We start from the raw sequence: 46077 nt of genomic DNA, 5'->3' as shown, positions 1-46077 counted from the left end.
GACAGCCGCGGTCACGGGTTGGCATCGGCGACTTGACGGGGCCGGGGCGGGCGCGGTCCAATGGCAGCCAACACCTCGGAAACGTTTCCTCGCGGTTCCACGCAGCAGCTCGGAAACGGTTCCGACCTACGCCGCACTGACCGCCACAAGGAGGTGGACGCCCGTGTCGCAGCGCCGTCGGCCGACGATTCACGAGGTGGCCAAGGTCGCCGGGGTCTCGATCTCCTCGGTGTCGCGCGCGCTCAACGGCAACACCTCGAACGCCGACATGGTCGATCGCGTCAACGCGGCCGTCCGGGAGGTCGGCTACGTCCCGAGCGTCGTCGCGCAGTCGCTCAAGACCCGGCACACGGGGCAGGTCGCGTTCGCGATGGAGGACATCGGCAACGCCGCCTACCTCGAGATGGTCCGCCGCATCCAGCCCACGCTTCGCGACGAAGGCTACCGCCTCCTCCTGCACAGCACCGGCGCCGACGTCGAGGACGAGCTGGGCGTGCTGGCCAGCCTCAGCCAGAACTACGTCGACGGGCTGATCCTGTGCCCGCTCCGCGTCACCGACCGGCACGTCGAGGCGCTGCGGCAGACCGCCGTCCCGGTCGTGGTGATCGGCCTGCTGCCCGACGACGTCCCGGTCGACAACGTGCGGGCCGACTCCCGCGTCGGCGCCCGGCTCGCCGTCGAGCACCTGGCCGAGGCCGGCGCCCGGCGCATCGCGTTCATCGACGGCCCGCTCGACACCGTCCCCGGCCAGGCCCGCTACGACGGCTACCGCAGCGGGCTCGCCGCGGCCGGACTGGAGCCAGACGACGCGATCGTCCGGTTCACCGACTTCCAGTTCGAGGCCGGCCGTCAGACGGCGCGCGAGCTGCTGACCGCACACCCCGACGTCGACGCGGTGCTCGGCGCCAACGACCTCATCGCGATGGGCGTCCTGCACGCGCTGCGCGAGCTCGGCCGCGACGTCCCCGGCGACGTGCGGGTGGTCGGCATGGACGACACCCCGCTGGCCGCAACGAGCTTCCCGCCGCTGTCCAGCGTCTCGCTCGGCTCGGCCGACCGTGGCCGCATCGCCGCGGAGCTGCTGCTGCGCCGGCTCGACGGCGACGACGCTCCGCCCGAGCGGGTCACCGTGCCGCCGTCGCTGACCGTCCGGGAGAGCAGCCGATGAGCGCCACCGTCACCGCACCCCCGCCCGCCACCGAGAGCGCGCCGGCGCCGAAGCGGCGCAGCTTCCTCGGTCTGGACCGCGACGGCCTCATGCTCGCCGTCCCGGCGCTGATCCCGGTCGTCATCTTCAGCGTCTACCCGCTGCTGCGCGGCATCTACCTCGGCTTCACCGACGCGCAGGCCGGCGCGAACGCCGAGGTGAACTTCACGGGACTGGAGAACTACCGGAACCTGCTCGACGACTCGTACTTCTGGGACTCGTTCCGCATCGGCCTGATCTGGGCGTTCTCGGTGACGATCCTGCAGTTCTTCGCCAGTCTCGGCCTGGCGCTGCTGCTCAACCAGAAGCTTCGGCTGCGCTGGCTGGCGCGCACGCTGGCGCTGGTCCCGTGGGCGATGCCACCGGTCGTCATCGGCATCATGTGGCGGCTGGTCTACCACCCGAACGCCGGCATCCTCAACGACGTCCTGCTGGACCTGCGCATCATCGACGAGAACGTGGACTGGCTGTCGTCGTTCTCGGTGGCGCTGCCCGCGGTCATCGTGGTCGGCGTCTGGGCCGGCATGCCGCAGACGACGGTCGTGCTGCTGGCCGGCCTGCAGAGCGTCCCGAAGGAGCTGCACGAGGCGGCCGCGATGGACGGCGCCGGCGTCTGGCAGCGCTTCCGCAACGTGACGTGGCCGGCCATCAAGCCGGTGGTCGTCGCGATGACGACGCTCGACTTCATCTGGAACTTCAACTCCTTCAGCCTGGTCTACGTCCTGACGCAGGGCGGACCGGGCGGCGAGACGCGGCTGCCGCTGCTGTTCGCCTACGAGGAGGCGTTCCGGTACGGCAACTACGGCTACGCGGCGGCGCTGGGCAACGCGATGGTCGTGGTGATCGCCGTGTTCGTCGTCTTCTATCTGCGCCAGCGGGTGAGGGAGGCGAACGGCTGATGAGTCGCTCCACGCCCGTCGCGACGACGCTGAAGTACCTCGCGCTCGCCTGCTACCTCGTGTTCCTCGCGTTCCCGCTGTTCTGGCTGGTCTCGACGGCGCTGAAGACGCCGCAGGAACTGGCGCTGATCGACCCGACCTGGATCCCGGACGAGATCACGTTCGACAACTTCCGGGCGGCGTTCGACGAGCAGCCGATCGTGCGGTCGATCCTCAACACGCTGCTGGTCGCCGGCGTGTCGTGCGCCGTGACGGTGCTGCTCTCGATCCCGGCGGCGTACGTGATGGCGCGCTACCGATCGGCGCTGAGCAGGCTGACGCTGGTCTGGGTGCTGCTCAGCCAGATCTTCCCGTTCATCCTGGTGATCATCCCGCTGTTCCTGCTGCTGCGTGACCTCGGCCTCTACGACACCTACATCGGGCTGATCGCCGTCTACGTCGTCTGGAGCATGCCGTTCGCGCTGTGGATGCTGCGCAGCTACGTCGAGACGATCCCGATCGAGCTGGAAGAGGCCGCGTCGATGGACGGCGCGTCGAAGCTCCGCACGCTGCGCAGCGTCATCGCGCCGCTGCTGGCGCCGGGCGTGGTCGCGGCCGGGCTGTTCGCGTTCGTCTCGGCGTGGAACGAGTTCCTGTTCGCGCTCGTGCTGATCCGCGACCCGGACCTGCAGACGCTCTCGCTGACGCTGGTGAAGTTCATCGGCGCGGAGGGCGTGGCCCGGCTCGGCCCGCTGGCGGCGGCGTCACTCGTCGCGACGATTCCCAGCCTGATCTTCTTCGCCGTCATGCAGCGCCGCCTCACCGGCGGCCTGCTCGGCGGAGCCGTCAAGTCCTGATCAAGAACCTCGAGGAGGAGGACCCATGCGTTCGATGCGCTTCATCGCCCTCGCGGCGGCTGCCGGCCTGGTGCTGACGGCCTGCGGCGGCGGTGACGACGAGACCGGCTCCGGCGACGGCGGCAGCGGCAACGGCGGCGAGCCGGTCGAGCTGACCTTCCAGACGCTGGCCTGGCAGACCGCGAGCGTCGAGGCCAACGAGGCCATCGTCGCCGCCTGGAACGAGGCCAACCCCGACATCCAGGTCGAGCTGCTCCAGGGTGACTGGAACAACGTCCAGGACCAGCTGATGACGTCGTTCGAGGGCGGCACCGCGCCGGACGTCTTCCATTACGAGTCCACGGTGCTGCAGGACTTCGGCGACCGCGGCAACGTCCTGGACCTGTCGGAGTACCTGTCCGACGAGATCCGCGACGACATCCGCGCCGGCGCCTGGGACACCGCGACGTTCGGCGACGCGATCTACGGCGTGCCGTTCCTGCAGGAGTCGCAGGTCATCTTCGCCAACCGGACGCTGCTCGACGCGGCCGGCGTCGCGCTGCCCACCGTCGACGACCCGTGGACGTGGGACGAGTTCGCCGACGTCGCCGCGCAGCTCACCACCGAGGGCCAGTACGGCGCCGTCATCCCGTTGAAGGCGCCGGCCAACCGCATCCTCAACCTGGCCCGCAACTTCGGCGGCGACTACTTCACCGACCCGACCGGCGAGGTGCAGGCGGTCTTCGACGAGGCCGACCAGGAGGTGCCGCGGCGCATCCACGAGATGCTCTACACGGAGAACTCGGCGTCGCCGGACGGCGTGGGCATGTCGTCGGCCGACGCGCTGCCGGGCTTCTTCGCCGGCCAGTACGCGCTGCTGCCGGGCGCGATCTGGCTGCGTCAGCAGATCATCGAGCAGGCGCCGGACGGGTTCGACTGGGTGACGCTGCCCGCACTCGAGGGCGAGAGCAGCGCGCAGGGCGCCGTCAGCCAGACGTTGTCCGTCTCGGCCGACACCGAGCACCCGGAGGAGGCCGTGCAGTTCATCGAGTACTTCCTCAACGCCGAGAACCAGGTCCAGTTGGCCGCCGGCGACTGGCTGCTGCCGACCAGTCAGGAGGCGGCGCAGGCCCCGGAGCTGAACGATCCCGCCACCGGCTGGGACGTCGCGACGGCGACCGCCGACGACCTGGAGATGGCGCCGTTCCAGCAGGTCAAGGGGTTCGAGGAGTGGAAGTCGCGGATCGCCAACCCGGCCTTCCAGGAGTACTTCAGCGACCAGATCTCGCTGGAGGACCTGGGCGCGAAGCTGGTCGACGAGGGCAACGCGGTCCTCGAGCGCTACCAGCGCTGATGCGGGATCGCGCGCGGGGGTGCCTGCTCGGGCTCGCCATCGGCGACGCCATGGGCGCCCCCGCGGAGAACCTGACGGCCGACGAGATTCGTGCGCGGTGGGGTCCGGTGACGGGGTTCCTCACCGACCGGCCGTCGGGGACCGACGACACCGAGTACGCGGCGTTCAGCGCGCTGCTGCTGCTCTCGCACGGAGCCGCCCTGACCAGCGATGACGTGGCCGACGCGTGGATCACGCACCTGGCCGGGCGGGACAGCGGGTTCTCCGGCGCCGGGTTCAGCGAACTGGGGACGATCGAGAACCTGCGCGCCGGGCTGCGGCCGCCGGCCAGCGGGCGGCATCTGCACTCGTGGAGCGACGGGCTGGCGATGCGGGCCGCCGTGCACGGTGTGTACGCGGCCGGCGATCCGGCGCTGGCCGCCCGGCTGGCGGCGGTCGACGGCGCCGTCAGTCACTCGGGCGAGGGCGTGCACGCCGGGGTCGCGGTGGCCGCCGCTGTCGCCGTCGCGATGACGGGTCGCGCCTCGGCGGCCGAGGTCGCGGCGGCCGCGCTGGACGCCGTCCCGGCCGACTCGTGGACGGCGCGCTCGTTGCGGTCCGCGCTCGTGCACGCGGGGGACGTGCCCGCGCTGCTGGACGCCGTCGTCGTCCGGGCCTATCCGTGGACGGACCTGGCGCCGGAGGCGGTGGCGCTCGCGTTCGGCGCGTTCCTGGCCGCGGACGGCGAGTTCGCCGCCGCGGTGACGGGTGCGGTGTCGATGGGCCGCGACGCCGACACGACGGCGGCGATCGCCGGGGCGCTGGCGGGAGCGCTCGGCGGGCTCGGTGCGGTGCCGGCGGACTGGCAGGACCAGATCGGGCCGGTGACCGGGCGCTGCCTGGGCGAGGTGGTGGCGGGGCTGCATCCGCTCGACCTCGCCGACCGCCTGGCCGCGCACCTGGGGGCGGCCACGTGAGCGAGCGGCGGGACCGGATCGCCGGGGCGCTGCTGGGGCTGGCCATCGGCGACGCCGCGGGGTGGCCGGCGGCGCGGCATCGGGCGCGGCTGTTGCCGCCGTGGACCCGGCGGCTGCACCGCGAGCTGGACGCGTTCGCCGAAGCCGAAGAGGTCACGACGCTGCCGGTGCCGTTCGCGCTGAACCAGCCGACCGCGGCGCTGGCGCTGGGCCCGAGCGACGACGCGGAGTGGGCGGCGTGGACGCTGACCTGGCTCGGCGCCGGGGCCGGGCCGCTGACCCGCGGCGACGTGCACGACCACTGGCGGACGGTGGCAGCGGGAGGGACGCTGCCGCGCGGCCGGGTCAGCGTCGCCACCGCCGCCGACGCGCTGCGCAGGGACGTCGATCCGCCGGTGACCGGGCACGACAATCCGCATCACTTCGACGACGCGGCGGCGGTCCGGGGGGTCGCGATCGGGCTCGTGGCGGACGGCAGTGGCACGGCGGCCACGCTGGCCGGCTGGGACGCCGAGGTCACCAACGCCGAGGACGGGCTGCGTGCGGCACGGGCGATGGCGGCGACGATCGCACGGCTGGTCCGTGGCGAGCCGCTGACCAGCGCCTGGGCCGCGGCGGCAGCCGAGCACGTCCCGCCGGACACGCTCCTCGGCGAGAACCTGGCGTGGGCGTTGGACGCGACAGCCGGTGTGACCAGCGCCGCCGAGGCCGTCCCGCTGCTGGACCGGCCGGCCGACCACGTCTACAGCTACGGCGTCGCCGCCGCGCAGACCGTCGCGACCGCAGTGGCGCTCGCGCACGTCGCCGAGCGCAACGCGGAGCCGCCGATCGCCGCCATCACCGCCGCCGCATGCCTCGCCACGACCGCGGACAGCGCCCCCGCGCTGACCGGCGCGCTCCTCGGCGGCGCACACGGGCTGAGCGCTCTCCCCACGACCTGGGTCGAGCGGTGCCGGCGACTCGCCGGCTGCTGCTCGCCCGATCTGGCCGGCCTCGACCTCGTCGAGCTGGCAGGCTCCATCAAGGAAAGGACACCAGCGTGACCAGTGACGCACTCATCGACATCGCCGTCGGGTGCCTGACGGGAGCCGCCGTCGGCGACGCGCTCGGTGGTGCGACGGAGGGCTGGTCGCCGCAGCAGATCAGGGAGCGGTGGGGCGGCTGGGTCGAGGGCATTGTCCCGCCCTACTACGAGGACTGGCGCACCGCGCGGCCCATCGCGCCGTACCACAAGGGCGACGGTCACGTCACCGACGACACCTTGATGACGCACCTCGTGGTCGACGTGTACGAGCAGGCCGGGGCCCATCTGACGGCGTACGACGTCGCCGAGCGGCTGGTGCCGCTGATGATCGGTCGCAAGGTCTGGATCCCCGAGCTGGAGGCCGAGGCTCTGCCGTTGCAGCGGGTCTTCCTCGCCGAGAAGTTCATGGCGCTGCGGCTGCACTGGGGCCACGCCGACCCGCGCGAGGCCGGCGTCGGCAACGCGGTGAACTGCGGCGCGGCCATGTACATCGCGCCGGTCGGCATCGTCAACGCCGCCGACCCGGACGCCGCCTACGCCGAGGCGATCGACGTCGCGGGGGCGCACCAGGCGTCGTACGGACGGGAGGCGGCCGGCGTCATGGCCGCCTGCGTGGCCGCCGCCGCGGCGCCGGGTGCGACCGTGGACGACGTGCTGACGGCGGCGGTCCGGCTGGCCAAGGACGGGACGAAGGCCGGCATCGAGGCGGTGCTGGAGACGGCGGCGTCGATCGGGCACTGGACCGAGGCGGTCGAGTCGGGCAAGCTGCGCGCCGCCGTCGCGCCGTACGACACCGTCGGCGACGACTACCGCAACCAGGGCCTCGGCGCCCGCCGGCCCAGCCGCGTGCACACGATCGAGGAGCTGCCGGTCGCGCTGGCCTTCCTCGCGATCGCCGGCGGCGACTGGCGCGACGCCGTCATCGGCGGCGTCAACTACGGCCGCGACTCCGACTCGATCGCGTCCATGGCCGGGGCCATCGCCGGCGCGCTCGGCGGCCGCGCCGCGGTGCCGGACGACCTGGTCACAACCGTCGCGGCGGCCAGCCGCGTCGACATCGTCGGGCCGGGCGAACGCCTCGCCGCGGTGACGGCACGCGTCCGGGCGGCCGACGCGGCCCGGCGGGCGGCCGTCGACGACGCATTCGGCGGACTGGCCTGATGCGGCTCACCTGGATCCAGCCGGAGGACCTGGTCGGGCACGCGTTCGCGCAGGCCGACGAGGACGGCGTCGACGTCGCGGACCTGCGCGACCGGTGGACGGCGGCCGGCGGCGACCCGGCGCCGGTGCGGTCCGGCGCGTCCGGCGTCCCCGCCTCGTCAGAGCTGCGCGCACTGGCCGCCGAGCTGCTGGACGAGGTCGACGCACGGCCGTCGCCGTTCGACGCCGCCGAGCCGACGGCCCTGGCCGCGCTGCAGGCCGGCTGGAGGTCCAGCGCACCGGCCACGGCCGACGTCGACCGCGTCCACGGCGCCTGGCTCGGCCGCGCCGCCGGCTGCCTGCTCGGCAAGCCGGTGGAGAAGATCTCCCGGGCCGGGATCCGCGAGATCCTCGAGGCGACCGGTCGCTGGCCGCTGACCGGCTGGTTCACCGCCGACGGCCTGCCCGCCGACGTCGCCGCCCGCCATCCGTGGAACCGCCGTAGCGCGACGACCAGCCTGGCCGAGAACATCGACGGCATGCCCGAGGACGACGACCTCAACTTCCCGATGCTGAACCTCGCCCTGCTGGAGAACCACGGCGCCGGCTTCACGACCGACGACGTCGCCGAGTCCTGGCTGGCGTCGCTGCCGGCCGGACGCGTGTTCACCGCCGAGCGGGTCGCCTACCGCAACCTGCTGCTCGGTCACCTGCCGCCGGCCACCGCGACGGTGCGCAACCCGTTCCGCGACTGGATCGGCGCGCAGATCCGCGGCGACGTGTTCGGCTGGGCCCGGCCCGGCGACCCGGCCGGCGCCGCCGAGCTGGCCTGGCGCGACGCCGTCCTCAGCCACACCCGCAACGGCGTCTACGGCGAGCTGTTCGCGGCCGCGGCGTGCGCGGCGTCGCTGGTCGCGGCGACGGTGGACGAGGTGATCGACGCCGGGCTGTCGGTCGTCCCGGCGACGTCGCGCTACGCCGAGGCGGTCCGCTTCGCCCGCGACACCGCCGCGAAGCAACCGGACTGGGAGGCCGTCGTCGACGCGATCGAGGCACGCTACGGGCACCTGCACTGGGTGCACGTCCTGAACAACGCCGCGCTGGTCGTGGCGGCGCTGGTGCACGGCGGCGGCGACTACGACCGCTCCATCACCGCCGTCGTCAGCGGCGGCTGGGACACCGACTCCAACGGCGCCACCGTCGGGTCCATCGTCGGTGCGCTGACCGGCGCCGCCGCGCTGCCGCACCGCTGGACCGCACCGATGCGCAACCGGGTCAGCACGACGCTGGCCGGCTTCGACGGCATCGGCTTCGACGAGCTGGCCCGCCGGACGGTGGCGGTGAGCGCCCGATGATCGCCGTCCTGGGCAGCGCCAACCTGGACCTCGTCGTGACCGTCGAGCGCGCGCCGGGCCGCGGCGAGACCGTCACCGGCCGCACCTTCGCCACGCTCCCCGGCGGCAAGGGCGCCAACCAGGCGCTCGCGGCGGCCCGGGCCGGCGGCGACGTCGCGTTCCTCGGCGCCGTGGGCGACGACGACTTCGGCCGGCGCATCCGCGAACTGCTGGCCGACGCCGGCGTCGACGTGTCCGGGCTCGCGGTCAGCGACCAGCCGACCGGGACCGCGCACATCACCGTCGACGGCACCGGCGACAACTCGATCGTCGTGGTGCCGGGCGCGAACGGCACGGTCACGGCGCTGACCGATGCGCACCGGGCCACGATCGACCGCGCCGAACTGCTGCTGCTGCAACTGGAACTGCCGCTGGACCTGGTCGTCGAGGCGGCCCGGTACGCGCACGCGCGCGAGATCCCGGTCGTGCTGACACCCGCGCCCGCCGTCCCGTTGCCCGAGGAGTTGCTCGAGGCTGTCGACATCCTGGTGCCGAACGAGCACGAGGCGGCGCTGCTGGCCGGCATCGACGATCCGATCGCCGCGGCCGAGCAGCTCACCCGGTTGTGTGACGACGTGGTCGTGACCCTAGGCGCCAGAGGCGCGGCGTGGCTGTCCGGCGGCGAGACGATCCCGGTTCCGGCCTTCCCGGTCCAGGCCGTCGACACGACCGCGGCCGGCGACACGTTCGTCGGAGTCATGGCCGCGGGTCTTGCCGGAGGACTTCAGCTGGGCGGTGCGTTGCATCGGGCGTCGGCGGCGGCCGCGCTGTCGGTGCAGCGCCCTGGCGCGTCGTCGTCGATGCCGGACCGGGCCGAGATCGACGCGTTCCTGGCGGAGGCCTGATGTTCACCCCGTACGTTCCTCGTCCGATCGACCGCCCCGCGGCGGTGCCGCTGGAGCCGGACGCCGACCTGTCGGTGCTGGACGAGGCGAAGATCTTCGCCGCGCCCGACGATCCGGCGAACTGGCCGGCCTGGCGTGCGGCGCTGACCCGCTGGCGCTCGGAGGCGCGCGAGCGCGTCGGGTATGACGGCTCGCGCTACGACGTCGAGCGCACCGACGGGTTCGTCGTCGCGCTGACCTGGCTCTGGGACGAGCTGCTGTACGACCACGCGACCGGCGCGTTCGACGTCGACGGTTACCTGGCCGCGGCGGCGCAGGAGTTCGGCGGCCTCGACGGCGTCGTGCTCTGGCACGCGTACCCGAACGAGGGCGTCGACGAGCGGGACCAGTTCGCCTTCTTCGACGTGCCCGAGCTGCCCGACGTCGTCGCGCGGTTCCAGGCCGCCGGGGTGCGGGTGTTCGTCTCGTACTACCCGTGGGAACGGTCCGACCCACAGCAGGTCATCGCGTTGGTCGAGCGGCTGGGGGCCGACGGCGTCTTCCTGGACAGCTCGAAGGAGGGCAGCACCGAGGTCCGGGCCGGGCTCGACGCGGTGCGGCCGGGCCTGTCGATGGAGGGCGAGTCGAGGCTGCCGCTGGCCCGCGTGCACGACCACACGATGTCGTGGGCGCAGTGGTTCGCCGACTCGCCGGTGCCGGGCGTGCTGCGCGGGACCTGGTTCGAGCGCCGGCACGTGCTGCACCACACCCGCCGCTGGAACCACAGTCACCTGGAGGAGCTGCAGTCGGCCTGGCTGAACGGCTCCGGGATCCTCGTGTGGGAGACGGTGTTCGGCGTCTGGGTGGGCTGGAGCGCGCGGGACCGGTCGGTGCTGCGCTCGATGCGACGGGTGCAGCGCGAGTACCGCGACTGGCTGCGGAGCGAGGACTGGACGCCGCTGGCCGACCACCCCGGCGACGGCGCGCCGGTGTACGCGTCGCGGTGGGTGCACGACGGCGTGGCCTTGTGGACCGTCGTCAACCGGAGCGATGCCGACTGGTCCGGCCCGTGGCTGGCGGTCGACGTGCCGGGTCCGTTCACCGAGCTCACGACCGGTGCTGTGCTGTCGGTGACGAAGGACGACGACGGGCGGACGGTGATCGGCGGCCGGTTGCCGGCCGGCGGGGTCGCGGCGGTGCTGGCGGCGGACGTCGCGCCGGGCTCCGTCGCCGTGTCGCCGGACAGCACGTTCCCGCGGCGGCCGGCCGTCCGCGTCCCGGCGCCGTCGGTGGCTGTCGCCGAGACGCCGCCCGGCCTGGCGCGCGTGGACGGCGGGCGTTACGACCTCGTCGTCCGGTACCGGATCCGCGAGACCGGCCTCTACGACGAGGCGCCCTACGTCGACGAGTGGAAGCCGCTGCCGCCCCGGCTGCACGCCGCCGGCACCGCGCACCGCCGCGCCGAGCTCGCGCCGTTCGCCATCGGCCGGACCGAGGTGACCAACGACGAGTTCGCCGCGTTCCTCGCCGCGACCGGGTACCGGCCGGCACGGCCCGAGCGGTTCCTGGCGCACTGGGCCGCCGGCGACGCACGCGGCGCCGACCCCGTCACGCACGTCGACCTCGCCGACGCCCGCGCGTACGCCGCGTGGGCCGGACTGCGGCTGCCGACCGAGGACGAGTGGCAGATCGCGGGCGAGGCCGGCCTGCTGGAGCGCGGCTCGCCCGCCGTCTGGAACCTGACCGAGAGCGAGCACACCGACGGCCGGACCCGGTTCGTCATCCTCAAGGGCGGTGCGGACTGGGTACCCAGCGGTTCGTACTGGTACTTCGACGGCGGCGTCCGCACGCCGGACTTCGCGGCGAAGTACCTGCTCATGGGCGCGGGGCTGGACCGGTCGCCGTCGATCGGCTTCCGCTGCGCCGTGGGATTGACGTCGTGAGCGGGCCGCTGGCCGGGCTGCGGGTCGTCGACGCCGCGACGCTGTTCGCCGGCCCGATCGCCGCGATGCACCTCGGGGACATGGGCGCCGACGTCGTCAAGGTCGAGCACCCGCGGCGGCCGGACCCGTCCCGTGGGCACGGGCCGGCGAAGGACGGCCAGAACCTGTGGTGGAAGACGCTCGGCCGGAACAAGCAGACGATGACGCTGGATCTCTCGCACGAGCGCGGCCAGGAGGTGTTCCGGCGGCTGGCGCGCGAGTCCGACGTCGTCATCGAGAACTTCCGGCCGGACACGCTGGAGCGGTGGAACCTCGGTTACTCGGAGTTGTCGGCCGAGAATCCGGGGCTGATCCTGGCCCGCGTCACCGGGTTCGGGCAGGTCGGCCCGTACCGGCGGCGGCCCGGGTTCGGCACGCTGGCCGAGGCGATGAGCGGGTTCGCCGCGATGACCGGCGAGCCGGACGGCCCGCCGACGCTGCCGCCGTTCGGGCTGGCCGACGCCATCACGGCGCTGGCGACGGCGTTCGCGGTCACGTCCGCGCTGCACGCGCGGGCCGCCAGCGGGCGCGGGCAGGTGGTGGACCTGGCGATCGTCGAGCCGATGCTGTCGGTGCTCGGGCCGCAGCTCACCCGGTGGGACCAGCTCGGGACGGTGCAGCCGCGGACCGGCAACCGCTCGGCGAACAACGCGCCGCGCAACACGTACCGCACCGCTGACGGCCGCTGGGTCGCGGTGTCGACCAGCTCCCAGAGCATCGCCGAGCGGGTGATGCGGCTGGTCGGCCGGCCCGACGTCGTCGACGAGCCGTGGTTCGCGACCGGCGCCGGTCGTGCGGCGCACGTCGAGGAGCTCGACGCCGCCGTCGGGGCCTGGGTGGCTCAGCGGTCGCGGGACGAGGTGGTCGCGGAGTTCGAGCGCGCCGAGGCCGCGGTGGCGCCCGTCTACGACGCGTCCGACCTCGTCGCCGACCCGCAACTGGCCGCGCTGGGCACCGTGCTGCGGATGCCCGACGACGACCTCGACGAGGTCGCGATGCAGAACGTGCTGTTCCGGCTGTCCGGGACGCCGGGCGCGGTGCGGTGGACCGGTCGCGCGCACGGTGCCGACACGTCGGCGGTGCTGGGCTCGCTCGGCTACTCGGCGGAGGAGATCGCGGCGCTGCGCTCCGAGGGGGTCGTGTGAACCTCGTGCTGACGCTGCTCTACGTGCCCGCGGACCGGCCGGACCGCGCGGCGAAGGCGCTCGCGTCGTCCGCCGACGTGGTGATCGTCGACCTGGAGGATGCGGTCGCGCCGGCCGCGAAGTCGTCCGCCCGGGCGGCGGTGCCGTCGATGCTGACAGAGGCGGCGCGGCCGGCGCGGGCGGTGCAGGTGCGGGTGAACGCGGCCTCGACGCCGTGGGGCGCCGACGACCTCGCCATGGTCGCCGGGCTGCCGCCGGACGTCGGGGTGCGGGTGCCGAAGGTGTCGTCCCCGGCGGACGTCGCCGCGGTCCGGGCGGTGGTGGGGGACCGGCCGGTGCACGTGCTGCTGGAGACCGCAGCCGGGGTCGAGGCGGCGTACGCGATCGCGTCCGCGCCCGGCGTCGCGTCGATCGGGCTGGGCGAGGCCGACCTGGCCTCCGACCTGGGCGTCTCCGGCCCTGACGGGCTCACGTGGTGCCGGCAGCGCCTGGTCGTCGCGGCGCGGGCGGCCGGGCTGCCGCCGCCGGCGATGTCCGTCTGGACCGACCTCGCCGACGATGCCGGCCTCGCCGCGTCGTGCCGGGCCGGACGCGCCCTCGGCTTCGTCGGCCGCGCCGCGATCCACCCCAGACAGCTCTCCGTCATCGAAGCGGGTTTCCGCCCGTCGCCGGACGAGGTCGAGCACGCGAAGGCGGTGCTCGCCGCGGTGGAGTCAGGCGCCGCCGTCGCCGTCCTCCCCGGCGGCCGCTTCGTCGACGTCGCCATGGCCGACCACGCCCGCCGCATCCTCGCCCTCGCCGACTAGGGTGACGGCGTGGTGGACGAGGGGATCGTCGCGCGGTTGCGGGCGGCGGGGTGCGTGTTCGCGGAGGACGAGGCGCGGCTGATCCACGAGACGGCGCGCGACGCCGGCGAGGTCGAGGCGATGGTCGTCCGCCGGGTCGCCGGTGAGCCGCTGGAGCATGTGCTGGGCTGGGCCGAGTTCGCCGGGCTGCGGGTCGCCGTCGCTCCCGGCGTGTTCGTGCCGCGGCACCGCAGCGAGCTGCTCGTCGACCTCGCCCGGCGGCACACCCGGCCCGGCGCCGTCGTCGTCGACCTGTGCTGCGGGACGGGGGCGCTCGGGCTCGCCGTCGTCCGCGGCATCGACGGCGTCGAGCTGCACGCCGCCGACGTCGACCCGGCCGCCGTCGCCTGCGCGCGCCGCAACGTCGAGCCCGCCGGCGGGCGGGTGCACGAGGGCGACCTCTTCGACGCGCTGCCGGCGGAGCTGAAGGGACGCGTCGACGTGCTGCTGGCCAGCCCGCCCTACGTGCCGACGGCGGCGATCGCGCTGATGCCACCGGAGGCCCGCGACCACGAGCCGCGCACCGCCCTCGACGGCGGCGGCGACGGACTCGGCCTGGTCCGCCGCATCGCCACGGCCGCGCCGGACTGGCTGACCGAAGGCGGCGTCCTCCTCCTGGAGCTGAGCGCGGCACAGGCGACAGCAGCCGCCGACGCGGTCGACGAGGCGGGACTGGCCGCCGCGGAGCACCACGACGACGACGCCACCGTCATCGTCGGCGCGACGAGCGGAACGGGGAGTCGTCACCTCCGCAGCGGATGACGACTCCCCGCCCTCGGTCCGGTCGCTACTGCCAGAGGGCGTTCGCGACCTGCGGGAACAGGCCTTCCGGGTGCGACCGGTAGAGCGGTTCGGTCGCGAACAGCGTCACGTCGGCGCCGCCGGCGACACCGCTGACGATCACCGGCTGACCGGCCGCGGTCTCCTGACCGATCCAGTGGCCGGCCAGGAAGAATCCCGCGCCGCCGAGCCGCTGGTCGACCCGGAGGCCGGCGCCCAGGCCGGTGAAGTGCCGCGGCGCGCTGACGAACGACGACGACAGCGCGTCGCCGGTCACCGGCGAGGCCGGGTCGTTCACCACCGCGACGATGCCGTTGGCGTCGCTGCGCGCCACGACCGCCGTCACCGGCAGCAGCGTCGCCCGTGCGTTGAACTGCACGCCGCCGTTGCCCCGTCCGACGATCGTCCCGCCGGCCGCCCGCCACGCCGTGAACGCCGCCTGCTGGGTGGCGTCGAGCTGGCGCGGGTCGAACCCGGTGGTCGACACGTAGAGCGCGTCGAAGTCGGCGAACGCGTACGTCCCGGCGTTGAACCCGGCCGCGTTGACGTTCGTCGTCGCGAACCCCATGCGGGCCAGCGCGTGCACCTCGTCGGCCGAAGCGCTCGTCCCGACCCGGTCGACGGACACCGGGACGGCGCCGCGCACCGCCGACGCGCTGAGCGCCGTGAACGCGATCCCGTACGTCGCCGCGGCCTCCTCGACCACTGCACGCGCCGACCCGGGCACCGTGAAGGCGCCCGACGTCGTCCGCCGCACCGTCACCCCGGCGGCGACGAACGCGTTCACGGCCTGGATGCCGGCCAGCGTGTCCGCCTCGAACCCGAAGTGCGCCACCGGGTCCGGCGCCACCCACCCGGTCGGCGCCACCACGTCGATCTCGCTCAGCGCTCGCGTCTCCAGCGCGCCGCCTGCCGGCACCGTCGCCACGTCGGCGCCCCACAGCGACGCCTGGCTCCACGCCGAGATGTCGTACATGGTGGGGAAGTTCGTCGTGACATCGCGGCCCACGTCGAGGATCGTGTTCGCGAGGCCGCGCTTGGCCTGGAACATGTCGACGACATACGCGCCGGCCGGGTACCGCACGCCGCCGGCGGTGAACGGCCGCCGCGCCTGGTGCACCTCGACGTCGTTGTCGAGGAGGAACTGCGCCAGTCGCGCGGCGGCCGCGTCTCCACGCCGCTCGGCCTCGATGACGTAGGCCCGCGGGTAGTCCTGCAGGAACGTCTCCTTGTTCGCGCCGAGCGCGAGTGACAGGGCGAGCCCGTCGTCGATGGGCCGCGACGACTCGCCGGCCTCGCCGCGCCGGAAGATCTCCAGCTGGTCGGCGAGCAGGCTCATCCGGTTCTCGTACGCCCAGGCGAAGTTCGCCTCGATGGTGGCCCGCGAGACGGCGGTGTTGATGCGGGTCCGCTCGTGCCGCTCCGCGATCTGGGCGTCCGGGATGCCGCGCGGGTTCAGCGGGATCTCGACGGTGTGCCCGACGGCGCCGTGGTACATCGCGTACATCGGCGTGAAGATCGGCGGCCAGTCGTCCCAGCCGTCGGTCTGGTCGCGGAACGGGATGTTGACGGCGGTGACGCGCGGCTCGCCGAGCCCCAGTACCGCCTGCTCCATCGCCAGGCCGTTGCGGATCGCCTGCCGGATGTAGAGGTCGTACTCGTAGTTCTCGCCGTGTGGGCCCGTTGTCGGCTCGATCAGCGTCGTGCCGGTGTAGCCGTGCTCGTCCAGCATGGTCAGCGGCTCGTACCGGATCAGCTGGGCGCGGACGGCGCGTGCCTCCGGCTGCGACGCGGTGATGTAGTCGCGGTTGATGTCGAATCCGTTGCCGTTGGCGCGGGTGCCGGCGACGCGGCCGTCCGGGTTGTTCGTGACGACCATCGCGATGACGTGCTGGTCCAGCAGCTCCGTGACCTCGGCGTCGGCCGAGAACGCCAGCTGGTCGAGCACCTGCAGCGTCGCGTCGGTGCCCTCCCACTCGTTGCCGTGGATGTTGCTGTTGACGAACAGCGGCGACTTCCAGTCGTCGTACGCGCCGGCCTGCATGGCGGCGATGGCGGCGTCGGGGTCCTCGGTGCGCAGGTCGGACAGGCGCTGCCACTCCGTCCACTCGGCGTCGGTCATCGGCGACGTGACGACGACGAGGTGCAGGTCGCGCCCACCGGCGGACTGGCCGATGATCTCGACGCTGACCCGGTCGCTCTCCTGCAGGGCGCGCACCGCCGGCGGGATCGCGTGGTACGGCGTCAGGTTCAGCGGGATCGACGCGTCGTTCGGGTTCACCGGGACGTCGACGATGACGTCGTCGCTCGGCTGCCCGGGCAGATCGTCCGTCGACGGCGCCCTCGACAGCAGCGACGGCGTGGCCGGCTCCTCGACCGACGGCTCGTGCGCCCACGGCTGGGACCGGTCCTCCGGCTCGCGTAGCGCCGGCGCCGGGATCTCGGGGGCGGCCGGCGCGGTGAGCGCGGCGGACACCGTCAGCAGGACTCCGGCGAGGCCGGCGGCGGGCAGGGTGCGAGTCCACATGAGGCGGCCCCTCGAGTGTGGGTGGGCGAGGTGGTGGTCATCCTGTCGCCTCGGAGCGGGCGGTGACAAGGGTTCCGGCGCACCAAGATCGCCCCGATCCGCGGCTTGCGTCCCCGTGTGGTTTGTCCCGATTCACGGTGACTCAACCGCCAGACTTGCCGTCAAGTCTTCCAATCGAGGCGAAATCGGCCATAGGTTACGGGTCAACCCCGCCCGATCGGCGGGGCGTTGTCATGCCTGACGACTGAACGAGGAGTGCCGATGACACGACCATCGACAGCGCCGGGGAGGCGGGCCGTGACCCGGCGCGCCGGACTCGCCGCCACTGCCGGGCTGGCTCTGGTGGCCGGGACGCTCGGGACCGTCGCCGCCGGCACCGCTGCGCCGGCCGGCGATGGGTACCTGGGCGACCTCGCCGGCCTGGCCGGGCTGCCGGAGCCGTCCGGCGAGCTGACGCACGAGCCCACCGGCGCCTGGTTCGTCGAGCTGACCGCGAAGCCGGTCGCCGACGGCGGCAGCCGCGCGGCCGCACAGCGCCAGCAGGACCGGGTGCTCGCGCAGGCCGAGGTGCTCGGCGCCGACCTGGACGTCCGCTACACCTATGACCGGCTGTGGAACGGCTTCTCGGTGTCCGGGTCGGAGGCCGACGTCACCCGGCTGGCCGCCTCCGCCGAGGTCGCCGCCGTGTACCCCGTCGTCACGGTCGACGCGCCGGACCCGGCGACGTCGGAGCCGGCGATGGACTCCGCGCTCGGCATGACCGGCGCCGACGTCGCGCAGAGCGAGCTCGGCTTCACCGGCGACGGCCTGAAGGTCGGCGTCATCGACAGCGGCGTCGACATCGACCACCCCGACCTCGGCGGCAGCGGCACGCCGGGCGGGACGGCGTTCCCGACCGAGCGCGTCGTGGCCGGCTACGACTTCGTCGGCGACGACTACAACGCCGACGACACCTCGGCGGCCTACCAGCCGGTGCCGCACCCCGACGACAACCCGGACGACTGCCTCGGACATGGCAGTCACGTCGCCGGGATCGTCGGCGCCGACGGCGACAGCGCGGCCGGCGGTGTGCGCGGTGTGGCGCCGGACGTCGAGTTCGGCGCGTACCGTGTGTTCGGCTGCGGCGGCTCGACGACCTCGGACATCATGCTCGCCGCGATGGAGCGGGCGCACGCCGACGGCATGGACGTCGTCAACATGAGCATCGGCGCCGGCTTCGTCACCTGGCCGGAGTACCCGACGGCGACGGCCAGCGACGCGCTGGTCGACGAGGGCGTCGTGGTGGTCGCGTCGATCGGCAACAACGGCGCCGCCGGCACCTGGTCGGCCGGCGCTCCCGGCGTCGGCGAGAAGGTGATCGGTGTCGCGTCGTTCGACAACACCGAGTACGACGCGCGGATGTTCACCGTCACCCCCGACGGCCGTGAGTTCGGCTACGCGGATGCGGCCGGCGCGCCGAGCGCGCCGACGTCCGGCGACCTGCCGATGTCGCGCACCGGCACGCCGGCCTCGACGGCGGACGCCTGCACGGCGACCGGCGCGCTGCCGGACCTGACGGGCACCGTCGCGCTGATCGAGCGCGGCACCTGCTCGTTCTACGAGAAGGCCCGCAACGCCCAGCAGGCCGGCGCCGCCGCCGTGGTCCTCTACAACAACGTGGCCGGCGCGTTCGCCCCGACGGTGGCGCCGCCGACTCCGGCCGACCCGCCGATCACCATCCCGGTCGTCGCGGTCCCGCAGGCCGAGGGCGTCGAGCTGGACAGCCGCATCGCCGCCGGCGCGACGACGCTGACCTGGACCGACGAGACCACCACCGTGGAGAACTCGACGGCCGGGCTGATCTCGTCGTTCAGCTCCTACGGCATGGCCTCGGACCTGACGCTGAAGCCGGACCTGGGCGCGCCGGGCGGGCTGATCCGCTCGACCTACCCGCTGGAGGAGGACGGCTACGCCGTCGTCTCCGGCACCTCGATGGCCTCGCCGCACGTCGCCGGCGCGGTCGCGCTGCTGCTGCAGGCGCACCCGTCGCTCACCCCCGCTCAGGTGCGCGACCAGCTGCAGAACACCGCCGACCCGGCCGACTGGTCGTTGGTCCCCGGCGCCGGGTATTTCGAGCCGGCGCACCGGCAGGGCGCGGGCATGCTCGACATCGACGACGCGATCCTCGCGCCGGTCTCGGTGTCGCCCGGCAAGCTGTCGCTGGGGGAGAGCTCGGCCGGTCCTGCCGAGCGGACGCTCACGCTGACCAACGACGGCGACGCGCCGGTCACCTACGCGCTGTCGCACGTCGACGGCATCACGACGGCGGGCGCGCCGAACAACCCGCAGTTCTTCGAGGGCGGCGCGTCGGTGGCGTTCTCGCCCTCCTCGGTGACGGTGCCCGCGGGCTCGTCCGTCTCGGTCGAGGTGACGGTCACGGCGCCGGCCGAGCCGGACCTCGGCCAGTACGGCGGCTGGGTCGTGCTGACGCCGTCGGAGGGGCAGCCGCTGCGGGTGCCGTTCGCCGGCTTCGCCGGCGACTACCAGCAGCTGCCGATCCTGACGCCGACCGGCGCCGGGCTGCCGGAGCTGGGCGACGTCACCGCCTGCGACCGCTACGTCGGCGTCAACTGCACGATGGGTGGCGAGTTCGACCTGCTGCCCGACGGCGCGACGTTCTCGATGACCGAGGGCGACTACCCGGTGGTGATCGCGCACCTGGAGCACGCGGCGCAGAACGTGTCGCTGCAGCTGTTCCACGCCAAGGCCGACGGCACCGCGGGCCGCCCATACGGGAGGCTGAACACCGTCCTCTCCGAGGACTACGTCGGCCGCTCCAGCGCGGCGGGCGCGTTCAACGCCTACACCTGGGACGGGACCCGGCCGCGTGGCTCGGGCACCGACCAGCGGGTCCCGGTGCCGGACGGCCGCTACGTCCTGCGGCTGACCGCCGCCAAGCCGCTGGCCGACCCCGCCGACCCGGCGCACGTCGAGACCTGGGACTCCCCGGTCATCGTCGTCGACCGGAACTGACCGGTCGGGCGCCGTCGCCTCCCACCCGGGGTGGCGGCGCCCGGCCCCAGCGGGACGGGGGTCAGGGTCCGGCGGGACTCAGCGGGTGGCCGGGCGGAGCCAGAGGGTGCCGAGCGGCGGGACGCGGAGCTGGACCGACGCGGGCCGGCCGTGCCAGGGCTCCTCGACGGCGACCACCTGGCCGAGGTTGCCGACGTCGGAGCCGCCGTAGAGGGAGGCGTCGGTGTTGAGCAGCTCGGTCCACGGGCCGGCGTGCGGCAGCCCCAGCCGGTAGCCCTCGTGCGGGAGCGCGTTGAAGTTCGCGACGCAGACGAGCAGCTCGCCGTCGGGGCCGTGGCGCAGGAACGAGAACACGTTGCCGGTCGCGTCGTTGGCGTCGATCCACTCGAAGCCCGCCGGGTCGGAGTCCAGCGCCCACAGCTCCGGCGACGTCCGGTACAGCGCGTTGAGGTCGGTCACCAGTCGCTGTACGCCGGCGTGCCCCGGACGCTCCAGCAGCCACCACTCCAGCTCGCGGCCCTCGGCCCACTCCGACTCCTGCGCCAGCTCGCCGCCCATGAAGAGCAACTGCTTGCCCGGATGCGCCCACATGAAGGCGTAGAACGCGCGCAGGTTGGCCAGCTGCTGCCACCTGTCGCCGGGCATCTTGCTCAGCAGTGAGCCCTTCCCGTGCACGACCTCGTCGTGGGACAGCGGCAGCACGAAGTTCTCGCTGAACGCGTACATCATCGAGAACGTCAGCTGATGGTGGTGGTACTGCCGGTGGATCGGGTCGCGCGACAGATAGGCCAGTGAGTCGTGCATCCAGCCCATGTTCCACTTCAGCCCGAACCCGAGGCCGCCGAGATGGGTCGGACGGGTGACGCCGGGCCAGGCGGTGGACTCCTCGGCGACGCTGACGACGCCCGGCACCGACCGGTACGCCGTCGCGTTGGTCTCCTGCAGGAACGCGATCGCGTCGAGGTTCTCGCGGCCGCCGTGCGCGTTCGGCAGCCAGGCGCCGTCGGCCCGCGAGTAGTCCAGGTACAGCATCGACGCGACGGCGTCGACCCGCAGGCCGTCGATGTGGTACTCGGTCAGCCAGTACAGCGCGTTGGCGACGAGGAAGTTGCGCACCTCGGGGCGGCCGAAGTCGAACACGTACGTGCCCCAGTCGGGATGCTCGCCGCGACGCGGGTCCGCGTGCTCGTACAGGGGCGTTCCGTCGAACCGGGCCAGCGCCCAGTCGTCGCGGGGGAAGTGCGCCGGCACCCAGTCCAGCAGCACGCCGATGCCGGCCTGGTGCAGCGTGTCGACGAGGAACTTGAAGTCGTCGGGGTGGCCGAACCGGGCGGTCGGCGCGTAGTACGACGTCACCTGGTAGCCCCACGACCCGCCGAACGGGTGCTCGGCGACCGGCAGGAACTCGACGTGGGTGAACCCCATCTCGGTGACGTACTCAGCCAGCTCGGCGGCCAGCTCGCGGTAGGACCGGCCGCGCCGCCACGAGCCGAGATGCACCTCGTACACCGACATCGGGTGCGCGTGCGCCGACCCCGGCCGGCGCGCCAGCCACACCTCGTCGTTCCACTCGTACCGGGACTCGTGCACGATCGACGCCTGCGCGGGCGGCACCTCGGTGCGGAACGCCATCGGGTCGGCCTTGTCGCGCCAGTGGCCGTCGGCGCCGTGAACCTTGAACTTGTACAGCGCGCCGTCGCCGACCCCCGGTACGAACAACCCCCACACGCCGCCGCCGAGCCGCGTCATCGTGTGCCCGCCGCCGTCCCAGCCGTTGAACTCGCCGGCCACCTGGACCTGCCGCGCGTTCGGCGCCCAGACGGTGAACGCCGTGCCCGCGACGTCGTCGATGGTGACGACGCGCGCGCCCAGCACCTCCCAGAGCCGCTCGTGCCGTCCCTCGCCGAGAAGGTGCAGGTCGACCTCGCCGAGCAGCCGGTGCGCATCGATCATCCGTCGAGCCTATCGGCCCGCGAGCCGCTCCACCGCCGCCAGCGGGATGGGCAGCCAGCTCGGCCGCCGCCGGGCCTCGAAGACCACCTCGTAGACGGCGGTGTCGGTCTCGTAGGCGGCCAGCAGCTCCGGCTCGTCGCGCGGGTCCAGCTGCGACGCCGACGCGTAGCCGTTGCAGAACGCCTCGCTGTTGCGCTGCGTCCACTCCTGCGCGCGATAGACCAGCTGGTCGTGTGCGGGATCCTCCGGCGGGTGGTCGGTGATCAGCAGGTGCCGGGCCGCGTAGTCGAACGAGCGGAGCATCTGCGCGACGTCGCGGACGGGGGAGTGCATGGCCCGGCGCTCGGCGACCGGAGCCAGCAGCTCGCCCTCGAAGTCGATCAGCTTCCAGCCCAGGACGGTGCGCAGCACCTGCCCCAGGTGGTAGCTGCCGTGGATGCGCTGGACGGTGACCGGTTCGGTCCGCTCGCGCAGCACGTCGTAGTGCACCCGCAGCCCGGCCTCGAACGGCTCCAGCTCCGGGACGAGCGCGACGGCGTTGGCCAGCCGGCCGCTCATCGCGTCGGCGATGTCCCGCAGGTCCGACGGGGCCATGGTGCCGGTCCCCATCACCTCGGCCAGCGTCTCGTGCACCCGGGCCGTCGCCATGCCCAGCCGGTACGACTCGGCCGCGAAGTCGCCGCCGACCTCGTCGGCGTGCAGGTCGCCCTCGGCGTAGAGGTCGCGGACGCTGGCCGTGGCCAGCGCCCAGCCGTCGGACGCCGTCGTCAGGAAGCCGCGCAGCATCGCCAGGCCGCCGGTGACGACCTCGCCGCTCGTGGGGTCGGTCCAGTCGCCGTCGACCCAGCCCAGCAGCGGCGCGACCAGCGTGCAGCCGGCGTCGGCGAGCGCGTCGTTCAGCTCCAGGTCGGGGTTGAGGCCCGGGTAGACGCGGCGGAACACCTTGAGCAGCGCGGCGTCGCCGTAGGCCAGGCTGGTGTTGTGGTGCTCGCCGGGCAGCACCAGCGACGGCTCGCCGTAGGGCACCTTGACGTCGGGCTTGACGTGGAAGCGCAGCCCGCCGGTGTCCGGCGCGTCGTCGGCGAAGTGGTCCAGCAGGATCGCCGTCGCCTCCTTGTCGTGCAGCGCGTCGTACACGTGGCCGTCGGCGACCCTGCCGAGGTGGACGTGGTCGAGCCGGTCCGCACGCTCGTTGCGCACCGACAGCGGCACCTGGTAGACGTCGGCGCCGTCGTCGTGGGTGACCTCGGCGAGCAGGTGCCACACCCTCGGCTCGCCGTCGTGCACCAGGGTCGCGGCCACGGGGCGGACGCCCAGCGGCCGGGACGACGCGGCGGTGAACCAGTGCTGGTGCGGCAGCCACTCCGGCAGCAGCGCGATGGCCTCGGACAACCTCTGGTCGAGCGTCACGGCATCGACTCCTCCGGCAGGCGGGCGAGCCGGAACCAGTAGAAGCCGTGTGAGCCCAGCGTCAGCAGGTACGGCAGCTCGCCGATGGTCGGGAACCGGACGCTGCCGAGCAGCTCGACCGGCTGCATCCCCTCGTAGCGGCGCAGGTCCAGCTCAACCGGCTGCGGGAACCGCGACAGGTTGTTGACGCACAGCACGATGTCGTCGCCGAACGTGCGCACGTAGGTGAGCACCGTCGGGTTCGAGCCTCCGAGGTCGACGAAGTCGCCCAGCCCGAACGCCGGGTTCTGCTTGCGCACCTCGATCATCCGCTGGGTCCAGTGCAGCAGCGACGACTTGTTCGCCAGCTGCGACTCGACGTTGGTGACCTGGTAGCCGTAGACGGCGTCCATGACGACGGGCAGGTCGAGCCGGCCCGGGTCGGCGGTGGAGAAGCCGGCGTTGCGGTCCGGCGTCCACTGCATCGGTGTGCGGACGGCGTCGCGGTCGCCCAGCCAGATGTTGTCGCCCATGCCGATCTCGTCGCCGTAGTAGAGCACCGGCGAGCCGGGCAGCGACAGCAGCAGCGCGTTGAACAGCTTGATCTGGTTGACGTCGTTCTCCAGCAGCGGCGCGAGCCGGCGGCGGATGCCGAGGTTGGCCTTCATGCGCGGGTCCTTGGCGTACTCGGACCACATGTAGTCGCGCTCTTCGTCGGTGACCATCTCGAGCGTGAGCTCGTCGTGGTTGCGCAGGAACACGCCCCACTGGCAGCCGGACGGGATCAGCGGCGTCTGCGCCATGATCTCGCTGATCGGGTACCGCGACTCGCGCCGCACCGCCATGAAGATGCGTGGCATGACGGGGAAGTTGAACGCCATGTGGCACTCGTCGCCGCCGACCTCGGGGTCGCCGAAGTACTCGACCATCTCGCTGGGCCACTGGTTGGCCTCGCACAGCAGCACGGTGTCGGGGAACTCGTCGTCCATCACCTTGCGCACCTTCTTCAGGAAGGCGTGCGTCTCGGGCAGGCTCTCGCCGTTCGTGCCCTCCTTCTCGTAGAGGTACGTGACGGCGTCGAGCCGGAACCCGTCGACCCCCAGCCGCAGCCAGAACCGCACGACATCGAGCATCGCCTCGTGCACGGCCGGGTTCTCGAAGTTGAGGTCGGGCTGGTGGCTGAAGAACCGGTGCCAGAAGTACTGCTTGCGCACCGGGTCGTACGTCCAGTTCGACGTCTCGGTGTCGCTGAAGATGATGCGGACGTCGGGGTAGCCGGTGTCGTCGTCGGCCCACACGTAGAAGTCGCCGTAGGGACCGTCCGGGTCCTCGCGGGACGCCTGGAACCACGGATGCTGGTCGCTGGTGTGGTTCATCACCAGGTCGGTCATGACCCGCATGCCACGGCTGTGCGCGGCCGCGACGAACTGGGAGAAGTCCTCCAGCGTGCCGAACTCCGGCGCGACGTCCATGTACGCGGCCACGTCGTAGCCGCCGTCACGCAGCGGCGACGGGAAGAACGGCGGCAGCCAGAGGCAGTCGACCCCCAGCCAGCGCAGGTAGTCCAGCTTCTGGGTGAGGCCCTGCAGGTCGCCGATGCCGTCGCCCTGGGAGTCGTAGAACGACCGCACCAGGACCTCGTAGAAGACGGCGCGCTTGAACCACTCCGGGTCGGTCCCGCGGGAGGGCAGCACCCAGCCCTGCCGCTCGGCCGGGACGGCCTGCGGCCGCGTCTCGCTCATGGCCGGCACCATTCGATGGTAAGTGCGCTACGCACGGTGACCTCTCGTGACGACGATGTCTTTGGGGGTGGTGCGTGGATCAGCCGGGTCAGCCGACAGCGGTGTCGCGCAGGTGTCGCGGACAGTGCGGTGCGGGGTTCGCCCGGCGAATGCTATGCAACCGCTCGTGGCGTGGTCCAACCGCTTTCCGCGATGCGCCGGGCCGGACGTCCCGGCCCCGGCGACGCTGCCGGGCTCGGGTGCTCTGACCTGCAAGGACGACGTTCATCGGCACGTGATGGTTCGCTGTCGGCGAAGGCGCCCGGCGGACGCCCGATGGGCTGGTTCGTCCCATTCTTCATAGCTGCGCCGGAACGTTCAACCCGCCCTGTGGATGCCCATGATCATCAACCTTCTGTGTCGTCATAGCGACCCAAGAGGTTGATGATCATGGGAGCGTGTCGAGGATCTCCCGCATCCGGTCGATCTCGACGCCCTGGGTGACGCTCACGTCGGTCGCCATCTCGACCGCCAGCAGGTCCAGGCCGCCGGCCAGGGCGGCGTCGGCCATCTCGATCGCGCCGGCGTGGTGCTGGCTCATGTAGGTGAGGAACAGCTCGTCGAACTCCGCGCCGCTGGCGTTGCCCAGCTGCTCCAGCTGCAGCGGCGTGATCATGCCGGGCAGGCCGTGGTCGTGCTCGGTGTTCGACGGCGGCAGCGGCAGGTCGCGCTGGGTGAGCCAGGCCTCCAGGGCGACGATCTCCGGGCGCTGGCCGGCGAGGATGCGGTCGGCGACCAGCAGGACCCTTTCGTCCTGGGCGCGGTCCGGCGCCAGCTCGGCCATCGCGAGGGCCTGCCGGTGGTGCGGGATCATCTGCTCGACGAAGCGGACGTCGGTCTCGTTGTAGCCGCCCTCGACGATCTCGATCTCCTCGCCGGGCTCGATGACGTTCGCCGTCTCGCCCGGCCGCCCGGGCTCGATGACGCGCGTGTCCGAGGTGGCCGTCGTCGTGCTGGCCGGGGCACCGCGGCCGGTGTCGTCGTGGCCGCCGCAGCCGGCCAGGACGAGCAGGGCGACCGTGGCGGCCGCCGCCGTCGTGCGGTGGGTCACGCGCGGCATCGTTCCTCCTGGTGGCCGGGGCGGATCGGCCCAGCGTACGGCCGAATCACCCGGAGTCGAAGGCCTGTCATCAAACGGACACGGCGATGTTTCGCGGGAATATGACAAAAGTATGGCCAATCTGGTCGATTCTCGTTATTGTGCGCCTTGACCTTGATCGGCTCGGTCCTCTCTAGCCCCGGTGAGGTGTGCCCATGATCGGACATCGTTGGAGAAGGAGGGCGGCGGGTCTGGCCGTTGCCGCCCTGGTGAGTAGCGGTCTGGCCCTCGGAGCGATCGGCACGTCGGCCGCCGACGACGCCGAGCTCCTGCGCGAGTCCACCGCGAGCGAGGAGTGCGCCAACGCCGAGGCCGTCGAGGGCTTGGGCGACAACTTCGAGGAGAACTGTCTCACCGAGGCCGAGCTGGCCGAGATCACCGAGGCGCCCGAGGCGGCCAGCATCCTGCAGCCGGGTGAGACGGCCGGCACGCCCAACCTGAGCCTCGTGTCGAACCTGCCCAAGGTGGGCCCGTTCACGCCCGCCAACGCGCTCAACTCCGACCTCGCGTTCCAGGGCAAGTACGCCTTCGCGGGCAACTACAACGGCTTCACGATCTACGACATCTCGAACCCGCGTAAGCCGGTGCAGGTGACCCAGGTGCTCTGCCCGGGCTCCCAGAATGACATCACCGTCTACGGCGACCTGCTCTTCCTCTCCACCGACTCGCGCTGGACCGACGAGTCCTGCAGCGCGACGAACCTGCCCAACATCAGCGACACGGCCGGGCGGGACTACTGGGAAGGCATGAAGATCTTCGATATCAGCGACGTGCGCAACCCGCGGTACGTCGCTGCCGTCGAGACCAAGTGCGGTTCGCACACCCACACCCTGGTGCCGGCCGAGGAGAGCGTGTACATCTACGTCTCCTCGTACGGGCCCAACGTGGGGCTGGCCGACTGCCAGCCGCCGCACGACAAGATCTCGATCATCGACGTCCCGCTGGACGACCCCGCGTCGGCGCACGTCGCGGCCGAGCCGGTGCTCTTCCCCGACGCCGCCAACCAGGGCGGCAACACCGCCGGCTGCCACGACATCACCGCCTACCCGCACCTCGGCCTGGCCGCCGGCGCGTGCATGGGTGACGGCATCGTGATGGACATCACTGACCCGCTGAATCCGGTGATCGTCGACCAGGTCCGCGACCCGAACTTCGCGTTCTGGCACTCGGCGACGTTCAACAACGACGGCACGTCGATCATCTTCACCGACGAGCTCGGCGGCGGCAGCGGCCCGACCTGCAACCCCACCGTCGGCCCGAACCGCGGCGCCAACGCCATCTACACGTGGGACGGGGAGTCGATGGAATTCGCGTCGTACTACAAGATCCCGCGCGAGCAGGCCAACACGGAGAACTGTGTGGCGCACAACGGCTCGCTGATCCCGGTGCCGGGCAAGGACATCTTCGTCCAGGCCTGGTACCAGGGCGGCATCTCGGTGTTCGACTTCACCGACCCCCACAACCCGACGGAGATCGCCTGGTTCGACCGGGGTCCGTGGACCGGCCAGTCGATCGCCGGAGCGTGGTCGACGTACTACTACAACGGCTTCATCTACTCCAACGAGATCCAGCGCGGCTTCGACGTGTTCGATCTGCGCGACCCGCGGGTGGCTCCGGCGAAGGGGACTCGGTACTCCGAGTTGAACGTCCAGACGCAACCCGTCTACTGACGCCTTGCGGCAGCGAGCGGACGGCGGCCTTGGTCGCCGTCCGCTCGTCCGCCGGTAAGGCTCGCGTAACAGTCAGGCATTAGCGTTGGACCGTGCGTGCGATCCGACGACTCATGGTCCGTACCGTCCTCCCCGAGCCGCTGGCCGCGCTCGGCGATCTCGTCACGAACCTGCGGTGGTCGTGGCATCAGCCCACCCAGGAGCTGTTCGCCGCCGTCGACCCGCGGCTGTGGGCCGAGGTCGGCCACGACCCGGTCCGGCTGCTCGGCGAGGTGGGTCCGGAGCGGCTGGCCGAGCTGGCCGCCGACCCGGCCTTCCTGGGGCTGGTCCAGTCCACCCGCGACGACCTGCAGCACTACCTGACCGAGTCGCGCTGGTACCAGGACAACGACGGCAGCGCGCCGCGCGGCGTCGCGTACTTCTCACCCGAGTTCGGCATCACGCACGTGCTGCCGCAGTACTCCGGCGGCCTGGGCATCCTGGCCGGCGACCACCTCAAGGCGGCCAGCGACCTCGGCGTGCCGATCATCGGCGTCGGGCTGCTCTACCGGCACGGGTACTTCGTGCAGTCGCTGTCGCGCGAGGGCTGGCAGCAGGAGCGCTACCCCGTCGTCGACCCTGACAACCTGCCGCTGGTGCGGCTGCGCGAGTCCGACGGCGCGCCCGCGCGGATCACCGTCGGCCTCCCGGGGAAACGCGTGCTGACGGCGGCCATCTGGGTCGCGCAGGTCGGCCGGGTGCCGCTGCTGCTGCTCGACTCGTCCATCGACGACAACGGGCCGGCCGAGCGCGACGTCACCGACCGGCTCTACGGCGGCAGCCGCGAGCACCGGCTGCTGCAGGAGATGCTGCTCGGCGTCGGCGGCGTGCGGGCGGTCCGCGCGTACTGCCGGATCACCGGCACGCCGGCGCCGGAGGTGTTCCACACCAACGAGGGGCACGCCGGGTTCCTCGGCCTGGAGCGGATCCGCGAGCTGGTCGAGGAGCGCGGGCTGACGTACGAGGCGGCGCTGGAGTTCACCCGGGCCGGCACCGTCTTCACGACGCACACGCCGGTGCCGGCCGGCATCGACCGGTTCCCCCTGGACCTGGTCGAGTCGCACTTCGGCGGCGACAACGCCAGCCCCGGCCTGCCGGTCGAGCAGATCCTGGCGCTCGGCACGGAGGACTACGCCGGCGGCGACCCGTCGGTGTTCAACATGGCCGTCATGGGGCTGCGGCTGGCCGCCCGCGCCAACGGCGTCAGCACGCTGCACGGCGAGGTCAGCCGGGGCATGTTCGCCGGGCTGTGGCCGTCCTTCGACGAGCGCGAGGTGCCGATCGGGTCGATCACCAACGGCGTGCACGCGCCGACGTGGGTGGCGCCGGAGATCCTGCGGCTGGAGGAGAAGGCGATCGCCGGCGGCGGCTGGAAGGCCGCGACGGAGTCCGTCTCCGACGCCGACCTGTGGTCGACGAAGCGGACGCTGCGGGACCGGCTGGTCGAGTCCGCCCGGCAGCGGCTGCGCGCGTCCTGGCACGGCCGCGGCGCCGGCGACGCCGAGCTGGGCTGGATCGACGACGTCCTCGACCCCGGCGTGCTGACCATCGGGTTCGCCCGCCGGGTGCCCTCGTACAAGCGGCTCACGCTGATGCTGCGCGACCCCGGCCGGCTCAAGGCGCTGCTGCTGCACCCGGAGCGGCCCGTGCAGTTCGTCATCGCCGGCAAGGCGCACCCGGCCGACGACGGCGGCAAGCGGATGATCCAGGAGATGGTCCGCTTCGCCGACGACCCGGAGATCCGGCACCGCATCGTGTTCCTGCCCGACTACGGCATCGGCATGGCGCGTGACCTCTACCCGGGCTGCGACGTGTGGCTGAACAACCCGCTGCGCCCGTACGAGGCGTGCGGCACGTCGGGCATGAAGGCGGCGCTGAACGCCGGGCTGAACCTGTCCATCCGGGACGGCTGGTGGGACGAGTGGTCCGACGGCGTCAACGGCTGGGACATCCCGTCCGCCGAGGGCGTCGACGACCCGTCCTACCGCGACGAGCTGGAGGCGACGGCGCTCTACGAGCTGCTGGAGAACGAGATCGCGCCCCGCTTCTACGACGTCGACGAGACCGGCGTCCCGCGCCGCTGGGTCGATCAGCTCCGGCACACGCTCACCGCGCTCGGGCCGAAGGTGCAGGCCACGCGCATGGTCCGCGACTACGTCGAGCGGCTCTACACCCCGGCCGCGGCGTCCAGCCGGTCGCTGAACTCCGACTTCGACGGCGCGGTGTCACTGGCGGACTGGAAGGAGCAGGTCCGCGCCGCCTGGCCGCAGGTCCGCGTCGGCCACGTCGAGACGACGACGGCCGACACGTTCGAGCGCGGCCAGACGCTGCGGCTGCACGCGGTCGTCACGCTCGGCCCGCTCACCCCCGACGACGTCGCCGTCCAGGTCGTGCACGGCCCGGTCGACGACGACGACCACCTGCGCGAGCCGGCCGTCACCCCGCTGTCGCTGAGCGAACGGCTCGACGACGGCGGGTACCGGTACGACGGCGAGGTCCAGCTGGACCGCACCGGCGCGTTCGGCTACACCGTCCGCATCGTCCCGCGGCACCCGCTGCTGGGCGACGGCGCCGAGCTGGGGCTGGCCGCGCTGCCGGAGTGACTCAGTAGTCGTAGCCTCCGCCGCCGTCCTCGTCGTCGTCGGACGGGGCGGAGCCACCGGTGGTGACGGCGTGCCAGACGAAGTGGGTGCCCTGGAAGTCGTCCTCGAAGCCGTCGCCGACGAACGAGCCGGGGCCGGTGTCCTCGGAGAACGTGTAGAGCGGCATGCCGTCCAGGGTGAGCTGGTCCGAGCCGTCCGGCCGGGCGATCACGCCGAACTCGCCGTCCACGCCGTCGACGCCCGACGGGACCTCGGAGCCCGTCATGGCGAGCGGGGGCCAGAAGTCCTCGCAGCCGTCGACGCAGAGGATGGAGCCGTCGGCCTCGGCCTCGGTCGTGTAGAGCGTGTTGCCGTCGGCGTCGGTGAGGACGGTGCCGAAGTCCGGGATCTCCCGGGTGCCGACGATGCCGTCCGTCGTCTGCGTCTCCGCGTCGCCGGAGTCGTCCGAGCCGCAGGCGCTGAGCAGGAGCAGGGCCGCGGCGGACGCGCCGATCAGGCGCAGCCGGAGCCCGGTGTGAAGCGAAGTGTTCATACCAGTTGGTACGAGCAACTACCGCCGACGGATTCAGTCGATCACGCGCAACAGCAGGCAGCTGCGTCCGGTCAGCGTCGTCCGGGCCGCCGCGCGGTACCGCCGGCGTTCCCTGGCGCCGTCCGCCGTATCCAGGATGACCTCGTACGATGCCGCCCAGAACCGGCCCGGCAGCCGCACCTCCAGGTCGTCGGCGCCGGCGTGGAGGTAGAGCAGGAACGAGTCGTCCAGGATCGGCTCGCCGCGCACGCCGCGCGACCGGATGCCCCCGCCGTTGAGGTACATGCCCAGGGTGCGCAGGCCCTGGTCGTGCCACTCGGCCTCGGTCATCTCCGCGCCGGACGGAGCGAACCAGGCGATGTCCTTGCGGCCGCCCTCGACCACCGGCACGCCGTCGAAGAACCGCCGCTGCCGGACGACGGGGTGCGCGCGGCGCAGCTCCAGCAGCCGGCGGACGAGGTCGCCCAGTTCCGGGTACTGCTCGGCCAGCGACCAGTCGATCCAGCTGATCTCGTTGTCCTGGCAGTACGCGTTGTTGTTGCCCCGCTGCGTACGTCCCATCTCGTCGCCGGAGAGCAGCATCGGGACGCCGGTCGAGAGCAGCATCGTCGTCAGCATGTTCTTCACCTGGCGAAGCCGCAGCGCGCGCAGGCCGTGGTCCGCCGGCTCCGGGTCACCTTCGACGCCGTGGTTCCAGGACCGGTTGTCGTCGGTGCCGTCGCGGTTGTCCTCGCCGTTGGCCTCGTTGTGCTTGCGGTCGTAGGAGACGAGGTCGCGCATGGTGAAGCCGTCGTGCGCGGTGACGTAGTTGATCGACGCGTACGGGCGGCGGCGGTCGTCGGCGTACAGGTCCGACGAGCCGGACAGCCGGTAGGCGAGGTCGCGGACGCCGGCCGCGGCGCCGCGCCAGTGGTCGCGGACGGAGTCGCGGTAGCGGTCGTTCCACTCGGTCCACAGGTGCGGGAACTCACCGACCTGGTAGCCGCCGGGGCCGACGTCCCACGGCTCGGCGATCAGCTTCACCTCGCGCAGCACCGGGTCCTGCCCGATGACCGTCATGAACGAGCCGAGCATGTCGACGTCGTGCATCGAGCGGGCCAGCGCCGACGCGAGGTCGAAGCGGAACCCGTCGACGTGCATCTCGCCGACCCAGTACCGCAGCGAGTCCATGACCAGCCCGAGCACCGCCGGGTGCGCGACCCGGAACGTGTTGCCGGTGCCGGTGTAGTCCAGGTAGCGGGACCGGTCGGCCGGGTCGAGGTGGTAGTACGCCTCGTTCGCGATGCCGCGGTACGACAGCGTCGGGCCGCCGTCGCCCTGCTCGGCGGTGTGGTTGTAGACGACGTCGAGGATGACCTCGAGGCCGGCCTCGTGCAGCGCGCGGACCATCGCCTTGAACTCGTCCACCTGCTGGCCGCGGCTGCCCGCCGACGAGTACGCGTCGTGCGGCGCGAAGAACGCCAGCGTGTTGTAGCCCCAGTAGTTCAGTGAGCCGCGGTGCAGGAAGTCGGGCTCACTGACGTACTGGTGCACGGGCATGAGCTCGACGGTGGTGATGCCCAGGCCGGTCAGGTACTCGATCGCGGCCGGGTGGGCGAGGCCGGCGTAGGTGCCGCGCAGCTCCTCGGGGATGTCCGGGTGGCGCTTGGTGAAGCCGCGCACGTGCGTCTCGTAGAGGACGGTCTCGGCCCACGGCACCCGCGGCGGTGCGTCGTCGCGCCAGTCGAACGGGTGGACGTCGACGACGACGGACTTGGGGACGTACGGCGCGGAGTCGCGGTCGTCGCGGACGCGGTGGTCGCCCCCCTCGTCCATCGACGGGCGGACGTGGCCGTAGACGGCCGGGTGGGCGGTCAGGGCGCCGTCGACGGCGCGCGCGTACGGGTCGGTGAGCAGCTTGGCCGGGTTGAACCGGCGGCCGGTCGCCGGGTCCCACGGACCGTGCACCCGGAACCCGTAGCGCTGCCCGGGCCGCACGCCGGGGACGGCGCCGTGCCAGATGTCGAACGTCCGGTTCGGCAGGACGAGCCTGGTCTCGGCGTCGTCCTCGTCGAACAGGCACACCTCGACCCGCTCGGCGTCGGGCGCCCAGAGAGCGAAGTTCGTGGCCTCCGCGGTGTGGGTGGCACCCAGGGGGGTCCAGTGACCGGGCCATGGCTCCATAGCGACATCCACGCGGGGCATTGTTTCTCATTGAACCGACAAGAACCTCTTCGTCGAGGTGAGGGCGGGCGCGGGGTACGGTGCCGGGATGAGCGATAACGTGGTGCGGCTGGAGGTCGCGGACGGCGTCGGGACCATCCGGCTGGACCGGCCGCCGATGAACGCGCTGGACGCCGCCATGCAGGACGGCCTGCTGGCGGCCGCGGCCGAGGCGACCTCCCGGCGCGACGTGCGCGCCGTCGTCGTCTACGGCGGCGAGAAGGTGTTCGCGGCCGGCGCCGACATCAAGGAGATGGCCGGCTGGTCCTACACCGACATGGTGGACCGGTCGGCGGCGCTGCAGGCCGCGTTCACCGCCGTCGCGCGCATCCCGAAGCCGACGATCGCCGCCGTCACCGGCTACGCGCTGGGCGGCGGCTGTGAGCTGACGCTCGCCTGCGACCTGCGCTTCGCCGCGGCCGACGCGAAGCTCGGGCAGCCGGAGATCCTGCTCGGGCTGATCCCCGGCGCCGGCGGGACGCAGCGGCTGGCCCGGCTGGTCGGGCCGTCGCGGGCGAAGGACCTCATCTACACCGGGCGGATGGTCGGCGCTTCGGAGGCGCTGTCGATCGGGCTGGTGGACCGGGTGGTTCCGGCCGATGCGGACGTCTACGCGGCGGCCGTCGAGTGGGCGGCGCGGTTCGCCTCGGGTCCGGCGTACGCGTTGCGGGCGGCCAAGGAGGCGATCGACCGCGGGCTGTCCGCCGACCTCGACACCGGGCTGGAGATCGAGCGGCACCTGTTCGCCGGGCTGTTCGCCACCGAGGACCGCACGACCGGGATGCGCTCGTTCATCGAGAACGGCCCCGGCAAGGCCGCCTTCGAGGGCCGATGAGCGGGGACGGGAAGGCGGCGGCCTCGCGTCCGGCGGCGTCGGCCGAGGACGTCGAGCGGGCCTGGAACGATACGAAGCTGGCCCAGGTGCTCTACCACGACTGGGAGGCGCAGACCTACGACGACAAGTGGTCGATCTCGTTCGACGAGCGGTGCGTCACCTACGCGCGGGACCGGTTCGTCGCGGCCGCCGGCACTGATGGCTGGCCGTACGACCGGGCGCTGGAGATCGGCGCCGGCACCGGGTTCTTCTCGCTGAACCTGCGCCAGGCCGGCGTGCTGTCCGAGGTCACGGTGACCGACATCTCGCCGGGCATGGTCGAGGCGGCGAAGCGCAACGCCCGCGGGCTGGGCTTCGAGATCGACGGCGAGGTCGCCGACGCGGAGAAGCTGCCGTTCCCGGACGAGAGCTTCGACCTCGTCGTCGGGCACGCCGTCATCCACCACCTGCCCGACGTCGAGCAGGCGTTCCGCGAGATGCTGCGGGTGCTGCGTCCCGGCGGGCGGGTCGTGATCTGCGGTGAGCCGACGAAGTACGGCGACAAGGTCGCGCGGGCGCTGTCGCGGGCGACCTGGTGGGCGACGACGCGGGCGACGCACCTGCCCGGGCTGCGTTCGTCCTGGGCCCGGCCGCAGGAGGAGCTGGACGAGTCGTCCCGCGCGGCCGCGCTGGAGTCGGTCGTCGACCTGCACACGTTCGATCCCGGCGAGCTGACCATGCTGGTCACCCGAGCCGGCTTTACCCACACCCGGGCCGTCACCGAGGAGCTGACGGCGGCCTGGTTCGGCTGGCCGGTGCGCACGTTCGAGCACGCCGTGAACCCGGACCGGCTCGGCTGGGGCTGGGCGATGTTCGCGTACAAGAGCTGGCTGCGGCTGTCCGCGGCGGACCGGGTGCTGGCCCGGGTGGTGCCGCGGGAGCTGTTCTACAACGTCTCAGTGACGGCGCTCCGCCCGGAGTGACGCGGCGGCGCCTCGCCCCGAGTGCTGCCGCTCAGGCGGCCGCCGTCCGGCCGAGCTCCGCGGGGAGGCGGGCCAGCGGCGGGCGCAGCGTCAGTCGCATGGCGTCGTAGCCGTCCGAGCGCTCCAAACTGGTGCGACCGTGCCGTGCCAGCGTCGTGCAGTACCAACGGGTACCGGGCAGCCCGGCGATGTAGACCTCCCGGTACCCGACCAGCCGGGCCATCGAGACCAGGTGGTTCAGCAGCGTCGTGCCGAGGCCGGCCCGCTGCCACCGGTCCTCGACGATGACCGCGAGCTCGCCCGCGTCGGTGTCGTCGCGCCCGAGGTTGGCGAGCGCGACGATGGCCCGGTTCGGCGCCTCGGCGACCAGCGCGATGTCGGTGCCGACGAGCTGGGAGAGGAACCGTCCGGTCATCGTCGGGACGGAGTGGTAGCGGTGCCGGACGGTCTCGGTGGAGCACCGCATGTGCATCGCGCTGACGTCGCCGGCGTCGCGCGGTGACGCGATCCGGATGGTGACCGTGCGCCCGTCGCGGAGTCGGGCCGGTACGCCCGAGCCGGAGAACAGGTGTGCAGAGTTCGTCATACGGCCAGGCTCCGGGACGGGTGTTTCCTGGTGGTCTCGGCTCCGTGACATGCCATGACATACCGTGTGCCGGTGTTCTCCCGCCGTCCCCGCGACCCCCGGCAGGCGCGGTACCTGACGCTGTCGTCGCTGCGCTGGGTGGTCCGGCACCGGGCGTGGACGTGGTGGTACCTGGTCCGGTACGCGCGGCTGGCGTGGCTGCGGCTGCGTCATCCCGAGGTGGTGACCGAGGGCATGGTGTTCCTCGGCCGGCGGACGCGGGTGGCCGGCCGGCGTGGCTACGGGCGGGTCGTGCTGGGCCGCTGGGTGCACGTCGGCGACGGCACCACGCTCGCCGCGCACGAGGGGACGCTGCGGATCGGCGACAAGACGGTGATCGGCTCGTCGTCGACCATCACGTGTTATCTGGACATCGAGATCGGCGCCCGGACACTCGTGGCCGACTGGGTCTACGTCACCGATTTCGACCACCGGTTCGCCGACCTCGACGTGCCGATCAAGGACCAGGGGATCGTCAAGACCCCGGTCCGGATCGGGCCGGACTGCTGGCTCGGCGTCAAGGTGACGGTGCTGCGCGGCGCCGTCGTCGGGCGAGGCTGCGTGCTCGCCGCGCACGCCGTCGTGCGTGGCACGATCCCCGACCTGGCCGTCGCCGGAGGAGTGCCGGCGAGAATTCTCAAGCACCGCGGGAATCCGGCGGTTTCCGCTGAAAAGGCCCAGGACGATTGTCCGGATCGGCGAAATTGACGCCGATCTGCGCGTCCTGATCCGTCCCTTATCGCCGGTACGAAGCGTTCGCTCGCATTTCTCGTTCGCGGGCGAGTAATTCGTCAATTCTCAAGGTCAACTGTCTTGTCGAGCCAGTAACATCGCACTCGTCAGCGAGCCGGTCATCGACCTAGGTCGCGCCTCTCATCCGCATTCGCGCGGACGGCGCGGAGGCAACGTCCCCGAGCAGTACAAGGAGATCAGGATGACTTCCTGGGAAAGACATCGACGGCGCCGGGTAGCGGGTTCGCTCCTGGCGGCCGCAGTGGCCCCGGTAGTCGCCGTCGGTGCGTGGCTGGTGCCCGCATCGGCAGCCGAAGGTGACGAATCGCGCGCGGCGGCGCGATTCCTGAGCGGAGAGGTGCTCGGCACCGATCTGGACGCGGTGGCCGAACTGGCCGGCGTCGAGGTCGAGAACCTGGGCGAGCCGGAGGCGGTCACCGACGCCAACCCGCTCGACCTCACGGTGCTCGACACCCTCAACGTGTCGATTCCCGGCGGGGTTCAGCTGCCGCTGAGCGACATCATCCAGCTCGGCGCCGTCAACCAGTGGGCGTCGGCCGAGGACGGCGGCGCCTCACACGCCGCGACCGGCGCCGTCGCCGACAACGGCGGCATCGGCACCGGCGTCGAGGCCGGGTTCCCCGGCAACGCGACGTTCGACCTGACCGACCTGCTCGGCGACGCGCTCACCGACCTGATCGCCGACCTCGAACTGGAGCTCGGCGCGATCTCGTCGGAGGCGCACCTGGCGCCGTCGGGCGAGGCGTTCGAATTCACCAGCGACTACGAGATCGCCGGCGGCCAGCTGCGGCTGACCATCCCCCTGCTCGCCGATCTCCTGCCGCAGGTCCAGGACGCCGTCGCCACCGTCGACGAGGTCGTCAACGGCCTGGCCGGGCCCGAGGGCACGATCGCCTCGACCCTGTCCACCGTCGAGGGACTGCTGAACCTGCTCTCCGTCGCGGGCGTCGAGAACCCCGACATCACGGTCTCGCTGGAGACCGACCTGGCCGGCGCCGTCGAGGAGCTGCTCGCGACGCCGCTCGGCGAGGGCACCGGCGTCGAGCTGAACCTGGCCGAGGGGACGCTGGTCGTCGACCTCGACACGCTGCTCGGCGGCCTGAACGACCAGCCGCCGAACACCGAGGTGCTCAGCCCCGAGGTCATCTCGCAGCTGGCCGAGACGATCGGCACGCTGCTGGACTCGCTGGTCACCGACGTCGTCGAGACGGTGGAGAACGCGCTGCGGGCGGCGACGCTCGACGTGAAGATCTACGCCGAGGTCGGCGGGCTGCTGCCCGGCACGCTGGACCTGCAGCTCACCGGCACGCTGGCCGACGTCCTCACCGGCGAGGCCGCGTTCGTCAACAACAGCACCGGCGTCGTCGTCGGGCTGATCTCGGCGCTGATCGCGCCGGTGCTCGACACGCTGATCTCCACGGTCGGCGGGGTCGTCGAGGACCTGGTGTTCGCCGAGGGCGGTCCGCTGACCACGCTCGGCGAGACCGTGGGCGGGCTGGTGAGCTCGCTCCTGGAGTCGCTGACCCCGGTCGGTGACCTGCTGGCGACGCTGCTGTCGATCAAGCTGAACGTGCAGCCGGAAGCGGTCGCGCTCGCCCGGGCGACGGACGGCCCGTACAGCGTGGCGGCGCTCGAGGTGACGGCGCTGCCTGCGGCTCCGGCCGCAGTGGTGACGCTGGCCAAGTCGACCGTGGGCGCGAACGTGACCGGCGACGGCGGCGAGACCGAGGTCGAGGGCACAGAGACCGAGGTCGAGGGCACCGAGGTCGAGGGCACCGAGGTCGAGGGCACCGAGGTCGACGGCACCGAGGTCGACGGCACGGAAACTGAGGTGGACGGCACCGAGACCGAGGTCGAGGGCACCGAGGTCGACGGGACCGAGACTGAGGTGGACGGCACGGAGACTGAGGTGGACGGCACCGAGACCGAGGTCGAAGGCACCGAGGTCGACGGGACCGAGACCGAGGTCGACGGGACCGAGGTCGAGGGCACCGAGGTCGACGGGACCGAGACTGAGGTGGACGGCACGGAGACTGAGGTGGACGGCACCGAGACCGAGGTCGAAGGCACCGAGGTCGACGGCACGGAGACTGAGGTTGACGGTACGGAGACCGAGGTCGAAGGCACTGAGGTCGACGGGACCGAGACCGAGGTCGACGGCACCGAAACTGAAGTGGAAGGCACTGAGGTCGAGGGCACCGAAACCGAGGTCGAAGGCACTGAGGTCGAGGGCACCGAAACCGAAGTGGAAGGCACTGAGGTCGAGGGCACCGAAACCGAGGTCGAAGGCACCGAGGTCGAGGGCACCGAGGTCGACGGCACGGAGACCGACGGGACCGAGACCGATGGGTCGGAGGTGGCCGGCAGCGAGGTCGACGGCGTCGAGACGACCGGCATGAACCCCGGTCCGGCGTTCGAGGACGACGGCGCCGAGGACCACGGTCGCGAGGACCGCGGCGGCGACGATGACGACGAGCACCTGCCCGACACCGGCGCTGGCTCGAACCAGCTGCTGATCGTCGGGCTGGGGCTGATGCTCTCCGGTGGGCTCGCCGCCTACGCGGTGAGCCGTCGTCGCGGCGTCGGCCAGGGCTGAGCCCGGCTCGGCCGAGACGGCAGATGACCGATGGCCGTGGGTCCGCGATCCGGATCCACGGCCATCGGCCTCTCCAATCCCGCCGGCAAGGCCAGCACCCGACGGGCCTGCCGGAAGCGGGGGCCGGCGACGGCACGGTGGTGGAATCCAACGGCGCGGTCCGGCCCTACGTCAGGCCTGAGGGGCAGCACCTCAAGCCGATGCCGTCAATGCAAACAAATCAACGGCGACCACGAAGCCGAGAGCACCCGGCCGGTTGGCACAAGCCATCACCCCCGCGCCATCAGCCGAATGGGTGAGTCACGCTCCGCTCAATGGCGCTGTGACCAGGACATTGGGCGGAAAAACCACCCCGCTCGAACCCGCCCGCGTGTCGCCCATCGATAACGATTCGGTCACGGCGGGCACTTCCGCGTTTTGGACCAGAGGTACCCCTTTGCATCCGAAATCCACGGCCGGTTCGCCCGATTCGCCCCGATTCGAGCAACCCGTAACATCCCGCTATGTCCGAATGGCCCTGAAAATGGCAATCATGAAGCAAGTGCTACTGCAACCCAAAAAGGATGCTTAACCGTTTCGGGGCATTGCGACCAGCGCGAGGCGAATGGGCGGTCGGTGTCCCCGGACGCAAATTCACCAAGTACGAGACACGTCTCTGGCTCAGTTGTAGGTTCATGATCACGCTTCGCAGGCCTTGGCACATCTGATGGCCGCGAAGGAGCCCGCCATGAATGCACAAATGCCAGAGGAGAAGGCATGCCTGCAACACCTGTTATGCGCCGGCGTCGCGCAGCGGTAACGCTGCTCGCAGCTGGTATTGCCCCGGTCTTCGCTGTGGGTGCGTGGCTGACGCCCGCCGCAGCGGCCGAGGGTGACGAGTCGCGCGCTGGCGCGCGATTCCTGGACGGCACCGTCCTGGGTACCGACCTGGACGAGATCGCCGAGCTGGCTGGTGTCGAGGTCGAGAACCTGGGCCAGGCCGAGCCTGTCACCGACGCGAACCCGCTGGACGTCACGCTGCTCGACTCCATCAACATCAACATCGAGCCGAACCTGCAGATCCCGCTGAGCGACATCATCAAGCTCGGCGCGGTCAACCAGTGGGCCACCGCCGAGGACAACGCGACGTCGCACGCCGCGACGGGCGCCGTCGCCGACAACGGTGGCATCGGCACCGGTGTCGAGGCCGGCTTCCCGGGCAACGCGACGTTCGACCTGACCGACCTGCTCGGTGAGGGCCTGACGGACACCATCGCCGACGTCGAGCTCGAGCTCGGCGCCGTCTCGTCGGAGGCGCACCTGGAGCCGTCCGGGGACGACTTCGAGGTCACTCGCGACTACGAGATCGCCGGCGGCGAGCTGCGCGTCACGATCCCGCTGCTCGGCAGCCTCGACCTGTCGCTCGGCGAGGACGCCGCCATCTGGATCGAGGACGGCACGCTCCACATCGACCTGGACGCGCTGTTCGAGGGCCTGAACGACCTGCCGCCGAACACCGAGCTGATCGGCCCGGGCCTGTTCGACATCCTCGACGACCTGCTGGGCGAGCTGCTCGGCGAGCTCGGCGAGGGCCTGGGCGACCTGCTCGGCGACCTCGGCGTCGACGACCTCACCGACGGCCTGGCCGAGGCCCTGACCGACATCCTGTCGGTCAAGGTCAACGTCCAGCCGGACCAGCCGGACGCCGGTGCCGCCACCCCGACCACGGCGCGCACCGCCGCCAACGTCGAGGCGGCCGCCACCTCCGAGACCTACAGCGTCGCGGCCCTGCAGGTCACCCTGCTCGGCGGCCTGGAGAACGGCGGCGTCTCCGTGACGCTGGCCGAGTCGCACGTCGGCCCGAACCACAAGGACGACGGCGAGGAGACCGAGGTCGAGGGCACCGAGACCGAGACGGAGACCGAGACCGAGGTCGAGGGCACCGAGGTCGAGACCGAGACCGAGACTGAGGTCGAGGGCACCGAGGTCGAGGGCACCGAGACGGAGACCGAGACCGAGGTCGAGGGTACGGAGACCGAGGTCGACGGCACCGAGGTCGACGGCACGGAGACGGAGGCCGACGCCGACGCCGACGCTGACGCCGACGGCAACGAGGACGGCAACGAGGACGGCGGCGAGCTGCCCGACACCGGTGCCGGCTCCAGCCAGCTGCTGATCCTCGGCCTGGGCCTGGTCCTCGCCGGCGGCATCGCGGCCTACGCCGTCAGCCGTCGTCGCGGGCTCACTGTCGAGTGACACCTGCACCACTGAGCAACAACGCGGAGTAAGAGCACCACCAACGGCTCCGACGTCTCGATCACGGTGGGTCCGCTCCCAAGCCATGGGCGCGGACCCACCGGATCGGCGTTTCAAGGGCCGGTCGAACCAGGCGGTCGACACACGAGGGTAGGCACGATGCAGGACCAGGAGACAACGGCGCCGGCGCAGACGCGGCCGACGTGGATCAAGGTGGTCGCGGGCGCGCTCGGCGCGGTGCTCGTCGCTCACCTCGCCGCGACCGCGGTGTTCGTCGGGCCGGACAACGCGGCCAAGACGACCCTCGGCACGACGCTGACCGAGTACATGCAGCCGTACTTCCAGCAGGAGTGGAGCCTGTTCGCGCCGACGCCGATCAGCGTCGAGTACTCGCTGCTGGTGCGCGGCTGGTACGACGCGAACACCCCGACCGAGTGGGTGGACGTCACCCAGCTCGAGGTCGACGGGAACATCCTGCACAGCCTGGCGCCGTCGCGCGCCGGCATCGTCACCCGCCGGCTGGCGGGCAACATGCGCAAGCAGTACCGCCGCATCACGACGCAGGAGCAGGCCGTGCTGGCCGGCAACTACCACGAGAACGCGTGGGAGCGGATGGAGGAGGCGATGCTCGCCACCCCCGACCCCAGCTCCGACGCCCGCATCTCCTACGTGCTGCGGCTGGACCGCGCGATGACGGCGTACGCGACGCAGTTCGCGTGGGCCTGGTGGGGCCGCGACGCCGGCATCAAGTACGTCGAGGTGCAGATCCAGGAGACCCGCGCGCCGCGCTTCGACGACCGCGGCGACGACCCGTCGGTGACGGTGCGCGAGTTCGGCCGCCGTCCGCTCTATCTCTACGACGGCCAGGACAGCGCCGCGTTCGCCGAGGCCATCGGGAGGTTCCGGTCATGATCGGATCCGCCGTCGACCGTTCCCTGGACGCCGTCGCCACTACCGTCGGCAAGGGCGAGGAGTGGCTGCTCGGCGCCAAGCGCGCCACCTACGGCCTCGCCGTCGTCCGCATCATCTTCGGCGCCGCCGCCGTCTGGTTCCTGCTGGCCAACTTCAGCAACCGGCACTACCTGTGGGGCGACGCCGCCCAGTGGATGTCGCCGCTGGAGCGCAACGGCGGCTTCGGCTGGCCGTTCACGCTGTTCGAGGGCGGCAGCGACCCGACGACGCTGACGATCAAGATGCTGGTCGTCCTCGCGCTCGCCATCCTCTTCACGCTCGGCTGGCGCACCCGGGTGATCGCCCCGCTGCTGCTGATCTGCTGGGTCAGCCTGATCGAGTCGAACCCGCTGTACGGCGACCAGAGCGACAACATCTTCCGCATCCTGCTCATCTACCTGTGCTTCGCCGACCTGTCCGGACGGTGGTCGCTCGACGCCCGCCGCCGGTCCCGGCAGGAGCAGGGCCTGAGCCGTCCGCTGTGGCCGCGCCGGCTCACCCCGGAGCCGCTGCGCCGCGGCGCCGGCCGGCTCGGCATCCTGGTGCACAACCTCGCCCTCGTCGCCGTCGCCGCGCAGATCTGCATCATCTACGTCGCCTCCGCCCTCTACAAGGTGCAGGGCGAGTACTGGCAGGACGGCACCGCCGTCTACTACCCGATGCAGGTGGGGCAGTACCGGCCATGGCCATGGCTGAACGACCTGCTGTCGGACAACCCGTTCGGCGTGCTGGTCGTCTCCTACTTCTCCGTCTTCATCCAGCTGTTCTTCCCGCTCCTGCTGCTGCGCCGTGGCACCCGGGTGATCGCGCTGCTGGGCGTCCTCGGCATGCACGCGGGCATCGCGGTGATCATGGGGCTGCCGTTCTTCTCGCTGTTCATCATGGCCGGCGACCAGATCTTCATCCGCGACTCGACGTACCAGGGCATCGCGGCCCGGTTCCGGGAGGCCTGGGACGGACGACGGCGACGGCGCCGGCCGGCGGCGGCGGAGCCCGCACCAGAGGAGGCCCCGGCCGAGCCCGTGCCCACGAGGTAGCCTGGCCCGCGTGCCGAACCAGAGGCCGGACGAGACGCCCGACGAGAGGCCCGCGGAGAACCGGGGCGCCGACGTGCCGCCGATCGCGAAGGCCGCCGCGTTCTTCCTGGTGGGACTCGTGGTGCTGCACTTCGCGGTGACGTTCCTGTGGAACGCGCCGTCGAACCCGATCAAGGACTCCGTCGGCGAGCAGGTGTCAGGCTACATGCGCCCGTTCTTCCAGCAGAACTGGAGCCTGTTCGCGCCGAACCCGGTCAACGCCGAGGACGAGGTGCGGGTCCGGGCGCAGGTCGAGGACCCGCAGACGGGCGAGGTCAGCACCACCGAGTGGGCCGACGCGACCCGGCTGGAGTGGACGCTGGTCACCCACAACCCGGCGCCGTCGCGGGCCAGCCGGCTGTCGTCGAACCTGCACCGCCGGGTCAACTCGGCCTGGGACGCGCTCACCGAGGACCAGCAGCAGATCGTCGCCCGCGACTACACGGACATGGCCGACTGGCGCCCGCTCGCCGACGACCTGATCGCGTCGCAGGGCGGCGAGACGTCGTCGCGCGTGGCCACGATGGTCCGCGCCGACCGCGTCGCCACCGGCTACGCCACCCAGCTGGCCAAGGCGCTGTGGGGCGACGGCGTCGTCGCCGTCCAGTTCCAGCTGGTCCGCACGCCGGTGCCGCGCTGGGATGTCCGGTTCGACCCGGTGCCGGAGAACCCGCAGCAGACCGTCCGCGACTTCGGCTGGCGCCCGGCCCTCGTCGACGCGGACCAGGACGAGGCCGCGTTCGCCGACGTCGTCGACGGGCTGGTGGACAACCCATGATCGGCGAGGCGATCCGCATGGTCACCGGCGCCGTCGGCCGGACGATCGACAGCGGCGAGCGCTGGCTGTTCGACGGCAAGAAGGCCACGTACGGGCTGGCCGCGATGCGGATCCTCCTCGGCGTCGCGATCCTCGGCTCGCTCGCCGTCAACTTCACCTACCGGCACTACGTGTGGGGCCCGGGCGCGCGCTGGCTGACGCCGTGGCTCACCGTCGACGAGTACGACGCGCCGTTCACCTGGGTGTTCGCGCAGGACGACGGCACCGTCGTGTTCACGCTCAAGTACCTACTGCTGGCTGCGCTCGCCGTCGCGTTCACGCTGGGCTGGCGAACCCGGATCGTCACGCCGGTGCTGATGATCGCGATCGCGAGCCTGATGCGGCTCAACCCGCTGGCCGACGACGCGGGCGACAACATCGTCCGCATCATGCTGCTGTTCCTCTGCTTCGCCGACACGTCGATGCGCTGGTCGCTGGACGCCCGCCGGCGGGCCCGCCCCGGCTACCGGCCATTGCTACCGCTGCCGCCGTGGGTGGGGACGCTCTTCCACAACGTCGCGCTGATCGCCGTCGCCACCCAGGTGTTCATGATCTACATGACGTCGGGCCTGTCGAAGGTCCAGGGCAGCATGTGGCAGGAGGGCGTCGGGCTCTACTATCCGCTGCGGATCGGCCAGTACGCGCCCTGGCCCGGGCTGAACGAGCTGGTCTACACGAACGGCGTGTTCGTGACGATCGGCAGCTACGTGACGGTGTTCGTGCAGGTGCTGTTCCCGCTGCTGCTGTTGCGACGCGGCACGCGGGTGCTGGCGCTGCTGGCGATCTTCGCGATGCACGTCGGGATCGCCGTCACGATGGCGCTGCCGTGGTTCTCGCTGGCGATGATCGCCGCCGACATGGTCTTCGTCCGTGACGACACCTACCGCGCCGTGGCCCGCTGGGCGAGGCGGCGTCGGCCGACGCCCGCCCATGATCATCAACCTTCCGTGCTGTCCTGGCGACGCGGAAGGTTGATGATCATGGGTTTCCACAGGGGCAACCGGGCGCGCAGCGCAGCGGTGTGCCGGTCCAGCCACGCGCCGTGAGAACCCGGACGTGCTCCGACGCGACGCCGCACGGGTCGCCGAAGACGTCGGCGTGGCCGTAGCGGAGCGTGGCGTGGCCGTCGACGGTGGCGCGGTTGTCGCGGTGCCGGTCGCGGAAGCGGCCTTCGCCGGTGTGGCCGACGCGGCCGTCGAGCTCGACGCGGAGCCGGTACGGTGGGTAGTCGACGTCGATCCAGATGACCCGTTGGCCGGCGACGCGGCGTTGCCGGCAGCCGGTGGGCAGGCCGTGGGCGCGTTCGACGCGGCGCAGGTGCTGGAGCTCCAGCGGCGACTGAGCGCCGGAGGCCACGTCGGTGAGCATCGCCTCGACCATCGGACGCCAGCGGATCTTCTCGCGCCGGCCGAGGGCGTCGGCGAGGCGTTCGGGTGTGGTGAGGCGACGTTGGCAGGCCGCGCTGACCCAGGTCTCGGCCTCGCGCGGGTGCGGTGCGACGTCGACGAGGTCGAGCACGGTGTCCTCGACGCGGGTCCGTGGTGGTGTCGCCGACGGGTGCCGGCTCAGCGCCAGCCGGTGCGCGTAGTGGACGCGCACGCCCTGGATCTTCGTGCGGACGTGCCTGCTCGCCGGCGCGGTCACATGGACGACCGGGCCGGGATCGTCACACGCTCCGTGCAGGTACGCCGCGGTGCGGTGGCTGGCCACGGCGCCCGCGCCGACTCGCAGGATGGCGGCCCACACCTGAGCGTCGAACGGCAGTGGACCGGTGAACGTGGCGTAGGTGTGTGCGTGGAGGCGCTGCCAGCGGCCCGACCCCACGAGCCACCGCACCCGGGCCGCCGTCAGCCCGACGGCCCGTGCCTGGGCACGGCTCACCACACCGTGCTGAGCCGCGATGAGGTCGTCGAGGTCCATACCCGCCAGCGTGCGCCGCCACGGGTCTCGACACCAGACCGAATTCCCGATCTGTGGATAGCCATGATCATCAACCTTTTGCGTCGTCAGGACGGCCCAAAAGGTTGATGATCATGGCTATCCACAGATCGGGAA

34 protein-coding genes are annotated in these 46077 nt (G+C 72.0%); 25 read left to right on the top strand and 9 right to left on the bottom strand.

The features are described 5' to 3' along the window. The first annotated feature begins 163 nt into the window (after positions 1-163). Genes C1I92_RS20415 through C1I92_RS20355 form a run of 13 tightly spaced genes read left to right on the top strand, consistent with a single transcriptional unit; the run spans position 164 to position 14347 of the window. A complete protein-coding gene (locus tag C1I92_RS20415) occupies positions 164-1168 on the top strand; it encodes a LacI family DNA-binding transcriptional regulator (protein ID WP_199521419.1) in 1005 nt (334 codons plus the stop codon). Beyond that, positions 1165-2106 (top strand): carbohydrate ABC transporter permease, encoded by a 942-nt coding sequence (locus C1I92_RS20410; protein WP_111256490.1) that lies wholly within the window; start codon positions 1165-1167, stop codon positions 2104-2106. Before C1I92_RS20415 ends, C1I92_RS20410 begins: the two co-directional genes overlap by 4 nt. Then, positions 2106-2942: a carbohydrate ABC transporter permease gene (locus tag C1I92_RS20405; RefSeq protein ID WP_111256489.1), complete on the top strand. Its 837-nt coding sequence runs from the start codon at positions 2106-2108 to the stop codon at positions 2940-2942. Before C1I92_RS20410 ends, C1I92_RS20405 begins: the two co-directional genes overlap by 1 nt. Before the next feature lie 25 nt (positions 2943-2967). Continuing rightward, positions 2968-4275 carry an ABC transporter substrate-binding protein gene (locus C1I92_RS20400; protein ID WP_199521418.1) on the top strand — a complete coding sequence of 436 codons (1308 nt, stop codon included), beginning with the start codon at positions 2968-2970 and terminating at the stop codon, positions 4273-4275. Next, entirely contained in the window at positions 4275-5231 is a 957-nt protein-coding gene (locus C1I92_RS20395) for an ADP-ribosylglycohydrolase family protein (protein WP_111256487.1), read from the top strand. Before C1I92_RS20400 ends, C1I92_RS20395 begins: the two co-directional genes overlap by 1 nt. Next, positions 5228-6274 carry an ADP-ribosylglycohydrolase family protein gene (locus tag C1I92_RS34995; RefSeq protein WP_111256486.1) on the top strand — a complete coding sequence of 349 codons (1047 nt, stop codon included), beginning with the start codon at positions 5228-5230 and terminating at the stop codon, positions 6272-6274. Before C1I92_RS20395 ends, C1I92_RS34995 begins: the two co-directional genes overlap by 4 nt. Beyond that, positions 6271-7416, top strand: coding sequence for an ADP-ribosylglycohydrolase family protein (locus tag C1I92_RS20385; protein WP_111256485.1), 1146 nt, complete (start codon positions 6271-6273; stop codon positions 7414-7416). Before C1I92_RS34995 ends, C1I92_RS20385 begins: the two co-directional genes overlap by 4 nt. Then, on the top strand, positions 7416-8750 hold the full coding sequence (locus C1I92_RS20380; RefSeq protein WP_111256484.1) for an ADP-ribosylglycohydrolase family protein: 1335 nt from the start codon (positions 7416-7418) through the stop codon (positions 8748-8750). Before C1I92_RS20385 ends, C1I92_RS20380 begins: the two co-directional genes overlap by 1 nt. Next, a complete protein-coding gene (gene rbsK, locus C1I92_RS20375; protein WP_111256483.1) occupies positions 8747-9634 on the top strand; it encodes a ribokinase in 888 nt (295 codons plus the stop codon). Before C1I92_RS20380 ends, rbsK begins: the two co-directional genes overlap by 4 nt. Then, complete coding sequence (locus tag C1I92_RS20370; protein ID WP_111256482.1) at positions 9634-11556, top strand: SUMF1/EgtB/PvdO family nonheme iron enzyme; 1923 nt, start codon at positions 9634-9636, stop codon at positions 11554-11556. The genes rbsK and C1I92_RS20370 overlap by 1 nt, the downstream gene beginning before the upstream one ends. Beyond that, positions 11553-12740, top strand: a complete 1188-nt coding sequence (locus tag C1I92_RS20365; RefSeq protein WP_111256481.1) for a CaiB/BaiF CoA transferase family protein — start codon at positions 11553-11555, stop codon at positions 12738-12740. Before C1I92_RS20370 ends, C1I92_RS20365 begins: the two co-directional genes overlap by 4 nt. After that, the gene (locus tag C1I92_RS20360) at positions 12737-13546 is read left to right on the top strand and encodes an HpcH/HpaI aldolase/citrate lyase family protein (RefSeq protein WP_111256480.1); all 810 of its coding nucleotides are present in this window, start codon (positions 12737-12739) and stop codon (positions 13544-13546) included. The genes C1I92_RS20365 and C1I92_RS20360 overlap by 4 nt, the downstream gene beginning before the upstream one ends. 9 nt (positions 13547-13555) lie before the next feature. Beyond that, entirely contained in the window at positions 13556-14347 is a 792-nt protein-coding gene (locus C1I92_RS20355; protein ID WP_199521416.1) for a putative protein N(5)-glutamine methyltransferase, read from the top strand. Positions 14348-14372: 25 nt separating this feature from the next. On the opposite strand, the gene C1I92_RS20350 is transcribed toward C1I92_RS20355, so the two are convergent. After that, entirely contained in the window at positions 14373-16892 is a 2520-nt protein-coding gene (locus C1I92_RS20350; RefSeq protein ID WP_111256479.1) for a M14 family zinc carboxypeptidase, read from the bottom strand. Between the two features lie 297 nt (positions 16893-17189). Between C1I92_RS20350 and C1I92_RS35460 the strand changes: the two genes are divergently transcribed. Further along, positions 17190-19904: a S8 family serine peptidase gene (locus C1I92_RS35460; RefSeq protein ID WP_199521415.1), complete on the top strand. Its 2715-nt coding sequence runs from the start codon at positions 17190-17192 to the stop codon at positions 19902-19904. A 78-nt stretch (positions 19905-19982) separates the two neighbouring features. Here C1I92_RS35460 and glgB read toward each other — a convergent pair whose 3' ends face one another. The 4 genes from glgB to C1I92_RS20325 form a co-directional block, all read right to left on the bottom strand. Beyond that, a complete protein-coding gene (gene glgB, locus C1I92_RS20340; RefSeq protein ID WP_111256477.1) occupies positions 19983-21857 on the bottom strand; it encodes a 1,4-alpha-glucan branching protein GlgB in 1875 nt (624 codons plus the stop codon). A 9-nt stretch (positions 21858-21866) separates the two neighbouring features. After that, positions 21867-23267, bottom strand: a complete 1401-nt coding sequence (locus C1I92_RS20335; RefSeq protein ID WP_199521414.1) for a maltokinase N-terminal cap-like domain-containing protein — start codon at positions 23265-23267, stop codon at positions 21867-21869. Then, positions 23264-24988, bottom strand: coding sequence for a maltose alpha-D-glucosyltransferase (gene treS, locus C1I92_RS20330; RefSeq protein ID WP_111256491.1), 1725 nt, complete (start codon positions 24986-24988; stop codon positions 23264-23266). The genes C1I92_RS20335 and treS overlap by 4 nt, the downstream gene beginning before the upstream one ends. Before the next feature lie 427 nt (positions 24989-25415). Beyond that, positions 25416-26087, bottom strand: coding sequence for a DUF305 domain-containing protein (locus C1I92_RS20325; protein WP_111256476.1), 672 nt, complete (start codon positions 26085-26087; stop codon positions 25416-25418). Positions 26088-26281: 194 nt separating this feature from the next. Between C1I92_RS20325 and C1I92_RS20320 the strand changes: the two genes are divergently transcribed. Further along, complete coding sequence (locus tag C1I92_RS20320) at positions 26282-27796, top strand: LVIVD repeat-containing protein (RefSeq protein WP_111256475.1); 1515 nt, start codon at positions 26282-26284, stop codon at positions 27794-27796. A 92-nt stretch (positions 27797-27888) separates the two neighbouring features. After that, positions 27889-30438: an alpha-glucan family phosphorylase gene (glgP, locus tag C1I92_RS20315; protein WP_111256474.1), complete on the top strand. Its 2550-nt coding sequence runs from the start codon at positions 27889-27891 to the stop codon at positions 30436-30438. A gap of 1 nt (position 30439) precedes the next feature. Here glgP and C1I92_RS20310 read toward each other — a convergent pair whose 3' ends face one another. Continuing rightward, positions 30440-30970, bottom strand: coding sequence for a COG4315 family predicted lipoprotein (locus tag C1I92_RS20310; RefSeq protein WP_111256473.1), 531 nt, complete (start codon positions 30968-30970; stop codon positions 30440-30442). A gap of 33 nt (positions 30971-31003) precedes the next feature. After that, entirely contained in the window at positions 31004-33133 is a 2130-nt protein-coding gene (gene glgX, locus C1I92_RS20305; protein WP_111256472.1) for a glycogen debranching protein GlgX, read from the bottom strand. Positions 33134-33221: 88 nt separating this feature from the next. Between glgX and C1I92_RS20300 the strand changes: the two genes are divergently transcribed. Beyond that, a complete protein-coding gene (locus C1I92_RS20300) occupies positions 33222-34007 on the top strand; it encodes an enoyl-CoA hydratase/isomerase family protein (protein ID WP_111256471.1) in 786 nt (261 codons plus the stop codon). Then, the gene (locus C1I92_RS20295; RefSeq protein WP_111256470.1) at positions 34004-34969 is read left to right on the top strand and encodes a class I SAM-dependent methyltransferase; all 966 of its coding nucleotides are present in this window, start codon (positions 34004-34006) and stop codon (positions 34967-34969) included. The genes C1I92_RS20300 and C1I92_RS20295 overlap by 4 nt, the downstream gene beginning before the upstream one ends. Positions 34970-35000: 31 nt before the next feature. Here the strand turns inward: C1I92_RS20295 and C1I92_RS20290 are convergent, their stop codons facing one another. After that, positions 35001-35555: a GNAT family N-acetyltransferase gene (locus C1I92_RS20290; RefSeq protein WP_111256469.1), complete on the bottom strand. Its 555-nt coding sequence runs from the start codon at positions 35553-35555 to the stop codon at positions 35001-35003. A 54-nt stretch (positions 35556-35609) separates the two neighbouring features. Here C1I92_RS20290 and C1I92_RS20285 point away from each other — a divergent pair, with 54 nt between their 5' ends. From C1I92_RS20285 to C1I92_RS20255, 7 genes are all read left to right on the top strand, one after another. After that, positions 35610-36302, top strand: coding sequence for an acyltransferase (locus C1I92_RS20285; RefSeq protein ID WP_111256468.1), 693 nt, complete (start codon positions 35610-35612; stop codon positions 36300-36302). Between the two features lie 226 nt (positions 36303-36528). Further along, positions 36529-38943, top strand: a complete 2415-nt coding sequence (locus C1I92_RS20280; RefSeq protein WP_146605216.1) for a choice-of-anchor G family protein — start codon at positions 36529-36531, stop codon at positions 38941-38943. Between the two features lie 834 nt (positions 38944-39777). Continuing rightward, positions 39778-41178, top strand: a complete 1401-nt coding sequence (locus C1I92_RS20275) for a choice-of-anchor G family protein (RefSeq protein WP_111256466.1) — start codon at positions 39778-39780, stop codon at positions 41176-41178. Positions 41179-41337: 159 nt separating this feature from the next. Continuing rightward, positions 41338-42090, top strand: a complete 753-nt coding sequence (locus C1I92_RS20270) for a DUF5819 family protein (RefSeq protein WP_111256465.1) — start codon at positions 41338-41340, stop codon at positions 42088-42090. After that, the gene (locus C1I92_RS20265) at positions 42087-43166 is read left to right on the top strand and encodes an HTTM domain-containing protein (protein WP_111256464.1); all 1080 of its coding nucleotides are present in this window, start codon (positions 42087-42089) and stop codon (positions 43164-43166) included. The genes C1I92_RS20270 and C1I92_RS20265 overlap by 4 nt, the downstream gene beginning before the upstream one ends. Positions 43167-43176: 10 nt before the next feature. Further along, entirely contained in the window at positions 43177-43983 is an 807-nt protein-coding gene (locus C1I92_RS20260) for a DUF5819 family protein (protein WP_111256463.1), read from the top strand. Continuing rightward, positions 43980-45068 (top strand): HTTM domain-containing protein, encoded by a 1089-nt coding sequence (locus C1I92_RS20255; RefSeq protein WP_111256462.1) that lies wholly within the window; start codon positions 43980-43982, stop codon positions 45066-45068. Before C1I92_RS20260 ends, C1I92_RS20255 begins: the two co-directional genes overlap by 4 nt. Here C1I92_RS20255 and C1I92_RS20250 read toward each other — a convergent pair. After that, a complete protein-coding gene (locus C1I92_RS20250; RefSeq protein ID WP_111256461.1) occupies positions 45001-45942 on the bottom strand; it encodes a type IV toxin-antitoxin system AbiEi family antitoxin domain-containing protein in 942 nt (313 codons plus the stop codon). The genes C1I92_RS20255 and C1I92_RS20250 overlap by 68 nt on opposite strands. Positions 45943-46077 lie beyond the last annotated feature (135 nt).

The organism is Jiangella anatolica (genome assembly GCF_003236295.1).
GTDB classification, from domain to species: Bacteria; Actinomycetota; Actinomycetes; order Jiangellales; family Jiangellaceae; genus Jiangella; species Jiangella anatolica.
Note: the sequence above shows the minus strand (reverse complement) of the source record. Positions and strands in the feature narration are given on the sequence as shown.

Coding starts and splice junctions, on each gene's coding strand:
- C1I92_RS20410 (WP_111256490.1), top strand. CDS start 1,165: ATGAGCGCCACCGTCACCGCACCCCCGCCCGCCACCGAGAGCGCGCCG.
- C1I92_RS20405 (WP_111256489.1), top strand. CDS start 2,106: ATGAGTCGCTCCACGCCCGTCGCGACGACGCTGAAGTACCTCGCGCTC.
- C1I92_RS20400 (WP_199521418.1), top strand. CDS start 2,968: ATGCGTTCGATGCGCTTCATCGCCCTCGCGGCGGCTGCCGGCCTGGTG.
- C1I92_RS20395 (WP_111256487.1), top strand. CDS start 4,275: ATGCGGGATCGCGCGCGGGGGTGCCTGCTCGGGCTCGCCATCGGCGAC.
- C1I92_RS20380 (WP_111256484.1), top strand. CDS start 7,416: ATGCGGCTCACCTGGATCCAGCCGGAGGACCTGGTCGGGCACGCGTTC.
- rbsK (WP_111256483.1), top strand. CDS start 8,747: ATGATCGCCGTCCTGGGCAGCGCCAACCTGGACCTCGTCGTGACCGTC.
- C1I92_RS20370 (WP_111256482.1), top strand. CDS start 9,634: ATGTTCACCCCGTACGTTCCTCGTCCGATCGACCGCCCCGCGGCGGTG.
- C1I92_RS20350 (WP_111256479.1), bottom strand. CDS start 16,892: ATGTGGACTCGCACCCTGCCCGCCGCCGGCCTCGCCGGAGTCCTGCTG.
- glgB (WP_111256477.1), bottom strand. CDS start 21,857: ATGATCGATGCGCACCGGCTGCTCGGCGAGGTCGACCTGCACCTTCTC.
- treS (WP_111256491.1), bottom strand. CDS start 24,988: ATGAGCGAGACGCGGCCGCAGGCCGTCCCGGCCGAGCGGCAGGGCTGG.
- C1I92_RS20325 (WP_111256476.1), bottom strand. CDS start 26,087: ATGCCGCGCGTGACCCACCGCACGACGGCGGCGGCCGCCACGGTCGCC.
- C1I92_RS20320 (WP_111256475.1), top strand. CDS start 26,282: ATGATCGGACATCGTTGGAGAAGGAGGGCGGCGGGTCTGGCCGTTGCC.
- C1I92_RS20310 (WP_111256473.1), bottom strand. CDS start 30,970: ATGAACACTTCGCTTCACACCGGGCTCCGGCTGCGCCTGATCGGCGCG.
- glgX (WP_111256472.1), bottom strand. CDS start 33,133: ATGGAGCCATGGCCCGGTCACTGGACCCCCCTGGGTGCCACCCACACC.
- C1I92_RS20300 (WP_111256471.1), top strand. CDS start 33,222: ATGAGCGATAACGTGGTGCGGCTGGAGGTCGCGGACGGCGTCGGGACC.
- C1I92_RS20295 (WP_111256470.1), top strand. CDS start 34,004: ATGAGCGGGGACGGGAAGGCGGCGGCCTCGCGTCCGGCGGCGTCGGCC.
- C1I92_RS20290 (WP_111256469.1), bottom strand. CDS start 35,555: ATGACGAACTCTGCACACCTGTTCTCCGGCTCGGGCGTACCGGCCCGA.
- C1I92_RS20285 (WP_111256468.1), top strand. CDS start 35,610: ATGACATACCGTGTGCCGGTGTTCTCCCGCCGTCCCCGCGACCCCCGG.
- C1I92_RS20280 (WP_146605216.1), top strand. CDS start 36,529: ATGACTTCCTGGGAAAGACATCGACGGCGCCGGGTAGCGGGTTCGCTC.
- C1I92_RS20270 (WP_111256465.1), top strand. CDS start 41,338: ATGCAGGACCAGGAGACAACGGCGCCGGCGCAGACGCGGCCGACGTGG.
- C1I92_RS20265 (WP_111256464.1), top strand. CDS start 42,087: ATGATCGGATCCGCCGTCGACCGTTCCCTGGACGCCGTCGCCACTACC.
- C1I92_RS20255 (WP_111256462.1), top strand. CDS start 43,980: ATGATCGGCGAGGCGATCCGCATGGTCACCGGCGCCGTCGGCCGGACG.
- C1I92_RS20250 (WP_111256461.1), bottom strand. CDS start 45,942: ATGGACCTCGACGACCTCATCGCGGCTCAGCACGGTGTGGTGAGCCGT.